Here is a 57,671-nt window from a genome sequence, read left to right as displayed (position 1 = left end):
TGGGGGGCGAGCGCGGACTCGATCCGCTCGGCGACGTCGGCGAAGAACGGGTTCGAGACGAATTCGGTGACGACCGCCACCAGCTGGCCCTGGGTGGGGCGCTCGTAACCGAGTTCGGCCATGGCCCGCTCGACCGCCTCGCGTGTCTTGCGGGACACCCCCTGGCGCCGGTTGATCACCCGGCTGACGGTGGCCTCACTGACCTGTGCGCGGGCTGCGACGTCGGTGATGCCGACCTTCATCGCGGTCCTTCCGTGAGTGTGAGCGACACCAGGCCGCCGCGCGGGACGGCCAGGGGCCGTGGTCCGTCGGGCAGGAGCGTCAGCGGATCATTCATCATACGGCCGTCGGGGCCGTGGACCCGGGCCCTCACCGGTCCGCCGCCGCCGGTGACCTCGACCATCACCCGGTCCCGGCAGGAACCGTTCACCAGATGGAAGGTGCGGTACGCGGCCGTGTCGAGGGTCGCGACCCGGTCGCCGTGCACGCTGATCAGGCACTCCTCGCCCCGGGCCGAGTGCACCAGCGGGTACAGCTCGTCGGGCCGCCCCGGCTCGGTCTCGCCGTCGAGGATCAGCTCGCGATGCCGACGCCACCACCCGAGCCAGAACCGCACGGTCTCCCGGTGCTCCCGGGGCACCTCGTCGAGGCGTACGGAGATCTGCGGTACGGAGTGCAGGGCCCCGATCAACTGCCTGGCCACGGCCTCGGTACCGGCGCCGCGCGACCACATGAGCATGTCGGAGTGGACGGCGCCGCCGACCGCGAGGAGAGCGGTGTCGAGCGTGTTCACCCGGTTGGCGGTGGCGTCCGCCGGACAGTCGAAGGAACGCAGCATGTTCCCGTACGGGGCCATGCCGGGTCCCGTGTACGGCTGGCGCAGCTCCAGCAGGATCCCGGGCCGGACGGCATCGAGCTCCTGCCGCAGCCCGTCGAGGAGCAGGGTCATGGCGTGGCCGACGTCGCCGCCGCCGTCGCCCGCGTAGACGGCGGCCTCGTCGAGGAAGTCGAGCTTCAGCCCGTCGAGTCCGTAGTCGCGGACGAGGGAGACGCACAGGTCGACGACGTGCCGGCGCACCTCGGGGCGGCGGGGATCGAGGACGTGGGCGCCGGGCACGGTGGCGGGGCGGGGGGCCGCGGCGGCCCACCGGTCGTGGCAGTCGGCCTCCGGGCCCAGGAGCAGGGGCGCCACCCAGAGGAGGTGGCGCAGGCCGTGGGCGCGGACGGTGGCCACGTGCGCGGCGAGGTCGGGGAACTTGGCGGGATCGGGCCGCCAGTCGCCGACGCCCGCGTAGCCGCGGCCGTTGCCGTACGCCTGCCACCCGTCGTCGAGGATCAGCGCCCCGCAGCCGAGCTCGGCTGCGAGGGCGGCCTGGGTCTCGACGGCGGTAGCGGTGACGTTCTGGTTGAAGGCGTACCAGGTGGAGTAGACGGGGACGCGGGCCGTGTCCGGGACGTGCATCGGAGGGTGGGCGGCGGCGAGGTGGGCGCGGATGGGGCGCAGGGCGGCGGCGACGGAGGCCGAGCGGGGTGCGAGCAGCAGGCGGTGGGGGCGGTCGGCGGCGGGCAGCCGGAGGTGGACGACGTGGGTGTCGTTCTCCTCGGAGACGCCGAAGCGGATCGTGGCCTCGGTGACGGGGTCGGCGGCGGCCCAGGTGAGGAGGGTGGCGCCGGAGTGCTCGTACAGGGAGCCGGCGGCGGGGCCGTCGACGAGGCAGGTGGCGGCCCGCCCGGCCCAGTCGGGGACGAGGGTGCGGCGCCAGCCGCCCTGCGGATGCCAGTAGCCGGCTGCGTCGCCGAGGGGGACCGAGAGGCGGATCTCGACGGGGACGCCGGGGGCGTGGACGTCGAGGGCGCGCAGTCCGTCCGGCAGGGGGGTCAGGGTCCAGGAGGGGGTGGTGCCGGGGGAGAGGAGGGCGATCGAGACCCCGTCGTGAAGGGGTTCGGCGGGCACCGGGGTCTCGTGCGCGGTGGTCACGGGCTCGTCGGCCCGGGCCTGGAGAGTCATGGTCATTCCTTGACGGCGCCCGCGAGGAGGCCGGAGACGAAGTGGCGCTGGAGGAGCAGGAAGACGACCGCCATGGGGACGGCGGCGACCGACGTGCCGGCGAGGATCGCGCCGTAGTCGGTCTCGTCGAGCCCCTGGAGGGAGGCGAGGGCGACGGGGATGGTGAAGGTGAGCTCGTCGCGCAGCACGATCAGCGGCCACACGAAGTCGTTCCACTGGTAGAGGAAGAGGAAGATCGCGAGGGCCGCGAGGGCGGGCCGCATCGGCGGCAGCGCGACCCTCAGGAAGAGCCGCAGCTCACCGCAGCCGTCCATGCGGCCGGAGTCGAGCAGCTCCTTCGGGAGCGCCGCCATGGACTGCCGCATGAGGAAGATGCCGAAGGGCAGGGCGAGGTTGGGGGTGATGACGGCCTGGTAGGTGCCGAGCCACTGGAGCTCGGCCATCATGCGGAAGAGCGGGACGAGGGTGATCTGGGTGGGCACGACGAGGCCCAGCATGAGCAGCCCGAAGAGCGTCTCGCGGCCGCGGAAGCGGTAGGTGGCGAAGCCGTATCCGGCGAGGGTGCAGACCGTGCCCGCGAGCAGCGTGTAGACACCGGCGATGCCGAGGGAGTTGAGGACGACCCGGCCGAAGTGGGCGGTGTCCTGGAGGGTGGCGAGGTTCTCGGCGAGGTGGCCGCCGGGGAGCAGCGGTGGCGGGCTCGTGAAGAGTTCGCGCGAGCTGTGGGTGGCGCCGACGACGAGCCAGTAGAAGGGCACGGCGACGGCGGCGAGGGCGATGGCGAGGCCGGAGGTGAGCAGGAGCGAGCGGCCGGCCCGCCGGCCCGGGGCCCGGTTCGTCATGGCGTGTCTCACGACTTGTCTCCCAGGAGGCGGAACTGGACCAGGCCGAGGAGGCCGATGAGCAGGGTGAGGGCGTAGGCGAGGGCGGAGGCGTAGCCGAAGTCCGCGTAGGTGAAGGCGTTGCGGTAGAGGTACACGCCGATGGTGAGGGTGGCGTTGTCGGGGCCGCCGCCGGTGAGGACCGTCGGCTCGTCGAAGAGCTGCAGCGTGCCGATGGTCGACAGGACGGAGGTGAGCAGCAGCGCGGGGCGCAGCCCGGGCAGGGTGACGTGACGGAACGCGGCGAGGGCGCCGGCCCCGTCGACGGCGGCGGCGTCGTACAGCTCGGCGGGCACGGTCTGGAGGCGGGCGAGCAGGATGACGGCGTTGTAGCCGGTGTAGTGCCAGGTGAGGGCGAGGCCCAGGGAGATCCGGGCCCACAGGCCGTCGGTGAGCCAGGGCACGGGGTCGACGCCGACGAGGCCGAGCAGCCAGTTGACGAGGCCGTAGTCCTTGTTGAGGAGGACGGAGAAGACGATGCCGTACGCGACGAGGCCGGTGACCATCGGAAGGAAGAAGCCCAGCCGGAAGACCGGGCGGCCGCGCAGGAGTGTGGAGTTCAGGGCGACGGCGAGAGCCGTGGCGAGGGCCAGCATCAGTGGGACCTGTACGGCGAGGACGATCGCCGTGTTGCGGAGCGCGGTCCACAGCAACGGGTCGTCGAGCAGCCGCCGGTAGTTGTCGAGGCCGACGAAGGTCTCCGTGCCCGCGACGGTGCGGTGCAGGCTGATCACGAAGGACCAGCCGATCGGGTAGAGCTTGAAGACGGAGAAGAGCAGCAGGGCCGGCAGTACGAAGAGGTACGGGGCCGCCCGGCCGCGCCGCCGGGGGCGGGCGACGGCCGGGAGCGGTTCGGCCAGGCTCATCGGGCGGCCTTCCGGCCGGTCTGGCGGACGAGTTCGGCGGCTGCCTCGCGGAGCACGGTCGCCGGGTCGGCGCCCTTGAGGAGGACCCTGGACTGGGCGTCGGTGACCAGCTTGAGAGCGCGGGCGTAGTCGGAGGTGTAGTTCACGGCCGGGGAGGGTGCCTTGAGGGCGGCGAGGAAGACCTCTCCCTTCTTCTGGCCGCTGAAGAAGGCCGAGGGCTCGTGGAACACGGCGTCGTCGTAGGCCTTCATGAGCGCGGGGGCGATGCCCTTGCCCCGGTAGATCCGCACCTGGGAGGCGGGGCGGGTGAGGGCGAACTCGACGAAGGACCAGGCGGCCGCCTGGTGCCTGCTGCTGCCGGCGACGGCGAGGTGGGTGGAGTTCACGGTGGCGGCGGTGGGGCCGCCGCGGCGCACGGCGGGCGGGAGCCGCACCTTCCACTTGCCGGCCTCGGCGGGAACCTGCTCCTCGACGATGCCCCCGAACCACGTGGGCCAGGGCGCGACGGCGTTGGTCCCCTGCTTGAGCGAGCTCATGAGGGCGTTCCAGCCGCCGGCGAGGTCGCTGACGAGACCGGCGTCGTTCATGGTCTTGATCAGCGTCATGGCCCGCACGGCCTCGGGCGAGTCGAGGGTGACCCGGCCTTCGAGGTCGAAGTAGAAGGCGCCCTGGAGCTGGAGCAGCATCTGGAAGAAGTTGGCGGCATCGGGCTGGGAGGCCGGCTTGTCGATGCCGAGGAGGTGGACGCCGGTCTTGGCCTTGAGGCGCTTGCCGGCCTCGATCGTCTCGTCCCAGGTCTGCAGGGCCTCGGCGTCGACGCCCGCCTTCTCGAAGAGGTCGGCGCGGTAGTAGAAGCCGGCCGAATTGGCCTCCCAGGGCAGGGCGTTGACCCGCTTGCCGTCGGGGCAGACGGTCTGCCAGAGGCCGGCGGCGAAGGCGTCCTTGTGCCGGGTGGCGCCGAGCGGGCCGAGGTCGGCGAGACCGCCGGGGAATCGCTCGACGTAGCCGGGAAGGTAGTCGACGCCTATGTGGAGGACGTCGGCGAGCCCCTGGCCGCCCGCGGCCAGACCGGTGGTGATCTTGTCCCAGATGGCCGGGTTCCCGATGTCCTGGACCGTGACCCTGATGTCCGGGTAGGCCCGGTTGAAGTCCGGCAGGAGGGCCTTGAGTTCGGCGGCGGGACCCTGCCAGGACCAGACGGTGACCTCGCCCTTCTTCGGGTCGCCGGCCCGGCCCGTGCCCCCACCGGTCCCGGTGCCGGTGCAGGCGGAGAGGGCGAGGCCCCCGAGGCCGGTGGCGGCGAGGGTGCCGCCCATGCGCAGGACGCCTCTGCGTCCGATCGATCTGTCCGCTTCGTTGCGGCCGCTGTTCGTCATGAGCCGGGACAGTACAAGCGCCTCTCTGTACTTGCAATGGAACGATGAAAACTTTCGGTTGTACCGTCGTTCAATAACTGCGAGAACCATTGCAAGCCGTCGTGGGGATTGCTAGCGTGCCGCGCGCCGAGTCCACCCACGCTCCGGGAGATCCCCATGACGCGTTCCCGCCTGGCTCTCAGATCCGCGACCGCCCTGCTCGCCGCGCTGGCCCCACTCGTGGTCGCCCCGGCGGCCCCCGCTGCCGAGACCGAGGCCGCGCCCACTGCCCCGGCGCTCCTCACCGTGAGCGACCCCGGCTTCGAAGCAGGGGGCAGCGGCTGGGAGTTCACCCCGGGCACGGGGACCGCCGTCAACTACCCGCACGCCGGTGCCCGGCTCGCGTACCTCGACGCGGGCAGCGGCATGAAGGTCTCCCAGACGGTGTCCGCCACCGGCCACGGCGCGTACACGATCTCCGCCTGGATCGCCACCGGCGGCCCGGGCGGTCGGTACGTCCTGCGGGTCAACGGCTCTCCCGCCGCCTCCCTCGACCTGCCCGCCACCGCCCAGTACCGCCGCCACACCCTCGGCCCGGTCACCCTCGCCCCCGGCGACCGCCTGGAGATCGCCTTCGAGTCCGGCCAGGGCTGGGTCAACGCCGACGACGTCATGGTCTCCCCGGCCACCCCCGCCACTCCCCGGATCACCTCCAGCGACCCCGAGGCCGCCGAGATGTTCGCCTGGGCCACCCACAAGGCCGGCAGCTGGGTCCAGCTCCCGGGCACACCGGGGCCGCTGAACGCGGACGAGCGCCAGACCGGCGGCACCGGCACCGGCGTCTACGCCCCCTCCTACTGGGCCGGCTACGCCAACCGCAGCGGCTACTACTCCCGCGACATGGCCCACCAGCTCGCCGGCGCCGGGGTGCTCGGACTGCACGCCGAGAACAAGGCGATGCTGCGCGCCTTCGCCGCGTCCGCCACCGCCGAGCACGCCTACTACCCCGTCTGGGCGCTCAACTTCGACAACCGCACCTACCTGTCCATCGACTACCGCCGCCCCGACCTCTTCGTCCGTGAGGTCCCCGCCGTCTTCGAGCTCGTGCAGAAGGCCGAGGAGGCGTACCGCTGGACCGGCGACCGGAGCTACCTCGACGATCCGGTGCTGTGGGACTTCTACCGGCACGCCACCGAGGAGTTCGTCACCCTCCACGACGGCCGGAAGGACAACGGCGACCGGGTGAAGGTCGCCGAGGGAACCGGGAGAGGCATCTTCCAGGGCGTGGCCAGTTACAACGAGCAGAGCGACGAGCCGCTCGCCGAGTCCGGCGACGCCATCGGCTCCCAGTACCAGGCGTACCGGGCGGTGGCCGCGCTGGCCCGCGCCAAGGGCGACGCCCGCACGGCCGCCGACTTCGCGCGCCGGGCCCGCGAGCTCCGCACGTACTTCAACACGACCTGGAGCGGTGACGGTTCGGGCGCCGACATGGTCCGTGGCTACACCATCGACGGGCGGCCGCTGACCGGCTGGGGCAAGGAGAACAGCTGGTTCATGCCGATGAAGCAGATCATCGAGCCCGGCGCCCGGCGCGAGGCCTACCTCGACTACGTCGACGCCCAGGCCGAGGGCGAGGGCCGCCCCGAGAACATCGAGGCCCTCACCTACCTCCCCGACACCTTCTTCACCAACAACCGTCCGGACACTGCCTGGAAGTGGATGCGGCGCGTCTACGCCCAGAAGGACGTCCAGCACGTCAACACCCGCCAGGGCACCAACGGCGACTACCCCGAGGTGTCCTTCACCCTGATCGCCCAGACCGTCCAGGGCCTCATGGGCGTCACGCCGAACGCCCCCGCGCGTCTGCTCACCACCCAGTCCCGCCTGCCCTCCGGCATGGCATGGCTCACCGCGGAGGACCTGCGGATCGGTGACTCGGCCTTCGCGCTCAAGCACGAGGGCGCCCACCGCTCCACGCTCACCCACACCTCGGGCTCCGCCCCGTACACCTGGGAGGCACGCTTCGCCGGCCACCACGACACCGTCACCGTCGACGGCGTCGCCCGCCCGGCCGAGACCAGGATGATCGACGGCGCCGTCTACACGACCGTCCGCGTCAGGGTGGCCCCCGGCCACACGGCCACGGCCGAGGCCCGATGAGCACGCCGGCCGGTACGAGCGACGCCGCGCCCGGCGGTACGGTCGACGCCGCGCCGTGCCGGACGGTCGACGCCGCGCCCGGCGGTGCGAGCGGTCCGGCACCCCTCCGTACCGACGGCCCGGTGCCTGCCGGTACCGACGGGCCCGCGCCCGCCGGGGTCTTCCCCGGCGGTGCCGAGCTCTTCCGGCTCGACGCGCGGGTGGCCCACCTCAACCACGGCTCCTTCGGCGCCGTCCCGCTCCCGGTCGCGCGAGAACACCGCCGCATCGCGGACGAGGCAGCCGCCGACCCCGACGCCTTCTTCCTCGGCGTCCCGGACCGGCTCGCCGCCGCGCGGGCCCGGATCGCCGCGCACTTCGGCACCGACCCGGAGGGCGTGGCGCTGGTGACGAACGCGACCGAGGCCGCGCACCTGGCCCTGGACGCGCTCGGACTCGGTCCCGATGACGAGGTCCTGGTCACCGACCACGGCTACGGCACCGTGGTCGAGGCCGCCGCGCGCCGGGCCCGGCTCGTCACCGTCCCGCTCGACCCGCTGTTGCCGGACGAGGACGCGGTGCGCGAGGCGGTGCTCGCCGCGGTCACTCCCCGTACCCGGGTGGCGGTACTCGATCAGATCACCTCACCCACGGCCCGGATCGTCGCCGGGCCACGGCTTCTCGCCGACCTCGCCGATCGCGGGGTGACCACCGTCGTGGACGGCGCCCACGCGCCCGGCATGCTCGCCGCCCCGCTGGCCGGCCGGCCGGACGTATGGTTCGGCAACCTGCACAAGTGGGCGTACGCGCCCCCGGGCTCCGCCGTCCTCGCGGTCGCGCCCGCCCTGCGGGATCGGGTGCCCGCGCCCGTTCCGTCCTGGGAGGACCACCGGGGCTTCCCGCGCGCCGTGGAGTACCGGGGCACCGCGGACTACACGGGCCTGCTCGCCGCGGCCGACGGCCTGGACCTGCTCGCCGCACTCGGCGCGGAGCGGGTACGGGCCCACAACAGCGCCCTCGCGGCCCACGGCGCCGGGCTGCTGGCCAAGTTGCCGGGGGTGACCCCGCTGCCGGCTGACGACCGGCTCGCCCTGCGTGCCCTGCGGCTGCCGTCGCGGTTCGCCCGGACCAGACCGGAGGCGGAGGCTCTGCGTGAAGAGATCATGGTCAGGGTCGGCTGCCGGGTCCTGGTCTGGCCGTGGCCCGGAGGCGGCGGGATCCGTGTCTGCGGCCAGATCTACAACCGCCCCGCGGAGTACGAGCGGCTTGCCCGGGGGCTGAGGTCCCTGCTGGACGGCGACTGAGGTCGCTGAACAGGGGGACCGCCACCTCGGGCGGTTGACCTGGCTGGGGTTCCCGATCTGGCACAGGTTGCGCGGCTCCTCGCGGCAGTGAGCCTTTTCCGGCCTGGTCGTAGCAGCCACGAGTTGGACGCTCCTGCGCAACGACGAAGCTCCTGGCGGCACGGTGTCACGACCAAGATGCACCGTGCTGCCAGGAGCCTCGCCTGCTTGTCTACCCGTCGTCGATCGACCTGTCCGATCACACCCTGCGGTATCTGGCCGGACGACTCACTTCCCGGCGGCAGGAGATCGGTACGCGGTGGCGACGACTGGCACCAGAGCGCCAGGCCCTGCTCGCCCTCGCCCGCCTGCGGTGTGGTGACACCTACGCCCAGCTCGCCGCCGGGTTCGGTGTCGGGATCGCGACCGTCTTCCGCTCCATACGCGAGGCCGTCGACGTGCTGGCCGCCCCGGCCCCGTCTCCGGTCGAGGCTATGAAGGCGATCCGGATGAAGGCGTTCGTCATCCTGGACGGCACCCTGCTGCCGATCGGCCGGATCGCCGCGGGCACCCCGTACTACTCCGGGAAACACAAACGCCACGGCATGAACATCCAGGCCCCCACCGACCCGTTCGGCCGACTGCTGCGGGTCTCGCCGGCGTTGCCCGGCGCAACGCACGACCTGACGGCGGCGCGTGGGCACGGCATAGTCGACGCGCTCGCCGAGGCAGGCGTGAAGTTCCGGGCGGACAAGGCGTACCAAGGTGCGGGCCGACCGGTCCGGATGCCGTTCCGGGGGCGTCGGCTCAAGCGATGGCAGCGCCGGCACAACAGCAGCCACGCCAAGATCCTTCCCCGAGCTCTCGGCTTCGCTCGAGCAGGGGGAGGCCCCATCCTCGGTGAGCAGGCCATGGCCCCCCTCAAGGGCCGGCGTCTGCTCCGCAAGCTCCGCTGCAGCACCAACCGGATCACCGACGACGTGAAGGCCGTTCTCGTCCTTCACCACGCCTCAACATGAGGTTGGAAAAGGCTCACGGCTGGGAGTTTGCCCTGGCACTTCGGTGGCTGTTGGCATTTCCACAGATCCGTACTGGACCTGAACCGACTACATGTCAGTGCTGTCTGTCACTGTTGGCGCGTGACAGCCTTCTCCACCACTCCCGCGGAGAGCCCTTCAGGCGCCCGGCCGCCGCGTAAGGGCCCCGACACGTTGCCAGAGCCGCTGTTCGGCCTGTGCCGGGCTGACCGGTACGAAGCACAGAAGAGGTTCTGGCAGCAACTAACCCAGCAGTGGCGCACCGAAGTTGTGGTGTCCTTGGAGCAGGTGCGGGCCGTGATCGACACCCAGACAAGCGCCAGCCAGCGCATCCGGGAAGAGATCCTCGATGCCGTCCACGCGGCCGTGGACCCCCGAGCGATCCCAGTCGCGGACATCGGCGTGCTGAAGGCGCAATGGGCTGATGCCGCCGACGCATCGCGGATCGGTGCGCGGGACGGAACCCCGAGAACCTGGTCGTGCACCGTTGCGCCCGCACACGGCACTTGGCTGGCCCCACCGAAGGACCGAACCCGGGCCGACCGGCCCAGCATGTGCCCGAAGTGCTCAGGCGCCGCACCGCGCCCGGGTGAACTGCCGGCACCCGAACGCTCCGTGGCCGCGATACCGGCGCTGGCCGGGGAGCTGCACCCAACCTCTGGTCCGGCTGAGGCAATCAGCTACGGCAGCAACATCCCTGCGATCTGGTGGCACCAGGTCCCGGCCGTCGCACCCGGCAGCGGCGAGTGGTACCTGGCCACCCACATCTGGGAGCAGACGCCCAAGAGCCGCACGAGTCTTCGACTGAAGGGCGGCAAGCCCGCCGGGATCAACGGGTGCCCGGTGTGCAACTCCGACCAAGCCGACGCTTCCAACAACCTCGCTGCCTGGTACCCGGAGCTTGCCGAACAATGGGTCAGCGCTCCTAACGGCCGAACCGCGTACGACACCCCGGTCGGCTCCAAGATCGAGGTGACCTGGCGGTGCATCGCCGACGACGAGCATCGCGACTGGCCGGCTCCGCCGAACCGCCGAACCGCGAAGGCGCTGCGTTCCGGCTGCGCGATGTGCAGCAAGAACGTCTCCGCCAAGGCGATGGCCCTATTTCACGAGCTTCGTACCCATCTGCCCGACCTCGAACTGGAGGCACCTGTCCTGCTCGCTCCCGTCGCAGGCAAGCGCTACCGCGGAGAGCGTGTCGACATGCGCGACGAGGCTCTGCAGCTGGTCGTGGAGTTCGACGGCTGGAAGACCCATGGGCCCACCGGGTGGCGTGACCGCTCCGAGAGCGACCGCATCAAGACCCAGCGGCTCACCGACGCGGGTGAAACAGTGATCCGCGTCCGTGAGGATCTCGACCCCATCGGGAAGCACGACGTCGTGGTTGGTGCGGGCTGGAGCGCGTGGAAGGTGGCCGTCACGGTGCTGAAGCGCATCGAGCAGCTCGGCCTCCACCCGCTGCCGGGACTCGCCGCGTACACCGCGCTGGGGACTGAGGCTGCCTCTGCCGATACGGAGAAGGCCCTGCTGGGCGAGCGCTATCAGCCGCGGAAGTTCCCCAAGCCTGAGAAGGCCGCAGCCGGCCCGCGAAAGCTGAAGGAATCGCCTCCGCACCCCGACAGCTGGCTGACGCCCGTGGGTCCTCCCTACGCGAACCCGAAGAAGCGTGCCGGAGCCCTGCGGGACTACAGATGCCGGTGCGGCAACCTCGTCACCGGGGTCAGGCAGGCAGAGGTTGCCCGGGGCGTGCCGAAGAGCTGCGGACGCTGTGCGGGCGCCGATTCCCGCAGCATCGAACGCGAGCGCACCGACCGAGAACTGACACAGGCGGCACGGCGCTGGGCCCGGGAGCAAGGCATCGAGGTCAAGACCAACGGTGCCCTGGACGCCCAGGTCTTGGCCTCCTACCAGCTCGATGCGGCGGGACTGACCACCCATCTAGGTCCGGACAAGCTCATTCCGCAAGCAGTGGTCAAGAAATGGGCCGTCGAGCAGCTGATCGGACTCAACGCTCGCGACCGGATCCCCCGTCAAGTGTGGCTCGACTATGCCGCCATCCTCGTTGGGCAACGCACGGATCCTGCGTCCGGCTGACCAGCGATGGGGGCTGGGCTCCGTCCGTGAGGGCGGTTACAAGAGTCGGTGCGGAGGGAGGTCATGACGGTCCTCCGGTGCGTCGACCTCGTGCAGATCCAACGCGAGCTGCCCATAGCTAGTACTCCAGCAGGAGTTTGGGGTCTGACCTGGGACGATGCCGGGCGGCTGGAGTGTAGCGGGACGGAAGCCGGTCAGGGTCGGTCTCGAAGAGACCGCCCCTCGATCGTGCGACAGCGTCGCTGGTAGTGGCAGCGGCGGGCGACTGCTTGGCGTCGTCGGCGCCAGTTCGACCAGCTCACCGCGTGGCGTCGGCCTCGGTGTCCGCGCAGGTGCGCGGGCTGGGGACGACAAGCTGCCAGGAGTCGCTGAATCTCCGCCACTGTGAGCTCGATGGTCTCGGCTGTCTCACCAGTTCCGCCCCCTTTCCCGGGGCTGGTGTGCCGTGGTCGCCAGGAAGGTGTGCGCGAGCATAAGGGGGCGCAAACGAGGTAGTAGGCGATCTCGTCGGGCCTGCGGATGCTGCACCGGGCCAGTGCCCACCGCAGCCGGCGGGCCCGCGAGACGTGGGAGCTGGCCGCCGCGGAACCGGAGCGCCCTGTCGCGCCCCGTCGTGATCCGCGGCTGTACGGGGCGGACGAACAGGACCCCTCGATGTCCTCCACGACGTTCCCGACGAGGTCGGCACCCTGCTGGTCGTCGGGCATAACCCGGGCTCGGGGGACCCGATCACGCTGCTCGCGGGCGGCTCGGTCGGGACGGCCCTGGACCGTGTACGGACCAAGTTCCCGATCTGCGCGCTCGTCGTCCTGCCCCGGCACGGCACCTGGACGGACCTCGGCCCGGGCAAGGCGCTCCTGACGGAGCTGCGGATCGCCCGCGGGCCGTCCTGAGAGCGTGCCCGGCCGGCCGTCGGTCCGCACGACGCCCACGACATCGGCCGTACCGTCGCAGCCGAGCTCCCCGCCCGGGGCGGTGACCGTGACGTCCCGTACCGGCATCCCGGGGCCGTGGTGCGGCGCTCAGTCGCACACGGGGCCGGTGGACCGCCCCGGCAGGTACGCGGTCCGCTCGTCGGGGGTGAGGTCGCGGCCGACCGTGCGGCAGATCTTCTCGATGGCTTCGCCGGCCGGGACGAGGCGGACGTCCCACAGTCGGGCCGTCCGGTCCGCGCTGCCGGTGGCGAGGGCGCGGCCGTCGGGACTGAAGGCTGCGGCGGACAGTGCGTCGAAGTGCCCCCACAGGGTGGTGCGGGTCTTCCCGGTGGCCACGTCCCACAGCATCGCGGACGAGTCGATGCTGCCGGTGGCGAGGGTGCGGCCGTCGGGACTGAAGGCAGCGGAGACCACCCCGTCGTAGTGCCCGAGCAGGGTCTTGCGGGTCTTGCCGGTGTTCACGTCCCACAGCCGGGCGGTGTAATCGAGACTTGCGGTGGCGAGGGTGCGGCCGTCCGGGCTGAACGCCACCGACTGGAGCTGGTCGGTGTGTCCGCGCAGGATGGTGCGCTCCTTGCCGGTGCTCGCGTCCCACAACCGCGCCGTGAAGTCTCCGCCTGCGGTGGCGAGCGTACGGCCGTCGGGACTGAACGCCACGCCGTACACCTGCTCGTCGTGGCCGCGCAGGGCGGTTCGCTCCTTGCCGGTGGCCAGGTCCCACAACCGCGCTGTCTTGTCGCTGCTGCCCGTGGCGAGAGTACTGCGGTCCGGACTGAACGCCACGGAGTTCACCCCGGCCTGGTGGCCGAGCAGCCGTGCGCGCTCCTTGCCGGTGGCCACGTCCCACAGGCGTACCGTCTTGTCGGCGCTGCCGGTGGCAAGGGTGCGGCCGTCCGGGCTGAACGCGACAGCGTTCACCCCCTGGGTGTGGCCCTTCAGGATGGTGCGCCTCGTGCCGGCGGGCATGTTCCACAAGCGCACGGTGAAGTCGGCGCTGGCCGTGGCGAGGATGCGGCCGTCGGGACTGAACGCCACCGCGGTCACCTGGTTGATGTGCCCCACCAGGGTCGTCCGGATCGCACGGGCGATGTCCCACAGTCGTACGGTCTTGTCGCGGCTGCCGGTGGCGAGGGTCCGGCCGTCCGGACTGAAGGCCACCGCGTAGACCATGTTGGTGTGTCCTGCCAACTCGTCGCGCGTCGCACCGGTGGCCACGTCCCACAGCCGCGCCGTGTGGTCGACGCTGCCGGTGGCGAGGGTGCGGTCATCGGGGCTGAACGCCACCGCATACACCACATCGGAGTGCCCGCTCAGCGAAAGGCGCGGCTTGCCCGTCTTGGCGTCCCACAACCATGCCGTGCCGTCCCAGCTGCCGGTGGCGAGGGTACGGCCGTCCCGGCTGAGTGCCACCGACTGCAGTGCTGCGGACTGCCCCTCCAGCTTTCTGCGGTACTGCCCGGTAGTGGCGTCCCAGATGCGCGCGGTCCGGTCCCAGCTGCCGGTGACGACGGTGCGCCTGTCCCGGCTGAAGGTGATCGACACCACCTGGTCGGTGTGTCCCTCGAGCGTGGCGCGGACCTTTCCGGTGCCCAGCTCCCACAACCTCGCCTTCCTGTCGCCGTCACAGACGGCGAGGGTGCTGCCGTCGGGGCTGAACGCCACCGCCCAGACGTCGTCGGACTGCTTGGGCAGGGTGGTGCGCAGCCTGCCGGTCCCGGCGTCCCACAGCCGTGCGGTGCCGTCCAGGCTGCCGGTGGCGAAGGTACTGCCGTCGGGACTGGCCGCCACGGCCGTCACCGTGTCGGTATGGCCCTTGAGAACGGCGCGGGTCTTGCCGGTGGCCACGTCCCAGAGCCGTACGGTCTTGTCGCTGCTGCCGGTGGCGAGGGTCTTGCCGTCCGGACTGAACGCCACGGAATTGACCAGGCTGGTGTGACCGAACCAGCGGCGGTGCAGCGGGAGAGTGGCGGAGGACCGCAGGCTGGCGAGGGACTCGGGAGTCGGGCTGGTGCGGTAGGCCTGGATGGCCAGCAGGGCGGAGAGCTCGGGGTTGGTGTCGCTCAGCGTGTCGGACTGGGTGGCGAGCTGTCGGGACAGGGCCGCCTGTTGTCGGCCTACCGCTGTCCGCCACTGCCACAGGGCGCCGCCCGCGGCGACGAGCGCGAGGACGAGCAGTCCGGCGAGGATGCCGTTGAGGCGCCTGCTGCGCCGGATCACGGCTTGCTGACGCTGCTTGCTGGCAGTGAGGAAGGCTGTGATGTGGCCCGGTAGACGGCGTTCCCGCTGCCATTCCAGGCCCTCGGCCAGAGCCGTCCCGGCCAGGAGGTCTCCCGGGTCGCGCTGCGCGGCCCAGCGGTCACGGCGTTCCCGTGTGCGCTCGAGCCACTCCTGGAAACGGTGGTCCTGACCGACCCACTCCCGCAGGGTGCCCCAGTCGCGGATGAGGGAGTCATGGACCAGTTCGGCCACCGCCTGTCCGGTCGGGGCGTCGAGGCGATGGGTGGTGATGATGCGATGGTGTGCGAGGCCGGCGATGACCTCGTCCACGGCGTGGTCGCCGCCACCGCCACTCTCACTGCGGGTGTCGCCCTCGGTGCGACCGCCTCCGTCCGCTCCGCCGCCACCCGCCACCAGCTCGCGGAGTTCGTCGAGCGGAACCTGCGCACGCACGGCGGGAACGCGGCGGGCCGGGTCGGCCGGGTGGACCAGAGCGGTCAGGATGCCCTGCGCAACGGGCCGTTGTCCTGGCGACAGCTGGTCGAGTGCGGTGTCGCACCACGTGGCGAGGCTTCCGCTGACCGCTCCGATGCGCCGGTACGCCTCGTGGGTGAGGTAGCCGTCCTCGCGCCGGAGCCACAGCTGGCTGAGCGCGAGCTCCAGCATCGGCAGCACGGTGGCTGGTGCCCGGCGGCTCGTAGCCGCCTCCTCGGGGCTCGCGGCCAGGACGTCGGCGATCATCTGCTCGGGCAGGCCCGGCTGGAAGTGCAGTCCCACGTCCTGGGCGGGCAGGGCGATGATGTCGTGCAGGTCCTCCTCGCTCAGGGTGCCCTGTACGTTGAGGAGTCCCGGCATCGAGGCTTCGAGCAGCCGGGGGGCCATGGCGGCCAGTTGGGGGTAGAAGTCGTCACGCATGATCAGCACGACGGAGAGCGGGGACGGTGAGCCAGCCGCCTGGGCGATCTGGTCCGCGACAGCGGCAACTCCTGTATGGCCCTCCTGTCCCCCTGCCGCAGGCCCGGTGAGGAGTTCCTCGAACTGGTCGACGACCAACAGGACGCGATCCCGATCGGGCTCGGCGGCCAGTCTGCCGCGCACCGCCGCGGCGATGCCGTCCGTGGCCACGCCGGGCAGTCCCGCTCGTTCCATCTCGGCCAGCAGATCCTGACGCGGTCGGACGACCACGGGCAGCCACCGGTCGCTGCCCGGTAGAGCTCCCGCCGCCAACGCCCGCAGCACACCGGCCTGGACGAGGGACGACTTGCCCGAGCCGGAAGGGCCGAGCAGCAGGGTGAGCCGATGCCCGCCGGCCAGGTTGGCCACCACCTGCCGTACCGCTTCCCTGCGGCCCTCGAACCAGCGGGCCCGGTCGGCGGTGAACGGCTCCAGCCCTTGGTACGGGCACAAGTCCTGCTCGGCCAGCGTCGGCAGGACCTCCCTGAGGACCTGTGTGGGAGTGACGTACGCGATACCCTGCCCCCGTTCGTGCTCGTCGGGGGCCGTGATCTCCGTCAACATGCCGATGACCAGGCCGGTCACCTCGTCCAGCACCGGCCCACCGCTGAAGCCGGTGGTGAGGTCGTTGGCGGCGGTCAACTGCAGATGCGCACCCCTGCTCTCGGTCGCCGGCAGCAGCTCACCGGCCACACCGAAGCCGAAGTGTCCGTCCGGCGGGGCCTGGGCGGGAAACCCGAACGAGCGCACCGCGTGGCCCCGGCACCCGGCCGCGGACCCCAGCGGCAGCGCAGCCACGCGCGGAGCCGTACTGCCCAGTCGTACGAACGCCACGTCCTCGGCCTCCGGGGCACGCCACGCCCCTTCGAGGACCTGTCCCTCGGCCCGGGGAGCGCCTTCCACGTGGGGGAACGCCATCCGCACGCTGCCACCCGGGCCGCTTCCCGCCGCCCGGACGACGTGTGCGCAGGTGACCAGGACGCCCTCGGCCACCAAGAATCCGGCCCCGGCCACCCGGCCGTCCGGGTCGAGGATCTGCGTCACGGCACGGGGCAGGTCCGACTGCCCGGCGCCCTTCACTGCCCGGACCCGTTCGCCGACCGGCCCCCAGCCTCGTCAAGAACCGCCCTCATCCACGACATCGTCACCTTCAGGTGACACATCGCCTGGCTCTTGGTGATCACAGCTCCGGCCTCGACCGCAAGGTCGAGGCCGAATTCGACAGTGATCTGGTCGGGCCGGGCCTTGCGCAACTGTTCGAGCGTGGCGCGCGCCGCCTCCGTGACCGGCTCCAGAGCCGCCTGCAGACTTCCCGGCAGTTCGTGCACGGCATCACCGATGCGACCAGCCTGCACGGGGCCGGTCGGCACCCCCGACCCTTCGACGAGGATGCTGCCCCCGCCCGCCAACGGAATCCGGGCCAGCGGTGTCACGTTCCCTCCTAAGCTCGTCAGGCGTCGTTTCCCCCAGCGTCGGTGGCCCCGGCACGGGCTGCACCTCGGATTGACCCGTGCGCACCCACCGGTACACCCCGTCCGTGCACCCGCGTGCCCGCATGGCCCCTTCGGCGCAGGACGGCAACGCAGAGACGTGGTTCGTTCACCGCGGAGACGGCGAGCGCGCTCTCCGACTTCCAGAGCACTGCCGGCCTGGAGGACACTGCGGGCAATCTGACGCCGGGCGACGCGACGAAGACCGAGCTGGAGGAGGAGCAGGACCTGCAGACGGCGTTCAACGCTTTCGTTCAGCAGTACCTTCAAGGCAGGGCGATCAGGACGGTCATGGCGAGAGCGAGCAGGAGCAGGGAGACGGGGGTCGCGGCCTCGGGATCGTCCTGCAGCAGCAGGTAGACCTGGAACGGCGGCGTCTGGGCGGTGCCGGGCGGGTCGCCTGCGAAGGTGATGGGGGCGCCGAACTCGCCGAGCTCCCGGGCCCAGGTGAGCGCCGCGCCCGCGACGACCCCGGGTGCCGCTGTCGGCAGGGTGACGGTGAAGAAGGCCCGGACTGGTGAGGCGCCGCGAGAGGCCGCCGTCTCCTCGTAGCGCGGTCGCAGCCTGCCGAGGGCACCTTCCAGGCTGATGACCAGGGGGCATGGTGACGAACGTTGCCGCCGGCACGGCTCCGGAGGTGTGGAACGGCGGAGTGCTGCCGAAGCTGTGCTCCAGCCACGGCCCGAGGAGTCCGCGATGCCCGAAGGCGAGGAGCAGCGCGACACCACCGACCGTCGGCGGCAGGACCATGGGCAGCAGGACGAGTGAGCGGACGAACGCCTTTGGCACCTACGCCCTTCGAGGCGGGAGGTTGACCCCTGTGAGGCTGCGGCAGGTCTTCTCGACCGCTCGCTCGACCGGGCGATCGCGCGTCGGACCGCCCCGTACGCGCCGCCACTACGGGGCGTGAATGGCCAAAATGCACTAGGGCCGCGCCCCTTGACGGGTGCCGTCGCAGTCCCTCTCGTGCCTCGCGGAGGTGCCGTTCTGGACCCGGACGCGCAGGAGGCCGACACCGCCCGCCACCATGGTCGGCGTCCGCGGCGCGCCGACCGGCGGCCATCGTTCCGGCCGCGCGGCGGCGGCCTCCGGGCCGGGCCGGGCGCGCCCGGAATACCGCTCGACGATTGGCCGGTTCCGGTAGATCCCGGACGGACCGCCTCCGGTGGATTCTGTAGCCCCGTGTACTTCCGGCGAATCGTAGGAGGTCCCACATGTCCATCATGTCCATCACCCGCGCGGATGAGATCGTCACCGCCTGGCTCCAGGGTGCCGAGACGGCCTTCGGCGCCGACAACCCGGCCGGCCCGCTCTACGTGGGCGGTGCGGCCGGAGAGGCCGCGCTGACCGACGGCACCGAGGCGCTGCTCACCGGATGCAGCAGCTGTACGGGTTCGCTGCACAGCTACTGCTGCTGACGAACCGCCGTACGGCACCGGACGCACCACCCGGGGAGCCCTCAGGGGCTCCCCGGCCCGGCGAGGCCCGGCGAGGCCCGGCGAGGCCCGGCGAGGCCCGGCGAGGCCCGGCGAGGCCCGGCGAGGCCCGGCGAGGCCATGCGCAGGCCGGCCCCCGCGTGCGGAAACCCGACCCAGACACCAGGAGAGGACTCAGCATGGTGGAACCGGTGGCAGCGGCCCGCGCGGCCGACGGACCGCCGCCCGAGGGATGGTTCGCGGGCCCCGTGGACGCCTTCGCGGCCCCGCTGTTCGCGGAGCTGGACGACCGGATCTCAGGGATGGCCGGGCTGGCCTCCGACGAGCGGGAAGTCCTGCGCGAGGCGACCCGCGAGGCTCTCCGCCGTACCCTCCAGCTCCGGCTCAACCGGGTGCTCCTGCTTGAGCTGCGGGCTGCCGCCCTCGCCGGCGACCTGCCCGGCACGGACCCGTCCGCGCGATGGGACGCCTTCCTCCGGCAGGCCTCCGCGCCCGGCTTCTCCGAGACCCTGCACCGGCGCTACCCGGCGCTGCGCCGACGGGCCTTCGCCTCCGGACGCCTGCTGACCGAGGGCGCCCTGGAGCTGGGTGCGCGGCTCGCCGCGGACCGGCGGGCCGTCGCCGGCCTGCTCGGGGGCGATCCCGGACCGCTGCGCGCCCTGGAACTCGCCCGGGGGGACACCCACAACGGTGGCCGGGCGGTGGCGCTGCTGGTCTTCGAGACCTCCCGCGTCATGTACAAGCCGCGACCGGTGGAGGTGGACGCCGCGCTGCGCTCCTTCCTCGCCGCCGTCCCCGGTGCCGAGGACCTGGGCGTACCGAGGGTGGTGGTACGGGACGGCTACGGCTGGGCCGAGCACCTCGATCACCGCTACTGCCGAGGCGAGGCGGAACTCGCCCGCTTCTACCGCGCCCTGGGCGGCTGGCTGGCGGTGATGCGGCTCCTCGGCGGGACCGACCTGCACGCCGAGAACCTGGTGGCCCACGGTCCGGTGCCCGCCGTCGTCGACGCCGAGGCCCTGTTCACCCCCGACGTCGAGGTTCCGCCGAGCGGGCGCGGCGACGCCGTGGACCGGGCGGCCCGGACGATCCGCAACACCGTGCTGCGCACCGGCATCCTCCCACTGCGCACCGACGGCTACGCCCTCGCCGGCGTGGACCTCTCGGCCGCCGGTGGTCTGCCCGGTCAGCAGCCGCAGATCCGCGTCCCGGTCATCACGGACGGAGGACGGGACACCGCCCGCATGGAGATCGCCGCGGTGGACCTGCCGCCGGCCGGCAACCACCCCAGCCCCGAGCCGGTGCTGATCCGCCACTGGGACCAGGTGCTGACCGGCTTCGACGGGCTCACCGCGGCCCTGGCGGAGCTCGACGCGGGCGGTGGACTCGACGCGCTGTTGCGGGTGTTCGACGGCTGCCTGGTCCGCAGGATCCGCCGGCCCACGCAGACGTACACGGACATCGGCCGGATGCTCTGGCACCCGGCTTCGCTGCACGACCCCGACGCCGCCCTGGCCCGGGCCCGGGACATCCTCCACCGCAACGCCCTCGCCGCCCCGGGCGCGCCCCGCGAACCGGCCGTGATCGACCAGGAGATAGCGGACCTCCTGGTCGGAGACATCCCCGCGTTCGGCGAACGGGTGGACGGACAGCGGCTTGACGCCTTCCTCGCCGGGTGGCGGCGGGCGGACCTCACCCGTGAACGCGACACCATCCGCAGCGCCCTGGTCGGCGCCTACCTGAACGAACGCAGGCTTCCCGACCGGGTACGGACGCCCGCCCGCGCGCCGCACGTCGAGGACCTGGACCGGCGGCGCCGCACACTGGCGGCCCAGGCCGTGCGGACGGTCTGCGAGGCGGCCGTGCGCGGTGCCGACGCCACCGCGACCTGGATCAGTCCCGTGCTCACGGACTACGGCTGGGCCGTCCGCCCGCTGGGCGCGGACCTTTACACCGGGCAGGGCGGCGTCGCCCTCGCCCTCGCGGAGTACCAGCGGGAGCAGCGGGCCGGCCGAGCCGATCCGGTGGCCGGTGTCGAGTCCGTGCTTGCCGGCACCCTGGAGGTACTGTCCGCCACCGAGGACACCACGCCGACCCGTCAGCTCGGCGGGTTCACCGGCGTCGCCTCACAGGTGTGGACCTGGGCCGCGCTGCACCGCCTGCTCGGCACGCCCGGGCTGCTCGACCGCGCCCGTGCCAGGGCCGCGCTGCTGACCCCGGAAGCCATCGCCGAGGACCGTGCCCTCGACGTGCTCAGCGGCGTGGCCGGCGCGGTCGTCCCCTTGCTCGACCTCGCCGAACTCACCGGCGAGGAGCGGTGGTTAGAAGCTGCCGCGGAGGCCGGTCGGCATCTGGAGCGGACCGTGGTCGTCGACGACCGCGGAGCACGGTGGTCCACGGCGATGTTCCCCGAGGGCATCGGCGGATTCGCCCATGGCGCCACCGGCGCCGGGTGGGCGCTCACCAGGCTCGCCCTCTCGTCCGCCGGGAGCCCGGCCGACCGGCGCCGGTGGTACGAACTCGGCACTCTGGCGCACGACTTCGAGGAGTCGCTGTACACGCCGGAGGCAGGGGCCTGGGTCGATGCGCGGATCGGGGGAGACGTCGACCATCCCACCGCGTGGTGCCACGGCAGCACGGGCATCGGCCTGGCCGCCCTCGACCTCCACCGGCGCACGGGTGATCCCCGCCATCTGGACACCGCGCTCCGCTCGGGGCCGGCCGGCCTGCGCGAGGGGTTCGGCTGGAGCCACACCCTCTGTCACGGCGACCTCGGACTCTGGGAGCTCCTGCACCACCTGCGCGATCTGAAGGGGTACGAGGGACCGTCCGCCGCACAGGCCGACGCGGAGTTGATCACCGGCATCGAGCAGCGCGGTCCGGTCGGTGGCCTCGCCAAGGAGGCGTTCGCACCGGGTCTGCTCCCCGGGCTGTCCGGGGCGGTGCACCACCTGCTCCGGATGCACCCCGACGCACGCCTGAGCTCGCCTCTCCTCCTGGCCCACCCCGAGAGGCCGGACACCACCTGACGCGATCTCCCGCCTCGGACGCCGAACGGTGGCGGACTCCGCGAGCGGGTCGGCCGCCGGCGTACGGGAGTGACCCGCTCCCGGATCGGCCGTCGTCGACAGAGCCGTGGTCGGTCGGCGGCCTCGCCGTACCATCGGCCTCATCGGCATCGAATCCTTCCGCCGTCGGCGCGGCAGGCCGAGCTTCGTACCCTGTCCGACACCCCTGCTGCTTCGCCGAGGGAGGGGACCATGAAAGGGAGACGCCCGGTGGGGACGCGGCCCGTGGAGACGGGGCCGGTGAGGATGGGGCCGTGGCGGTTCGTGCTGTGGTTCGGCACGGTCAGCCTGCTCGCCGACATCGTGTACGAGGGGGCCCGCTCGGTCACCGGGCCGCTGCTGGCGTCGCTGGGGGCCTCGGCGCTGGTCGTCGGCGTGGTCACGGGCGCCGGTGAGGCGGCGGCGCTCGGGCTGCGGCTGGTGTCGGGCCCGCTGGCGGACCGCACCCGCCGCTTCTGGGGCCTGACCATCGCCGGATACGCCCTGACCGTCGCCTCCGTGCCACTCCTGGGTGCGGCCGGGGTGCTATGGGTGGCGTGTGCCCTCGTGATCGCCGAGAGGGTCGGCAAGGCCGTCCGCTCCCCGGCGAAGGACACCCTCCTGTCCCACGCCGCGGCGGGGACGGGACGGGGGCGGGGCTTCGCCGTGCACGAGGCGATGGACCAGGTCGGCGCCCTGATCGGTCCCCTGTTCGTGGCCGGAGTGCTGGCGCTGACCGGCGGCGATTACGGTCCGGCGCTCGGCCTGCTCGCCCTGCCCGGCCTCGCGGTGCTGGGACTCCTGTACCGGCTGCGGGCCCGGGTGCCGGATCCGGAAGCCTACGAGCGCGAGGCGGCCGCCACGGCCGTACCGGCGTCGGACCATCAGGCAGGGGACCGGCGTCTGCCGAGGGCGTTCTGGACGTACGCCGCGTTCACGGCCACCACCACGACCGGGCTCGCCACCTTCGGCGTCCTCTCCTTCCACCTGGTTCAACGGCACCTGCTGTCCGCCGCGTGGGTGCCGGTGCTGTACGCGGCGGCGATGGCCGTGGACGCCCTGGCGGCGCTGGCCACCGGATGGCTGTACGACCGCCACGGCCCCCGGGTTCTGATCGCCCTGCCGGTGCTCACGGCGGGTGTGGCGATGCTGGCGTTCACCGACGAGCTGGGGATCGCGGTCGCAGGATCGCTGGTGTGGGGTGCGGCCATGGGCATCCAGGAGTCCACCCTGCGCGCCACGGTCGCGGACCTGGTGCCCAGCGACCGGCGGGCGACCGCGTACGGCCTGTTCGCCGGTGTGGTCGGCGCTGCGAGCCTGGCCGGCGGCGCACTGATCGGCGGCTTGTACGGCTACTCGATTCCCCTGCTGATCACCGTGGTCGTTTCCGTCCAGGTGCTCGCCGTGGTGTTGCTGATCGTCACCCGCGCTCCGCGGCGTTGATTCCGCCGACGCCGCGGGGCCCGCGTCCGCCGGGAACCGGGCAGCCGCGCCCGTCCACCCGGCACACGCCATCGCCCAGGCGGCCTCATCCGCGTCCCCCGTCGCGCTGACCCCGCGGCGCGCCGCCGTGGCGGCGCCGGGCGACACCGGCCCTAGTGAGGGGGACAGGAAGTGCCCGATCCGTCGGAGAACACCATGCATCAGCGCGGCCTCGCAGCCGTCTCGCTCGCCGCCGTCACCCTGTGCACCGCGGTGTGCGGCGGCTGCTCCAGCAACACGAAGACCACCGATCAGGCCGGCTCGTCCCCCGCGGCCACGCAGTCGGCGACGACGTCCGCGAGCGCCTCGCCCAGGGCCTCCGCCGGTGCGGGCGGAGGGACGAGCGTCGCGGTGGCATCCGTCGGCAAGTTCGGCGACATCCTGACCGACTCCCAGGGCAAGACCCTCTACCTCTTCGAGAAGGACACCTCGTCCACCTCCACCTGCTACGACGCCTGCGCCACGGCCTGGCCACCCGCCCTCACCACGGGCGCTCCCACCGCCGTCAAGGGCGCCGACCAGGCCAAGCTGTCCACCACCACACGCACCGACGGCAAGACCCAGATCGTCTACAACGGCCACCCGCTGTACTCCTTCGAGGGCGACAAAGCCAAGGGAGACACCAACGGCGAGGAATCCAGCGCCTTCGGTGCCAAGTGGTACGTGGTCAACCCGGCCGGCGACAAGGTCGAGGGCGACTGATCCGCATGGCCGGCGACGAACGCCCGATGCGAGGAGGGACGCGGCGCGGGCGGACGGTACGGGTCGTGCTCTGGGCGCTTCTGCCGGTCGCGACGGTGGTCGGGGTGTACTGGTTCGGACGCGCGCACACTCCGGCCTACGCCACCAGCCTCTTCGGCACCCGCTTCGGCGACGCCCAGCAGCTGAAGGCCGAGCTCGGTACCGCCCTCCTCGGCCTCGCGCTGATCCAGCTGCTGCTCGCGCTCTGGCTGTACGGTCGGCTGCCCGGCCTGGGGACGGCGCCACGGCCGGTCGGACGGATCCACCGACTCGTCGGCCTCGCGGCCTTCCTGCTCTCCCTGCCGATCGCCCGGCACTGCCTGGTCGCCTACGGGGTGGAGCTGACCGACGCCCGCACCGCCCTGCACTCGCTGAGCGGCTGCTTCCTCTACGGAGCCTTCGTCGCCAAGGTGATCGTCGTCCGGCACCGCCGGCTGCCCGGCTGGGTCCTGCCCGTGGCCGGCGGCGCCCTGGTCCTGACGATCGCACTGCTCTGGTACTCGGCGGCCTTCTGGCACCTCAACGCCTTCAACGCGCCGGGCCTCTAGCCGGCCGGGCGTCCAGGCCCTGGCCGGGCGCTCAGCCGGCGACCCGGGCGAGCACCTCCTCGCGCGCCGCGAGCGGGAAGGCCTTCGTCCTGCCGGGCGTCATCCACTCGAATCCGATGACGCCGGCGGGCATGTCCTCGACCACGCTTCAGGGCCGGATGACGTAGAGGCCGCCCGGCCGGACAGCGGAAGTGGGGGAGGGCGCCGACGCCGGGTGCACCAGCCCCCGTCGCGCCCGGGCGTCCATCGCCGCGCTTGAGGAGGCGACACGTGCCCGCATCCGTCGGGCCGGCACGGCCGGGGTGGGTACAGGACGCCCACCCCGGACCGGGAACCACATGCGTATCGCGAGTGCGGCCAAGGCCTTCAGCGGGGCGGTGGCCCTCAGCCTGGTGGACCGGCGTGCCCTGGCCCTCACGACACGACCGGCGAACCGCTGCCCCGCCTTCCCGCCGCCTGGCACGCGGTGACGCTGCGCCGGCTCCTCCAGCACACCTGCGGCCTGTCCGACTGCAGCCGGAGCCAGGCGCTCCAGGACATCATGCGGGCGGCCGAGGAGGAGTTCGTCTGTGTCTTGCTGGACCAGGGGCGCCCCTGAGACCGGCTTTCACGGCCGCGCCGCGATCGGGCCACGACCGGGCCGTGGCGGGGAAGCCTCGACGACGGCGCAGGGCGCGAATATGACTGAAAGTAGCGTGGGTTGGGGTGAACCAGGAGATACGCACTGGTAACTTACGTGAGTTGATCAAGGTCGAGGCCCCCTCCGCGGAGCCCTTGGCCCGAGCCACCCCCCCCAAGCAAGGAACCGCATTGGCCCGCACCATCCGCACGACGGCCCTTCCGCTTGCCCTCTCCGCCCTCCTGCTGTCCGCTGCCCCGGCGTTCGCCGACGCGCCCACTCCGCACCTGGACGCGGTGGAGCAGTCCCTGCGTCAGGTCTCTCCGGGCCTGGAGGGATCCGTCTGGGAGCGCACGACGGGGAACCGGCTGGGTGCCTCCACCCCCGGCGGCTTCGACTGGCTGCTCCAGACCCCCGGCTGCTGGGGCGATCCCACCTGCACCGACCGTTCGGGCTCCCGGCGCCTGTTGGAGAAGGTGCGCGAGGACATCGCGAACGCCCGGTACAGCGTGGACATATCCACTCTGGCCCCGTTCCCCGACGGAGCCTTCCAGGACGCGATCGTGGCCGGCCTGAAGGAGGCCGCGCAGAAGGGCAACCGGCTTCAGGTTCGCATACTGGTCGGCGCCGCACCCATCTACCACGCCAACGTGGTTCCGTCCGCCTACCGCGACGAGCTGGTGGACAAGCTGGGTCCGGCGGCCGCGAGCGTCACTCTCGACGTGGCCTCGATGACGACGTCGAAGACCGGCTTCTCCTGGAACCACTCCAAGCTGGTGGTGGTGGACGGGAACTCGGTGGTCACCGGCGGCATCAACAGCTGGAAGAACGACTACCTCGACACCACCCACCCGGTGAACGACGTCGACCTCGCGCTGTCCGGCCCGGCGGCGGGCTCCGCCGGACGCTATCTCGACACGCTGTGGGACTGGACCTGCCGCAACAAGAACAACTGGACCGCCGTCTGGTTCGCCTCCTCCAACGGCGCGGGCTGCCTGCCCACCCTGCCCCGGCCCGCCGCCCCGCCCACCGGCGGCGACATCCCCGCCCTCGCGGTCGGCGGCCTCGGCGTCGGGATCCGACAGAGCGACCCGTCCTCGTCGTTCCGGCCCGTCCTGCCGACGGCCTCCGACACCACCTGCGGATTCGGCGTGCACGACTACACCAACGCCGACCGCGACTACGACACGGTCAACCCGGAGGAGAGCGCCCTGCGGGCCCTCGTCGCGAGCGCGACCGAGCACGTCGAGATCTCGCAGCAGGACCTGAACGCGACCTGCCCGCCGCTGCCCCGCTACGACATCCGGCTCTACGACACCCTCGCCGCGAAACTCGCCGCCGGTGTGAAGGTGCGCATCGTCGTCAGCGACCCGGCCAACCGGGGCACCATCGGCAGCGGTGGCTACTCGCAGATCAAGTCGCTGTCCGAGGTGAGCGACGCCCTGCGCGGCCGCCTCACGGCCCTGACCGGTGACGTGCCGAAGGCAAGGGCCGCGATGTGCCAGAACCTGCAGCTCGCGACCTTCCGCGCCTCGGACAAGCCGATGTGGGCGGACGGCAAGCCGTACGCCCAGCACCACAAGCTGGTCTCGGTGGACGACTCGGCCTTCTACATCGGCTCGAAGAACCTGTACCCCTCCTGGCTCCAGGACTTCGGCTACGTGATCGAAAGCCCCGCCGCCGCACGCCAGCTGGCGGACGGGCTGCTCGCGCCGCAGTGGAAGTACTCGCAGGCGACGGCGACGTACGACTACACGCGCGGCGTCTGCCAGGGCTGACGCCCGCCAGACCGGCACCTCGGCGCACCTCGGGTCAGCGGACACCCTGACTCGAGGTGCACACCTGTTGCGGTCGGCGATGTTCGCGTAGTGGATCTCGTAGTCGACACGGGCGGTGAGCATCGCGCCGACGCCGGCATGGACCGGAAGGGCTGGTCAGGAGTGGGACAGCAGTGGGAGGAACTGGGGATTATACCGCATAACCCTTCTCACGCTGGTCGGCGCGGCCAGTGGGCGCCTGTCGGGCAAAAACCCAGGTCAGGCGCCCTTTTCGTGCCCCCCTAGAAGAACCCGAGCTTCTTCGGCGAGTACGACACGAGAAGATTCTTCGTGTGCTGGTGGTACAGGAGTTACGAGGCGCTGGCCTGCGGAGATGTTGGTGCTGACGCTCCCCGCAAGCCTGGTGGTCCGGGAATGGCCCGGATCTTGGCGTGTGCTCGAAATCTCCTGCGACGCGGCAGAACGTCAACCGCGAGGACGAGCTGCGCCACGGTTCAGCCGATGTGGGAGGGGCGTCGAGGAGGGCGACTCGGGGGTGGTGGAATGTCCTCAGGGCTTGGCGTCGTCGCGGAGCCCTTGTGGAGCAGCCAGTTGAACCACACCCGGCACCCCTGGGCGGGTCAACCATACGAAGGGCTCACCACATCCCGCAGGACAACGTAGGGAGCCTTTTCCAACCTCACGCCTCAGCGTGAGGTTGGAAAAGGCTTAGTGGTAGTCGAGCGCGTGTGTGCCCAGTAGGCGCTGCGCTGAGTCCGCAGGAGGAAGCCATTCTGGTCCGCGCCGACGTCGTGTGCGTAGCTGAGGAGGGACTCCCGGACAGTGGCCGGCACGGGGACCTTGCGGAAGTCGCCGGCCCTGCGGTGCTTGAGCGGGAACGCTGGCGGGTCTTCCCCTCGATCTTCTCGGTGATGCGGTACACGCCGTCCGCGACCATCCCTTCGAGGTTGGCTGCGAACGCCTCTCCGTTTCGGTGCCCACACCCGGACACCAGGTCGATGATGACGACGAGAGCCTTGGACCCGACCTCTTTGAGCGCGTGGATCTCCTCCAGCGTGGGGATGGTGATCCGGTGGGGGATGTACTCCGGTGGGATGACGCCCTGGAAGGGGTCGTCGGCATCCCCGAACAGCAGTGGCGGGACCTCCTGCCACACTTGACCTGGCGCCCCTCGTGCGACCCGTAGGCGGTCGAGGGAGTCAGCCGACCGCGACGGCGTTCCGGGCGCCGTCGAGTTCGTCGGACCAGGCGGGTCCGGCGAAGGCGCTCCCGTACAACCGGGCGCAGCTGCGCTGGTGTTCGACGTAGGCCGCGCGCAGCCGGGCGGCGTAGTGGGCGCACAGCGCACGGGGCGCCGCGGTCCCCCGCACGGCCGCGTCGATGACGGCGGCGGCGAGGATGCCCGTACGCAGGGCCTGCGCGGTTCCGGTGCCGCTGAGGGGGTCGTAGCGGATGGCGCCGGCCCCCACCAGCAGCCGGCCCGGGGCGTCCTCGGCAGGTGCCGTCGCGGGGGCCGGGTGCAGCAGCGGGGCGGCCGGGACGGCGGCGGCGGCCCGGGGCGGGTGGCGCAGGAGCGCCCCGAGACCGGTCTCGGCGGCCAGCCGGGCGAGCAGGGTGACGGGGTCCCCGACCGGACCGGGCACCATGGCCTGTACGAGGGCGGCGCCGCGCCCCAGCGGGGTGAGCTGCGCCCAGCCCGATTCGGCGGTGCCGAGGACGGCGGTGCGCTCGTCGGCACCGGGGAGTAGCGGGGCCGTCCCGGCCAGCAACCGCCGCCTCCCGGCGGCCCGTTCGGGCACCGCACGGGCGGTCACCACCCAGCCGGGCGGTCCCTCCGGCGGATCCGTGCGCCCCTCGTCCATGCCGTGCTCCGCCAGCCGCTCCCGCATGCGGACGGCCACCTCGGCTCCGTCCACCACCCGGCCGGCCTGCGCAAACCGGGTCGGCGGCCCGTCGCCCCAGCGTACCTGACGGTGCGTCACATCCCAGGTCCCGTCGAGGAGTCCCGGACCCCACAGGGAGTCCAGCAGCTCCAGGGCCGGTCCGGCGAGCAGCAGCGGCCGAGCCCCCGTGGCGCCCGCCCCCGCCGCGCCCGGCCCGGGCGGCGGCAGCCGGACCCGGTGCCCGCGCCCGGCCAGTAGCCGGGCGCAGGTCAGCTCCGCCAGTCCGGCCCCGCCGATCTCGACGGGGCGGCTCATCCCTGAAGGTCCAGCACGTCCAGCAGAGCCGCGGTTTCAAACTGCTGACTATTGGCCATGTCCCGCAGGTCCCCGTCGAGTTCCCGAATGGTGGCCAGGGCCTCGATCGCCGCGATGGCCGCTTCCCTGGTGGCCTGGCCGTTGGCGAGCTCGGGCGGCAGCTCGCCTGCGCCCGGCGCGAAGGCCGGGGGCAGAGTGAAGCGGGGCGCGATGCCGCGGGCGGCGAGGAGGTGGTTGATCTCGTGGAGGTTCTCCATCGTGACCCGGGCCTGGCCGATCAGCAGACCACCGGCCTGGTCGCCGAGTGCGAAGGTGGCTTGCAGGGTGCCGAGCAGTGCCGCGTAGTACCGGTCGCTGAGGTCGAGCAGCGTCCGGCCCAGCTCGTCCTGCGCGCCCGGCCGCCGCAGGGGTCGCAGGTACACGAGGGGATCGAGACCCGCCAAGTGCTCCTTCACCGCGGTGAACCGACGGAAGTGCTCCTCGCCCTCGTCGATGACGAGCTTGATCAGGTGGGCCAGCCTGTCGGCCTCGGGAAACACGTCCGGCTGCTTGGTGATGCTCCGGTGCAGCTGGACGTACATGCCGTCGAGGCCGGTGCCCACCTGCTGGCTGGGGGCCTCCACGTCGATGAACCACTGCAGTTGCGCGGGTGTCAGCGGGCGGAGCTCGAAGGGGTGGACCGTGTCGCGCACGATCTCCGCCGCCCGCCCGACGACGGGCTTCTCGCCCAGGGTGCCGAGGGCCTCGTTCACCCAGCGGAGGTGCCGCATCTCGTCGACCGCGACCTCGAACACCTCGAAGGCCGCGGCGTGGATCCGCCGCATCAGCCGACTCGCCGAATCCGGCAGCTCCCTGGGGGCGTTGAGCGAGTAGTGCGCGTACAGGTACTCCACGCTCAGTGCGTGCTCGACGGTGGCCAGTGACTTGAGCCTGCTGATCACGGTCGCCCGGTCGAGGAGCGGGATGTCGGGCGGCACCGGGTTGCCGATGCTGTCGTCCTCGCGGTCGTTGAGCACCACGGGCAGCACCTGCCAGTCGGAGATCAGCCGGGGGTAGCCGAGCTCCAACCGCCTGCGCGGGCTGCCGAGGTCCAGTGCGTCCGTATCGAGGTCCGGGACCGGTGTGCGGTCCGCGCGCAGGAAGTTCATCTGCGGGATGCTCTCGTCGGCATTGCTGGTGACGTCGGGTTTCGAGGCGGCCCAGTAGAAGCAGCCGCAGTCACGGAAGTCGTACTGCCAGGGGGCGCACAGGCTGCGGGTGAGGTCTCCCGGCTGGTACACCTCCGGGTCGATGACCCCGTTCTCGTCCAGGTACCGGGCCCTGTCCGAGACCAGCACGGCCAGCTGGAACCGGCCGTCGGGGGCACGGCGGACGAAGCTCTCACCGCTCATGCGCAGGGCGTTGAGGTTGCCGACCGCGGCGGCTCCGAGCGTGGCGACGGTTGTCTGGCGCCCCAGCAGGAGTACGGCGATCGGGCCCGGCAGCAGATCGTGCACCTGCCGCCAGACATCCAGGCCGTCGCGTTCACGGCAGTCGACCGGCTCGACCTGGGCGTCGGTCTGGTCCACCCGGGTCCGGCCGCACACGGCCCCGATGAAGACCTGGTTGTCGCCCGTCAGGTCCGCCGTGGTCAGCCCGTGGGCGGCGGCCACCCCGCCGGTCACCTCCAGCGCCCGGGAACCGTTGTAGCGGTGGAAGTCGAAGAGCATCCCGGGGAAGAAGGCCTTGTCGAGGTTGCGCTGGTCGAACTCGAGCCCCGGGAAGCAGTTGTCGACCCCGCTCTCCGGGCGGGTGTTGGAGGGGTTGCCGCGTACGACGTGGTCGGCCCGCGCGGTGAGGTTGCGCGGGAGGATCTTCCCAGTGGGAGTCGGCAGGTCGGGCATGGACGGGCTCCTTCAGGCCTTCAGACGGTGCTGGCACTGCTCGTGAGCGGGGCCGCCGCGGACCGCTGCTCGAAGAACTCGGGTGCGGCCTGACCGAGTTCGACGTAGGCGCGCAGGCAGAAGGACAGCCAGCCGCGGATGTAGTCGCAGCCGGGCCGGCCCCGTCGGCTGACCTCGTGGTAGCAGCCGCCGCCGCACAGGTAGCGGGCCCAGCAGGACCGGCAGGGCTCCTGCCGGTCCACGTGGCGTTCGGCCAGGTGCCGTTGCCGGGTGGCGGTGTCGGGTCCGGCGGCCAGTGAGCCCATGGCGAAGGCGGGGTCGTCGACCAGCCGGTGGCAGGCGTAGAGGCCCCCTTCCGCGGAGGCGCTGAGGTAGCCCGCGCCGGCCCCGCAGGGGTAGGGGCGGTGGGCGCCCCGGTGCAGCTGCTCCATGGCGGTCTGGAAGTTGCCGAACGGGTAGGCGCGGCCGGCCGACAGCTCTGCAAGGGCCCGTTCGCCGCAGGCGGTCATCTGCTCGAGGAAGCCCGCGAAGGCCTCGGTGGTGATCTCGTACGCGGGGTCCGGGGCGCTGACCACCGCACCGAACCCGACCTCGTCGAAGCCGAGCGCGATGCCGTGCTCCAGGATGTCCAGGAGGCGGCCGGTGTACGGGGTGACGCTGACGCGCGCGGAGAGGTGGCGGGGGCGGCCGTGGCGGGCGAGCGTGTCGAGCCCGGCCCGCAGCCGGTCGTATGCGCTGGCTCCGCCGGGCGCCCTGCGCAGGGCGTCGTGGCCGGTCCGGTCGCCGTCCAGGCTGACCGTGACGGTGAACGGGTGCTCCGCGAACAGTGCAGCGTCGTCGGGCCGTACGGTCGTCAGGTTGGTGGTGATCGCGAAGCGGACCCGGTGCCCGGTGGTGGCCCCCGCCCGGACGGCGTACCGGACCACCTCGTGCACCAGGTCGCGGGCGAGCAGCGGTTCGCCGCCCATGAAGCCCACGACGACGTCCGAGCCGGGCGCCGCCTCGGCCAGCAGCCGGTCCACCGCCGCGTACGCGGTGGCCCGGGGCATCGCCCGGGCGCTTCCCCCGAACCGGCCCTCGTCGGCGTAACAGTGACCGCAGCTCAGATTGCAGGCCTGCATCACGTTGAGGGAGATCGAGGACAGCGGAGGCGGTGCGAGGGGCGTGCCGTCGATCCGCGGTGCCCCCCAGAGCGGGAGGTCCAGCGTGCGCCCCAGCTCGTCGAGGGAGCCCTCCGAGGCGGAGAGCCACTCCTCCAGCCGGACCGCCGTCGCCTCGGGCAGGTCGTACAGACGGCTGCCGTCGGCGACGAAGAGATGGGCCCCGTGCGCACTCCGGAAGGCCCGCACCTGCGCTCCGGGCCCGGCCGGCAGCGGGCTCGTGGCCTGTACCGGGACGTCCGGGGGCCGCCGCCCGATCTGCAGGAGTACGGTCACGTGCCCGGCTCCGTCCTGTCACGCAGGCCCTGGGCCCAGGCGGTCAGCAGGTCGTACTGCCGTCGGGTCAGGTGCAGCGGTCCAGCGTCGGCACCGCGCATCCCGATCGGCATGCGGCGGTCGGTGTAGCTGGGCGGCAGGTCCTCGGCCGGCGGCCGTACCACGCGGTCGAGCAGATCGGGCTGCTCACGCACCATGTCTTCCAGAGCCTCGAGGGCGACGAAGCGGCGGTGGCGCCGACGACCGCGGTCGGTGAGCGCGAGGAGAACGCCGGTCAGCGGTTCGGGAACCGTCCACGCGACCCCTTCGTAGGTGTCGAGGACGCGCTGGTTCTGCACGTCCACGTTCATGTTGCCCATCGTTTCGAGGACCCGTTCGAAGAGATCACGGATCTCCAGCGCGGTCTGTCCCTCGTCGGCGACGTAAGAGGGGTCGCTCACTTCGGCGCGCTTGACCCGGTCGGCGAGTCCGTCCGCGAGGGAGACGAAGGGCCTGCGGTCCGGTGCGAAGTCGGGCGGGCTGACCACGATGCGGGCGGTGGCGGTGAGACCTCCCGGCAGGGTCACGGCGACCGTGCCGTCGCAGATGTCGTCGACCATGCCCAGACTGGCCTGGATCTGCCGCTCCGCGCCCGCGAACAGGCCTGGGGGCGAGGTCCGTTCATCGTCGCTGATGTCACTGAGCCTCAACCGGCACCACGGCGCGGCCGGATTGAGGATGAGCCGCTCCTGCGGGAGCTGGTACCCGGTGTTCGCGGCGAGCTCGGCCAGGTTCGTCGGCCCGTACACCAATCCTTTCCCCGGGGTGAACCGTAGCCGGAGCTCAGGGAGTTCGGCGTTCGGTGCGGGCACCTGGACCGAGCCGAGCGGGAGGGACTTGTCGGCCGGGACGAGCGGGTTGGCGGCGCCCTGCGGGGAGTGCCCGGCGAGCGGGTGCCGCTGGTGGTCGTCGCCACGGACCTCGGCCCGGGCCTCGACGCGGTCGTCCTGCTGCTGGGTGATGTGGTGGGCCTTGAGGTTGGCGACGGAGACCTGCCAGCGCACGTCGCCGAGGCCCAGCCCGAAGCCGGCGAGCACGTCGGCGGTGAGGACCCCCGTGCGCTGCTCGCCGTCGGCGGTGGTCCAGCTGCCGTGCACCTCGAAGAACGGGCACACCGGCCGCCAGCCGTCCGCGTCCTTGAACCGGACCTTCTGCGGCATCCGCGTGGTCAGGGTGCCGTCGGCGGCGAGGTCGAGGCTCTCCACCGGTTCCACGGTGGTCTTGCCCGTACCGCGCGGGGTCAGGTCGCTGGGTCCGTAGCGGTAGTTGTCGCACGGCATCGGCGAGGAACCCAACCGGGCCATGGCGAGGGGTGGTTGAAGCCAGATACGGTCGATCACCGGCACCTCCTGGCGGGCGTGCCGCCGGTGGGGCGGCGGTGTACGGCCGACCCCGGAGCGCGGTCCACCCCGTGCGGTAGAGTTACGGGACGTAATCAAACATACGGGTATCGTCACCCTGTGTCACGCGCGACACGGCGGGCCGCGGCCGGTCTCCGTCACCGGCGGGACGCGACCGCGCGTGCCGCCGGTCCGCCTCCGTGACGGTGCCGGACCAGGGGCCGGACGGGTGGCCGTCCGGCTCCATGCCCCAGGGCTCGCACTGCTCCCACGGGTACGCGCCGCTGGCGGCGTATTGCCGCGCCAGTTCGAGGAGGACGTCGCCGCGGCCCGTGTCGGCCGCCTCGCGAGGCGGCCGGGTCGCCGCCCGTGTTCCCTGGCGGCGTGCCGGAGCCGTACGGTCGCGCCGAGGGATTCCAGCTCCCCGGCCTCGCCGACCGCGCGGCCGGGGTACGCCAGTGCATAGCGGACGCCCTGCAGCGCCACCACGCGTGGATCCGCGAGCACGGCGTGGACATGCCCGAGGTCACGGACTGGACGTTGGACGGCTAGGGCGTGTGTCGGAAGTGCTCTAGTGCCGTATCAAGCAACGTTTGCCTCGTCCTGACGCCTCGCCCGGTCGCTGCGCCGGGCGGTGCCAGACGTCCAGAATGATCATGTGGCTGGGCGCGTGCAGGTCGGGGAGATTGATGACGCCGAGGGGCGGCGCCTGCTGCGGATCATCCGCAGGGGCACCGGGTCGGTGGTGACCTGGCGGCGGGCCCAGATGGTGCTGCTGTCTGCGCAGGGGATGCCGGTGGCGAAGATCGCCGAAGTGACGTTCACCAGCCCGGACCGGGTCCGGGATGTGATCCACAACTTCAACGCCGGCGGCTTCGGCTCGCTCTACCCGAAGTACAAGGGCGGCCGGCCGAGAACCTTCAGCCTCCCGAAGCGCCGTGAGATCAAGAAGATCGCCAAGTCCAGGCCGGCCGAGCACGGCCTGCCGTTCTCGACCTGGAGCCTGGCCAAGCTGGCGGACTTCCTGGTCGCCGAGGGGGTGGTCGACGACATCAGCCACGAGGGCCTGCGCATCCTGCTCCGCGAGGAAGGCGTCTCCTTTCAACGCCTGAAGACCTGGAAGACCTCGAAAGACCCCCACTACGAGGCGAAGAAGGCCCGGGTCGAGCACCTCTACGCGATCGCCGACGGCGAGGTCATACCCGAGGAAGGCGAGCCCGAAGTCATCTTCTGCATGGATGAGTTCGGCCCCCTCAATCTCCAGCCCCACCCCGGACGGCAGTGGGCCGAACGCGGCGGCCGGCACAAGGACCCGGATCGCGAACCCCGTCCCCGCCGACGCGCCACCTGCAACCGCCCGCACGGCGTCCGGCACCTGTTCGCCGCCTACGACCTGGCCAAGGACCAGCTCTACGGCCACATCAAGAAACCGAAGAACCGCTCGAAGTTCCTGGAGTTCTGCCGATACCTGCGCTCGCTGCACCCGATGGACTTACGCATCGCGATCGTCTGCGACAACTACTCACCCCACCTGACCACCAAGCGGTGCCAACGGGTCGGGACCTGGGCCGAGGCAAACAACGTGGAGATCGCCTACACCCCGACCAACAGCTCCTGGCTCAACCGCATCGAGGCCCAGTTCACCGCTCTTCGCTACTTCGCTCTCGACGGCACCGACCACGCCAGCCACAAGGCCCAGGGCAGCATGATCCGCCGCTACATCATCTGGCGGAACAGGCATGCCCAGGACGAGCGCCTCCGCAGCGTCGTCAGCAGGGCGAACATCGCCTGAATCGAAAGAGCGCCTGGTCAATCACGCCCCGGCGGATGGGCGTCCTGGGACTGCGGATCCCAGATGACCAGGCGGAACTCCGCTGCAAGCTCCTCGATCGCCTTGATTGCCGCGCCGCTCCGCGACGAGAAGCTCAGATTCATGATCACGTGGTCGATACCGATCATCAGCGGCGTCGACATCCACGGCGACTCTGCGGCGAAAGGGGGACGGTCTGGGAACAGCGAGCGCAGCCGCTCATAGAACCCAACCACTCGCTCATCCAACTCACCCTCGTCGTGGTGGTCAGAGGTGCACCGATCGAACATCGCACGCGCCGCCGCAGCGTCAGCCGATTCGTCCATCGCCAGAACCGCAAGATCGAAGCTCACGGGGCTATCTTCCACCCCCTCGCATCGGTGCGACGCACGGGGCGAACGTTGTCTGATGCGGCACTAGGTACTGAAGGGTGCGGGTGGACAGGTCGATCGAATGGGGTCTCCCCTGCTCGAGCGAAGCCGAGAGCTTGGGGAAGGGTAGACAAGCACACGAAGCTCCTGGCGGACATGGGTGATCTTGGTCGAGAACCCGTCTACCAGGAGCTTCGCCGTTGCGCAGGACCGTCCAACTCGTGGTCAGCGCCGAGAGGTCGGAAAGAGCTCATGGTACGACCTCGCTCACGAATACCTCGATCAGCGATGGGACCGCACGCCGGGCAACACCCGCCGCACCCTGGCCGATGCATTCGCCACCATCACGCCTGCCCTCGTATTGCCGGGTGCAACCTACTCGGAGCCGCGATCACTGCGGCGCGCCTTGTACTCGTGGGCGTTCAACAAGAACGCATGGGGTGAGGAGCCGAAGGAGGAGTGGCGGAGGGCCCTGGACTGGATGAAGCGGAACTCCCTGCCTGTCAGCGCTCTCGCGGAAGCGGACGTGCTGCGACATGCGCTGGACGCCCTGTGTCGCAAGCTGGATGGCAAGAAGGCTGCCGCCAAGACGGCACGACGCAAGCGGGCTGCGTTAAACGAAGTGCTCAACTCGCCAGTCGAAAAAGGTTACTTCGCGGAGAATCCCCTCAACAGCCTTCGATGGAACGCCCCGGCCGTCAATGAGGAGGTCGATCCGGCAGCCGTTCCCAATCCGGCACAGGTTACTCGGCTACTCGCAGCGGTTGCTCAGCAGCGCGGGCGCGGCCCTCATCTGGAGGCATTCTTCGGTTGCATGTACTACGCGGCGATGCGGCCGGCAGAGGCCATTCACCTCCGGCTCGAGCAGTGCCATCTACCCGAGACCGGGTGGGGCATGCTCAACCTGTCCGGCGTCGTCGTCACCGCAGGCAAGGACTGGACGGATGACGGCGCCGTGCATGAGGTCCACTCGCTCAAGCGCCGCGCGGCTACCGCGACTCGGCCCGTACCCATCCCGCCGCGGTTCGTGCGTGTACTCCGTGCACACATCGACCGCTTCGGTGTGGCACCGGACGGCCGGCTGTTCCGGAACCAGGCCGGCAACTACGTGGACCCAGCGGCCTATGGCACGACGTGGGCGCGGGCTCGGGAGTACGTGCTCACGCGCATGGAACTCACCTCCGGGCTGGCCAAGCGGCCCTACGATCTCCGGCACGCCGGCATCTCGTTCTGGTTGTACTCCGGTGTGGACCCGGCTGAATGCGCTCGCCGCGCGGGTCAGAGCATCGAGGTTCTCTTCCGCCACTACGCCAAGTTCCTGGACGGCGTGCGGGAGCAGGCCAACCGCCTCATCGAGCAGTCCATGGAGGAGTGGGACCGAGTCAGTCGGGGTGAGGCCGCGAGGTGAGACGGAGTTTTGGTCCGTGACTGGTCCGGAAGAGCTGGTCGGGAGCGGGATACCGGTGGGATGAACTGGGAGTTTCGGCGTAAACGCGACCCCTCGTCAAACGGGGCGAGCGAGAGGCGCCTGACGGGCGAAAGCCCAGGTCAGGCGCCTCTTTTCGTGCCCTTAGAAGAAGCCGAGCTTCTTCGGTGAGTAGCTCACCAGTAGATTCTTGGTCCACTGGTAGTGCTCCAGCATCATCTTGTGGGTCTCGCGACCTATGCCGGATTGCTTAGTTCCTCCGAAAGCACTGTGCGCGGAGTCTGATGAAAGTCCGTAGACATGAAAGGTGGCTGACCAGGCATGATGTCGGATGCAGAGTGGCTTGATCACTGGTTGCAGCGGGCGCCGGCTCTCTCAGGGGAGATCCTGGAGCGACTAATGGAGCACCTGACCGAGGGCGAAGACGAGTGACCACCGGGTCGGTGTCGTCGCTCCGAACTGGCGAGGCTCGAAGCCGGCTCGGGCAGCAGGCCCCGGAGATGGCCGAAGACCCATGGGAGGCGCGGCGATCTGGTCGCGATGGCTGTCGTCGTCCGAGAGGGACGACGGCAGCGCCCCGCCGTGTTTGGCGACGGTGGTGCGGTCGGTTGAGAGGTGGCGTAGCGGGTGGGGATCACGGTGACGACCGCGGGAGCGATATCCAGGGCTGCCGCAGCCATCATGCAGTGCCACGATGAAGGGAAAGGGATTTGTCGCCAGGCGCTTCAGGGAGGCGACCATGGGCCGCGAGTATCACTTTCATACCGAGCACGCAGGCTGCTCGGTCACGGTGGGCCTGCGGATGGGCGGGACGCGGCAGCTGGAGCTCCTCGTGGACGGGAAGCAGGTCGCTGCCGCCCGAGTCCATGGCCACCAGGCCCAGACGGCGGTGATGACCACAATCCTGCCCACCGACCCGCCTCGCGGCATCGAGGTCGAGGTGACGCTCCCGGGCGCTCTCGGCGGCGATCCGGCAAGCATCCTGCTCGCGGGTGGCGAACGCAGGCCCATGCTCGCCCGGGAGGTGCCCCGACGGGCGCGGGCGGTGGAGGCCGACTGGTACTCCTGACCGTGCCGGGGCGCCCGGCACGGTCGCGCACTTCTCCGCGAGTCGGTCAATGCCCGGTCGAAGGAGTCGCCGCCGCCCAGGTAGGCCGCGGGGGAGTGCTAGGCATGGCTCGACCGAGGCACCCGGGCGCGGGCGGCCCTTCCGGAGGTAGCGCGTTCGCGTGGGCTCGGATGAGGGCGGACCCGAAGGGGTTCGGTCGCGTCGGTCATCGGGATGTCCTCCGTCCGGGCCAGGTACTCGCGTTGCGTTCCGGACCTCCCCGTCCCACTCCGGGCCGGCGCGGAGGGCGGCGCCCGTCCGGTCCGTGCCCGGAGGACTGCGCCACCGAGTAGGGGGGCGAAGCCGCGTCATGCAGGACTGATCCGTGCCAGGAAGGTCACGTTGAGTATTCGCTGCGGATTGTGGGCCGTCCGCTGGAAGTCTTGCGCTCGCACGGCTCCTTGGCGCGGCGGTGCTTGTGCTCGCTCTCCGCGATCAGCCTGGTGCCCACCACCGGCTTGACGAGCATCGCCGTCGACGAAGCCGACCGGTGGGCCGACGGCTGACCCCGGGGCGCCCTCGATGATCACCAAGACCAGGCGGGCGGCCGAGCGAGTGAAGGCGCGTCCCTTGTGTACGCCCGTGGTGCACGCCCCGCTCGGCGGGCAGCAGCAGAACGAACGCGCCGAGCGGAAACGGACCAGGATGCCCCTTGGTCCTCACGATGCCATCAAGAAATGAGATCAAGAACCATGGTAGGTATCGGACCGGATCTCGCTTGCGCCAAGCGGCACTTGACGGTATGTCACCTCGTCGTCGGTTCCCTGTGTGCGGGAGCCTGCGACGCGCCGGCCGGTGGCGGGCTGAGTCGCTTCGACACGACATAGGCGACGACGACGGTGACGATGACGAGCGGCATGACGGTGAGGCCCTGCGATCCCAGCAGCAGGGTGGCTAACAGCACCGAGGTCAGAGGGAGCCCGAGCATGGTGACCGACATGGCTCCGATCCCCATCGCGAACGCAGGGGTGAGCCCCAGCCCAGGAAGGTGTGACAGCGCGATACCGCCCGCCGCACCCAGGAACATCGCCGGGAAGATCGGACCTCCCCTGAACGCGCTCAGTGAGGCGCAGTACGCCAGTCCCTTGCACGCGACGAGCAGGGTCAACGTACCGACGGAGTATTCCGCGCTGTTCGCGATCAGCGGGCCGAGGGCGGTCTGCCCCGAGTACAGCACCTCGGCCGCGGCTTTCCCCGTGCCTTCGGCGTAGGCGATGGCGAGCCCTGCGACCACCAGCCCCATCAGGACGGTGGCGGTCACCCGGCGCCGCTCGACACGGGGCTGCGCCAGGAGGGCGAGCCGCCGGATGCCCGTGCCGACGAGGGCCGCCACCAGTCCGATGACGAGTGCCCAGCCGAACTCGGCGACATCGGGCGTGTCGGCGTGCGGGACCTCCGGAAGTGCCAGGGAGTACGTGCCGAGACCGGTCCAGTTGTCCAGGCCGGTGAAGACGAGCGAGCCGATGCCGGCGGCGAGCAGGCCCGGCACCAGGACGACCCCGAGCATCGGCCCGCCGATTCCCGACGCCTCCATGAGGAGGAACGCCCCGGTGATGGGTGACCCGAGCAGGGTGCTGACCGCGGCGAAGCTTCCGGCCGCGCCGACCACGGCCCCGCCCCGCTCCGGCAGGTCCGGCTTGACCAGGCGTACGAGCCAGACGGCCGCGCCGCTGCCGAGGGCGATGAGCGGTGCCTCGGGGCCGATGACGGCACCGAGGGCCAACGAGGCCACGGCGGCGAGGAAGATGCCGGGAAGTTCGAGCGGCTTCGGTGCGCCGGCCATCGACAGCCCCTCCGCGGGCTTGTGACCGCCGATTCCGGGCAGGTATCGGATGGTCGCTCCGACCAGCAGGCCTGCGACACCCAGCAGCGGCAGGGGCCACCAGGGAGGGGTTGCCTGGAAACCCAGCGCCTTGGGCAGGTCGGTGTAGGTCCACGGCTGGAGCTCGTTGACCAGGGCGAGGAAGCCGTACGCGGCTGCCGAGATCGGCACTCCGAGCGCCGCCGCCATGACCAGGAGCCCGACGTAACCACGGGTCCTGACCATGGCAAAGGGATCTGGCGTCAGCTCGCCCGGTGCTCCGACAGGTCTGTCGGCCGACATGCGTATCAGCTCCTTGGCTCGACAATCATCGGGATCGCGGCGGTCCACTGGTGTTTTCCTGACGTGGTACCACGCGGCGGCCGCTGTACCGGGCGGGCTCACCGCCTTTGTGCGGTGGTGGAGTGATGGTCATTCAGGCGGACCAAGGTCCTCGTCGGTGGCTCACCCGATCGGGCCTGCACCGTCGGCGAGCCGGTCACGTCCCGGGGGTGCGGGGCGCGCGGCCGGTCGAGTCCCACGCGTTCAGCGCCCAGGACGGTGCGTGCGGCGGCGCCACACGCATGGGGCAGGGACTTGTCGAAGGAGCCGGACGGGCTCCTTGCCGAGCAAGTCGCCGCGAACATCACGATGAACAGCGAGCGGGTGGTCGCGAGCGCCTTGCCGGCTCTCAGCCGAAGGTGCGGGGACCGGATGATCGAACCCTTCTGCCGGGCGACGATCGCGGACACCGCGCGCCGACCGATGAGCAGTTCGACCACCGTTCCGGCGCTGAAGGACCCGATACTTGTCGTCCAGGACGGGGCCACCCGACCCCGACCGCGATCCGCCGTACATGCCCCGGGCTCACGTCTGCCGGCCGGGGACGATACGCCGAGGAGTCGCGTCTCAGGGGTCAGGTATTCGTTCCGCCTGCTCGTCGGACGGCAGCAGGTCCTTGGCTCTTCGCTCCATCACGACCGGTAGGTAGGTAGGTAGGTAGCCGTGCGTACCCGAGCTCTTCGTGCGCCGTCTGTACTGACCTTTGTACGAGGTCGACCTCCAGTTGGGGGTGTGCCTCCACCAGCCGCTCGGCCACAAGGCGGATGGTGAGGTCGTCCCCCTCCGATTCCGCCATCAGACACCTCGGTCTTCGTTCGGGAATCACCTCTCCTCAGTTTCGTGGAGCGGTCTTCAGCCGGGAAGTCGATCTTTCGCCGCTGCGCGTGGCCCAATGGCGCACCCATCGTCTGGAACCTGCTGCGACGTGCTGGCGATCTGCGGCGACCGAGGACCGTGCGTCACGGCGATCGGCGATCGACGGCTCCCTGCGCGGGACGATCGCCGACAGCGTCGGCGCCCGGTTGCTCGCGCCGATGGCCGGACATTGGGCACGAAGATCGCCTACGCCGCCTTGTGGGGCGCCAGCCATCCGGGCGGTCGGCATGAGGGCCGACGAGGGTCGTCGGCCAGGGCCGCGACCGGTACGGCTTCCACGCCCATTTCGCCGACGATATGAGATGCGCGTGTCGGCGCGGTGGCGCTGGTACCCATGCGGACTGTGGTCGCTTGACCAAGGAGCTGACCGGCTTCTGGCCGGAAGCGAGGGGCGGGTAGCTGATCAGGCGAGCCGTTTGAGGATGGCTTCGACGGCGTCGACGAGGGTATCGCCCTCGGTTCCGGGGCGCCTGATCAACCCGAGTTCGACGTCGGGGAGCGCGGGAAGGCCGTGTACGGCGGTGCCCGGTTCGACGGTGGCCGGAAGGAGGGCGGCCGCGCCGAGGCCGGCGCGGACGGCCGCCCGGACGCCGGGCACGCTGGTGCTCTCGAATGCGGTGCGCCAGCCGCGTCCGGCGGCTTCGAGGGAGTCAAGGAGCGGTTGGCGCCAGCGGCAGGGCTGGGAGAAGAGGACCAGGGGGAGGGGGTCGAGGGTGGTGTCCAGACTGGGGGCGGCGGCCCAGGCCATAGGGAGGCGCACCGTCCACCGGGGTGGCTCGGGGAGATAGGACGGGTCGCACAGCGCCAGGTGTATGCGTCCTTTGCCATATGCCTCGCGGAGTACGGGGCCGGGGCCGCTGATCAGCTCCAGGGTGGCCCGGGGGTTCATGCGGGCGAAGTCGGCCAGGGCCTGAGGGAGCGGCGCGGTGGTGAGGTCTTCGAGCAGGCCCACGCCGCAGTGCCCCTGGATGGCCGGGCCGGTGGCGCCGAGTGCCTGGGTGGACAGGGCCAGGATGCGTTCGGCGTACGGCAGCAGCGCCTCGCCGGCCTTGGTGAGGGTGACGCCGGTGGCGGCGCGGTGCAGGAGTGGCTGTCCGACGGTGCGTTCCAGCCTGCGCAGTTGCTGGCTGAGTGCGGGCTGGCTGTGCCCTAGCGCGGTGGCGGCGCGGCTGATGCTGCCGGAGCGGGTGCAGGTGACGAAGACCCGCAGCTGTGCCATGTCCAGATCCGATCCCATAACCAGACGTTATGTAGGATCTCCGAGATTGGCCAGTTCCTTCTGGCCTGGTGGGCTCGTAGCCTCAGCCGCATGTTCTACCACCACGTCGATGTCTTCACCGGCCTGCCCTACAGCGGCAACAGCCTGACTGTCTTCCCCGACGCCGCCAAGCTCAGCGGACCCCAGATGCAGCGGATCACGCAGGAGCTGCGCCACTTCGAGTCGATCTTCCTGACCCCGGACAAGACGTCGGGGAACTCGGGCCGGCAGGCGCGGGTCTTCGACCTCATCGAGGAACTGGACTTCGCCGGGCACCCCGTCATCGGGGCCGGGTGTGTGCTGCACGCCCTGCACGGTGCCGGCGAGGAGGAGACGTGGACGCTGCGCTTGAAGGCCCGCACCGTGGAGGTGACCACGAGGCGGCTCGGAACCGGACGGTACGCCAGCGTGCTGGATCAGGGCCGGGCCGCCTTCCTCGGCCGCCCCGAGCCCTCGGACGCGAAGGACCTGGCGTCCTTGTTCGGCCTCGACGCCAAGGACCTCGATCCGGACCTGTCCCCGGAGGTCGTCTCCACAGGGCTGCGCTACCTGGTGCTCCCGGTCCGCGAAGGCGCCCTCGACCGTGCCCGCATCGCCTCGGACATCAGCACACGACTGGCGGACCTCGGCGCCCAGTTCGCCTACGTCCTCGATGCCACCGCTCTGGAGGCGCGGCACTGGAACAACGACGGGCTGACCGAGGACGTGGCCACCGGCAGCGGAGCCGGCTGCGCCGCAGCCTACCTGCGCCGTCACGGCTGCATCGGCGACGGCGAAGCCGTGACCCTGCGCCAGGGCCGGTTCACCGGACGCCCCAGCGAGATGACCATCAGCGCCCACGGCCACGGGGAGGACATCCACTCCGTGCGGGTCGGTGGCGAGGTCGCCTTCGTCGGCGAGGGACGGCTGGAGGTGCTGCCTCAGTGAGCGCCGCGACCCGGCAGACGGTGAAGGCGATTCCGGCATACGTCGGGCCGGACACGATCCGCGCGCTCGTGGGGTACGAGGACGTCGTCGAGGAAGTGGCGGCAGCGTTCGCCGACTTCAGCCGCGGACTGGGCGACTCGCCTGTGGCGGTGTTCGCGCCGGCGGGCCGGGACGGCGACGTGCACGTGAAGTCGGCCTGGCTGCCGGGCCGTTCCGTCTTCACGGTGAAGGTGGCCACCTGGTTCGCGGAGCGTGCCCGGCGTGGCGGCACGCCGGGATCCGGTGCCGTCGCCGTGTTCGACGCCCGGACCGGGGACCTGCAGGCCGTGCTGGAGGACGAGCACCACCTGTCCGACATCCGCACCGCGGCCGCCGGCGCGCTCGCCGCGCGCACGCTGGCCCGGCCGGACTCCGCCGTAGTCGGCGTGCTGGGTACCGGAGTTCAGGCGTACCTGCAGATCCTGGCGGCTGCCGACGAACTCCCGATCCGGGAGGCGAGGGTCTGGGGACGCCGCGACGAACGCGTGCGCCGCCTGGCCGCCGCGCTGGTCACACGCCGCCCCGACCTGCGGGTGACCCCGGTGGGCACCGCCCGGCAGGCGTGCGAGGGCGCCGACGTGCTGGTGACGGCCACCGCCAGCACCGAACCGCTGGTCGACGCCGAGTGGCTGGCTCCCGGCCTGCACATCACCGCCGTAGGAGCCGACGACCCGACCAAGGCCGAACTGTCTCCGTCCTGCCTGTACCGCGCCGACCGGATCGTGGTCGACAGCCGCGCCCTCACCGCCGTCCACGGAGACCTCGCGCGGGCCCAAGCGGCCTTCCCGGAACCCACGGAACTCGGCGAGGTGATTGCGGGGTCGGCACCGGGCCGCGAACGGGCCGACGAGATCACCGTCTGCAAGCTCATCGGCCTGGGCGTGCAGGACCTCGCGGCGGCCCAGGTCACCCTGGACCTCCTCCGGGGCACGGGCCCACAGCGCAGTCGGCCACCGGCCTGTGCGACGGACCTGCCCTTGTCCAATGCGCCACGGCAGGGAAGGGCAGCGGCGACATCCGGCTGTGGGCTGCCATGACCCTGACGCAGCTTGATCCCGAGGCCGGGCATGCCGCGCTCACTCACCTCGTACACGCCACGGACCTCGCAGAGCCACATCTCACCGTTGTGGGGTACCCCGGAGGTCTTCGCAGACAGACATTCATGACTCTGGGAGTCGCTGGCCCGTTCGTTCCCCGCCCCTCCCGAAGCCCCTGCCGCTCACGGCGGGGGCTTCGTCGTTTCGCCCCCGTCCGGTTCACCCGGGCGGGTGCTTTCTGCCCTCGCGTACACGTACGCGACTGGTACAGCACGTCCCCAACTCGTCCCGAAAAAAGGGCTATTGACACAAGCAAGAATCTTCTTGTCATCTTTCCGACGCGGCCCGCTCGACGGGCCATGCCACCGAGAGATCGGAGTGAGTGATGCGTGAGACGTACGACGAGTTGGAGGCCGCGGGCCGGCTGCGGGTGCCGGTCGCGGCGTGGCGCTGGGTCACCGGCTCAGGCCTGGTCCCGCCTGTCGACGCCGGACCCCGCCTGTTGTCCCGGGCGGTCGTCCTCGACCGTCGGCAGCAAGACCCGCGGCTACGACGTCGGGAAGAAGATCAACGGCCGCAAGAGACACATCGCCGTCGACACCCTCGGCCTGCCCGTGATGATCACGGTGACGCCTGCCAGCATGAACGACCGCGACGCAGCCCGCGAACTCCTCTGGCGCCTGCGTCTCACCCAGCCGCAGATCACCCAGGTCTGGGCTGACTCCGCATACGCCGGCCAGCTCGCGAACTGGGCTGACGACCGCCTCTGGACAACCCTGCGAACCGTCACCCGCCCCTGCGGGGCTACGGGATTCGTCGTCCTTCCCCGCCGCTGGAAAGTCGAACGCACCATCGGCTGGGTCATGAACGCCCGCCGCAACGTCCGCGGCTACGAACGCCTCCCACAACACTCCGAAGCCCATCTGAACTGGGCACTCATCACCGTCATGACCCGCCGCCTCACCCGCAGAGGTCGCACCAGTCACTGGGCAAGGAAGCCACCAGCAGTCCGTTGATGGTGGGGTCTACTCAGCCGGTTCGGGTCGTTGTCGCAGCAGCAGTCTGCCGAGTGGCACCGCGCAGGCTGCGACAGAAAGCAGGCCGCCGGCGAGGAAGGCGCCCCGCACCTCGGCTAGCGGCAGGATCAATCCGCCGAGCGCGGCGCCGGCCGCGATGCCGGCGTTGTAGGCGCCAGAGTTCGCCGCGAGCGATATATCCGTGCGACCTGGAGCACAATGCAGCATCGTGTTCTGGGTCGTCATGAACACCGGCCCGAGTGCACCGCCCATCAGCACCAAGAACACCACCGCTGCCACCGGATCGGTGCCCGCCACGTACAGGCCGAGCAAGGCCACCGCCTGAGTGGCCACGGCAGCTGCCGGCGCGGCATGCGGAAACCGATCCAGCAGAGCCCCGGTGACACTCACCCCGAACAGACACGCAACGCCGAAAGCCATGAACAGGACGCATACAGTGCTGGGAGGGAAGCCGCTCACATCGCCCAGGAACCTCACGATGCAGGTAAATCCCGCGAACGCCCCGGCAGCGGACAAGGTTCCGGCCGCCGGCACGATCCCGAACCGTCGGACGTCGGGACTGACTCCGTAGGCGGCGTCCTCTTCTTCCGGCCGTGACGTCGGCAGCAGAACGGCGATCGTCAACAGAGAGACGATCCCCAGACCTGCAAGCACGGTGACTGGCACCCGCCAGTCACTGAGACGGCCCAACCAGGTCCCGGCGGGCACGCCGATCACAAGTGCGAGCGAACCAGCGACGGATAGTGCCCCGACCACACGCCCACGCACCGCAGGCGCGAACAGCCCCACCGCGACCGGCCCCATCACGGCCCAGAACAGCGCTTGAGCGAGCGCGGTCAGTAGCCGTGCCATGAGAAGCAGCCAATAGGAAGTGGTCAGCGCGGCAGCCAGACTGGACACGACCAGCGCGGCCAGGAGTCCTGTGAGCACGTAGCGCCGGGGCACTGCCCGCACGACGTGGGCGAGCGGCAGAGACGCAACGGCCACCGTCACGCCATAGCCGGTAACCAGAAGACCGACCGCTGACACCGATACCCGCAGGCTTTCAGAGATGACCTCCAGAAGGCCGATAGGCAGGTTCTCCGCAGTGTTGAAGGTGAAGGCGGCAAGCACCGCCAGCCCGTGCCATGAAGCCGGTCGTGGCGCGACCATGCCGCCTCTTCCCGACCTCGCTCGTTGCACCTGCTCCGTGGCACCGTCCGTGGAGGTACCTCACCGGGTTCACCGGACCACCGCAACCCAATTCATCTGCCCCACGAACGGAGGCGACCTTCGGGATCCTTCCTTCGCCCTGGGTTCAGAACACCTACTCAGCAGCGCCCGGACGATTGGCTTCGTTGCGACAGGACAACAGACATGAACATCTGCTCTCAGTTCTGGGTTCTGGCACAGATCTTGGGGAGTCGTCGCGGAGCGTGATGGCGCTGTTCGATTGAGAGGGCCCAAACCCCGGTTGCTCGACCTGAAGGCTCGCCTCGTACCCTCCGCACATGACTGAGCTTTTTCCAACCTCAGGTTGAGGCGTGGTGAAGGGCGACGATGGCCTTCACGATGTCGGTGATTCGGTTGGTGCTGCGGCGGAGTTTCCGCAGGAGGCGCCAGCCCTTCAGGGTGGCCATGGCTTGCTCACCGAGGCAGCGGATCCTGGCATGGGTGCTGTTGTGCCGTCGCTTCCACCGCTTGAGCCGTTGGCCTCGGAACGGGACTCGGACCGGTCGGCCGGCGCCTTGGTATGCCTTGTCCGCCCAGCACTTCACGTCCTCGTCGGCGAGGGCATCGATGATGCCGTGAGTGCGTGCGGCGGTCAGGTCGTGGGTCGAACCCGGTAGCGCGGGCGAGGCCCACAGCAGGCGTCCGAACGGGTCGGTGAGGACCTGGACGTTCATGCCGTGGCGTTTATGCTTCCCCGAGTAGTACGGGGTGTCGGCGGCGATCCGGTCGATCGGCAGCAGGGGGCCGTCCAGGATCACGAACGCCTTCGTCCGCACGGTCTTCATCGCTTCGGCCAGGGTCGGGGCGAGGGCGGCCAGGACGTCGACGGCCTCGCGTATGTAGCGGTAGGCCGTCGCGACACCGATACGGAACCCGGCCGCGAGCTGGGCGTATGTGTCACCGCATCTCAAGTGCGCCAGAGCGAGCAGGGCCTGCCGGCCTGCCGGCAGCCGTCGCCATCGTGTTCCGATCTCGCGCTGCCGGGCACGGAGCTGTCCCGTCAGATAGCGCAAGGTGTGGCTGGACAGATCGATCGACGACGGGTAGACAAGCACGCGAAGCTCCTGGCGGACACGGGTGATCTTGGTCGAGAACCCGTCTACCAGGAGCTTCTTCGCGTTGTACAACAGCCCCCTCGATGGCGCCGCCATCAGATTGGAAAGGGCTCCTTATTCTCGCTGGTCAGAGGCACTTTCTGCTTTGTTGATCACCTGCCGTACAGCCCGCTTCGTGAAAGCGCGAAGTTAATCAACGGGAGGAACTCATCGAGAACGGCGTGGCCGGCGAACAGAGTTGCGGGCCCATGCTGCGGAACTGACACTGGAAGTGTACACACGCGACACGATCCCGAGGTTTATCCCTATCCCAACCCGGCGCCCCCGTTGGCCCTTGAGGCGACCGAGCCGTTGCACCACATGGCGCGCTCGTGGCCGAGTTCTTCCTCGCCCGGTCCATGTCCCTTCCGCAGGAGTCGCGCCGTGGAAGGGCAAGGGGAGGCAGGGAAATGGCACTGCGTATCACCGTCGACATGTTCTCGGGGCGCTCCAATCCCTCGCGGGAGATCAATGACCCGGACCAGATCGAGGAACTGGAGGAGCGCCTGGCGCGCAACCCCGATGCCTGCGGAGAAGTCGGCAGCGGCTACAGCGGACTCGGCTTCGACGGGCTACGGGTGGATTTCACCGAGGGTAGCGGCACAACCGGCCTGCCCGTCAGTTTTGAATTGGCCGGAGGCGGTGCGAAGGATTCCATCGCAAGTGCGGAACTGGCGCACGTGCTGGTGGAGACGATTCCGCGCGACCTCTCGGAAGGTAGGGGTATTGCCGTCGGGGATTCGCGGTATGCCGAAGCCATGCTGGAGACCACCCACGAAGAGATCAGGCGAAATATGCGGAAGCAGTCGCCGGGTGGGGCCTATGCGTCTCCCGGGGTTCAGCAGGAGGCGGACGTTCCCGAAGAGATGAAGGAGCAGTTACGGGCGCTGGCTGACAGGACCCCGACGTGCGGGGTCGACAGCGAGCCGTGGGCTCCTTACTACTGGAACGATGACACCATCCGGCCTCTCAACAACTGCTATGCCTACGGCGTAGCCTACAGATCAGACACATTCGCGTACCCCGGCCGCAAGCACGGCTACGAGATCCCCGATACGATGCTGGGATTCCAGGTCGCCGTGGGTCTCTACAAGGACGGGCTGACGATGTTCGGTTATCCGTGTCAGCCCCCGGGGAACAGACGCTTCCTCGTGGCATTGTTCACTGGTGTTTATCCCCAAACCGGGGTCCGCGATTTCCACTTCTACCGCTATCGCGTCGAAGGCTTTTGGTCGCACAAGCACGCCGGTAATTCGGCACGATTCGTTGACGAATCAGGCTTTGTGATCAGAGATCCCGGCGTCTGCGACCGAGGTATCTACAATGAGTCATTCGGTCTGTTCCAGTCGCATGATTCGGTGACTATCCGATAGGTATGCCGCAGCATGCACCCGTCCCTGCATCCGCTTAGTCCGTGACGCGACCGACGGGCGAAACGGCATGGCGTTCCATGTGGACGAAAAAGGCTCCAAATCACAATGCTACGGGTATCGAGATGACAGACATCCGCATCGACACCAGCAACCTTACGTTCACCCATTTCTGCATCCCCGAGCACAGTTCCCGATACATTGACGGCATCGATGCACCAACGATTGCCCTCGAGCCGGGGTCCTATGGGTTTAAACAGGTGCTCGACCAGTCAGCGATATTCCACTTCAAGGTAACACGGGACGGGCATATCGATTATGACCTTTCCAATGACCAGTTCCTGGACGGCCGTGGCACCCACACCCTTGGTGTGCGCGGCTTCTCGATCACGTTCGACGCGACGGCTCTCTCGCACGGCCTCTTCCCACTCGTGGCGGGACCCAGAGTCCTTACGTGGAAACATCGCCATCCACTGATTCTCGCTCCCGCGGCCGGGTACGGCTTCCAGTCAGCGACGAACACCGACGCGGACTTCCGGTTCGGTATTGACGTCGACGGCCAGATCACCATCGACCGCCGATACGCAAGGTTCGCCCGAGCCACCGCCCGGACACCTACCACCGACCCGACGCTCACCATCGACGGCTACAAGATCACCGTCGACGCGCGCAGCTTGTCTCACGGTCTGTTCCCGAAGGAATTGATGGACACTCCCGGCATGCTGGCGCGCGGCCGTCCTCACGAGCTGACGTACATTCCCGCGGCCGGGTACGGCTTCCAGTCAGCGACGAACACCGACGCGGACTTCCGGTTCGGTATTGACGTCGACGGCCAGATCACCATCGATCGCCGATACGCAAGGTTCGCCCGAGCCACCGCCCGGACACCTACCACCGACCCGACGCTCACCATCGACGGCTACAAGATCACCGTCGACGCACGGACGCTGCCCCACGACCTGGTGCCGGCCTCGATGTTCGACAGCGAGATCGTCCTGTCCCGGGAGCACCTCAACGAACTGACTCTTATACCCGCCCGTTACGACTTCATGGCACCGACGGAGCCGGCCACTGAGCTCACGTTCGGCCTGGACGCAGACGGCACGATCGATGTCCTGCATGCACCACCGGGCGCGACGATCGCGAGCAGGCCTGCAATGCTCTTGCTCATACGACCCGATGATCTCGTGGTTCTCGGTATCGACTGGTCCGGGTTCCAGCTGGAGGGCTCGCGCCTCACGGCGGTCTCCGAGCCTGCCCTTGTGACAGTGCTTTTCCCGCCGCAGCACATGGCCGAGGAGGTCACCGGCAACGACCTGGCCCGGGCCCGGCTGTCGGGAACCAGCCAGGTCGTCTACCGGGTGGCCGTCGGGACCGTGATCGACTTGACCGTGGACGGGTTCCTGGAGGTCCTCGGCAGGGCGAAGGTCCAGGAACAGAGCGCGATCGAACTGCCGTGGGGGCTACTGCTGTCGCCCGCGGCCGCTGCCACCAGCGATCACCCGGCGCAGGCGCTGCAGTCGGACCCAGCCGCGGACGTCGGCCTGTGGCGTACCCGCCTGTCCGCCGGGCAGGTACGCCCCGCCGATGCCCGGCCGGACATCAGCCTGGGGTTCCGCACCCCGGTGAACAGTCCGGAGCGGATGCAAATCGTGGCCGAGAGCCAGCGAAAGCTGCCCGAGGCCCAGCGTCTGGAACTGACCGCACTCGGCGGGGCACTGACAGCGCGTGGCGACTGGGACACCTTCCAGTGGGAGCAAAACGTCGCGGTCGGACGGGACCAGAGGGTGCGCTTCGAGACCGAGGGTGTGCTCTACCCGCTCGGGCACCGCGCGGTCTTCACCGTGCTGACCGAACGGGGGATCGGTGACGGGCCGGCCGCGCTGCGGCAGCGAATGACACTGGCCGTCATCGAGCCGGTACGGTCATCGACCGGCGACAACCCGGTTCACCGCAAGTTTCCGTTCGACACCTTCGAGCTGGCCACGCTCTGGTACGACAACCTGCCCGAGCCGAACTGGCACCCCTACCCCCGGCCCGTTCCGATGCTTGCCGAGGTGCGCGACGAGCTCGCCGGACTTCGGTCGCGGTCCGACGGTCTGGCCGCCCAGGCGGACACGGAGGGTCACCGGGTCCGCCGGCCGGAGGAACTCGGAATATCCGAAGTGTCTGAGCTCTCCGCCGCTCAGTTGGAGCTGGCCCCGAAGAAGCAGCTACGTGAGGACGATGAGGCCAACCAGGTCGCCGCGAATACGATCGTCAACAAGATGAACGCCATCCAGGCCCGGATCACTCAGTTGCAGCTCACGGATCCGGAGTCACCGCAAATCACCGACCTGCAGGCGCAGTCCTCGGAGCTCAGCGACGAACTCCACACCATTCCGCTGCTGCCCCATCCGGTGTACTTCCAGCTCGTCCAAGACACCAACCGGCTTCAGGCCGATGTCAACCGACTGTCCGCCAAGGTGGACAACGAGTGCCGCCGCTTCCGGGATGTCAACGAACTGGCGGTGGACGGCTTCGGTCCCGCCATCGACTTCGTCGCCCTGCAGCCGCAGATCGTCGATGCCCAGGCCCACGTCACAGACCTGGAGAAGTTGGCGGTACCGACGCCCCACCTGTTCTTCACACTGCCGGACCAGTACCTGGTCCGTGGGCGTGGCCGGGCCGGTGACGTGGCCTTTGAGCTGCCGCTGATCTTCGTTGAGGACTTCACGCTGGAGCCGACGCCGGATCTTCCGGGGGTTCACTCGCTCACCGACGCCTGCGTGGCCAAGCTGTTGCGGGAGACGTACCAGCAGGCCATCGTCCCGCTGCCAGGAGTACGGATCGACCTCGTCAGGGCCCCGGACCCGAAACCGGCAGATGTACACGACGTATACGAGCTGACCATTGTCGGGACAGCTTTCGACGGGGGCTTCCATCCGCAGATCGACCGGCTGACTGCCGCGCTGCCCGCGCTGCGGACGCTCCTGGGCGATCCCGACAAGCTGGTCCCGCTCAAGTTCAGCAACAGCTTCCTCAACCTCGGTGCGGCAGAGTCGCTGCCACTGCTGTTCGAGGACGGCAGCTCCTACCCCGCCGACTTCACCGGACGGGCGGGTGCACTCGTCACCCCGTCGTTCTCCGCCGACGCGATCTCCCGGTTGTGCGGTCCGGTGGCCAAGGCGGGCCTGCTCAAGAACGAGGCCGGGAAGCTCAGCGCGGCCCAGGTGTTCGGGAACACCGCGCGGATCCTCGGGTTCCCGCTCAAGGACCTCGCCCCGAACCTGGACGCGCCACCGGAGATCACGCTCGTCCCACCCAACTCGGCGAAGATGACTTGGTACAACGTCGTCTTGGAGAACCTCCCGCCGTTCAAGGCCGGGCCCATGACGAGGCTGAACCTCACCGTCGAGCGCTCGCCGGACCACCTCACCACCAGTTGTGTGATCAACGACTTCACGCTGCAACTCGGCCTGCTGGAGGTCGGCATCGGCTCCATGACCTACACCCAGAAGGACGACCGACCACCCCGGCTGGAAGTCGACGGCGTCACCCTGAACGTCAGCGGCTCGCTGAACCTGCTCAAGGAACTCTTTGCCAAGGTGCAGCTGGGGCCGGTCGCACCCGACATCGCGGTGACGCCCCAGCAGATCTCCGTCGGGTACTCGCTGCCCATTCCCGAGGTCACCACCGTCGGGTTCAGCCTGCGCAACATCCTCTTCCGGCTCGGCGTCACCATCCCGCTGGACGGTGCCCCGCTGACCGTTCAGCTGGCCTTCGCCAGCCGGGCGAACCCGTTCGCTCTGAACGTGCTGCTCTTCGGCGGCGGAGGCTACGTCGATCTGGCCATCACCGACAACAAAGTGACCAGGTTCGAGGCGGCGCTGGAGTTCGGCGCCTCGGCCTCGATCGGTATCGGCATCGCCAAGGCCGAGGTGCACGTCCTCGGTGGGATCCGGTACGAGCTAGCCGCCGGCGGCGGTACCCAACTCAGCGGCTATCTGCGCTTCGGGGGTGCCGTCGACATCCTCGGCCTGATCTCGGTCTCGCTGGAGGTCGTGATCACCCTCACCTATACCAACACGGTTGAAAGCCCCAACGCGCTGATCGGCCGGGCGACCCTGGTGGTCACCATCGACCTGACCTTCTACTCCGACTCAGTGACCGTGGACACCGGCGAATACACGATCAGCGGCGACCCGGCATCGGACCACAGCCGGCTCCTGAGCCCGACGGACGGTGCGGAAACCGGCCTGGCCGCTTGGCAGGAATACCGGCGAGCCTTCAGGAAGGCGGGGCAGCCATGACCGACGGCGACTTCATGGTGTGGACGGCACTCCCCGGCGGCCGGGTGAACGCAGGCCTGGCGGTGCTGCGGCTGGCCATCCATCCCCGGCTCAAGGGGCCGCTGAAGGCCAGCGAACTCGCCGACTGGCCCGCGCGTCTGCCCCGCATTCCAATCCAGATCACACTGCGGCACGCGGATACGGTCAAAAAGATCACCCCGGGCCGCCGCAACGAGGCCAATGCCAAGGTATGGCAGGCGCTGCTCGGCAACCTGCCCGTCCGGCCGTACGCCCCGCACACATTCCACGGAACCACCGTGGAATGCACGTCGGAGCACGCGGGCGCGGTCATCGACACCTACGCGACAGCTGCCAAGGCCCCGGACGACGTCGCCGCCCAGCTTGAGTCCTGGGACCATCTCGAGGCCTGGGACCACGAGGTCCCCTTGCCCACAACGGAGGGACCTCCGCCGCCCGCTGCAGAGCTGGACTTCCACCAGCAGGTGGCACGGCTGCGCGAGCATCCCGCGGTGCTCCGCGCACTCGGCCTGATCGTCGAACTCACGCTACCGGTCGGCGAACTCAGCCCCACCGGGACGGTGAGTGCCGGCACGCCCGGCCTGACCTCGGTGGTCTCCCCGGCCACCAACTACGAGTTCGACGGCAACCTGTTCCTCCCTGCTTCCGCCGGGGACCTCACCACCGGCATGCTCGATCTGCGCTCCGCCGGCCTGACGGGGTCCGAGAGCAGCGCCCGCTGGGAGATCACCACTTTTGACGTGGACGGAGCCGTGACCGGACTTCGCCAGGCGGCCCGGAACGATCGCAGCAGCCTGCCGCACCTGCGCTCGACCGGCCTCATGCTCGTCCGCCGCGGCCGGCAGGCGGACTTCGACCACCGGCATGCGCGCGCGGCATCTCACGCGGCCGCAGGGAGCGACCTCGGACGGGCCACGTTCAACGCCGACGAGCTACTCCTCGGCTACCGCATCGACATCCGGCCCAAGGGCGAACAATGGGCGCCACTCTGCCGCCGTGTGGCCACGTACCGCGTCGGTGGTGTCGAGCTCGGCCCGGCGGTCGAGGAAGGACAGGTCAAGCCGTACGCGGCGACCGGGAACGGCGACCAGCTGCGGGCCGACGAGGTGGTCGCCCGGTGGTCCGGTTGGAGCCTGGTGCTGCCCCCGCCCGGCGCCCCGCGCGCGCGACAGCCAGCCGGCCCCCTGGACTGGACCTTCGCCGTCGAAGACGGAACCCTGCCCGAACTCCGATTCGGCCAGACCTACGAGGTGCGGGCCCGCGTCGCCGACCTGGCCGGCGGAGGCCTGGAGGCCGAGGATCCGGCGGCGAACCGCTTCATGAGCTCGCTCGTGGCATACACCAGGTTCGAGCCGGTGCCGCCACCCGAACTGAGCGGCACGGAACTGGTCATCCGCAGCGACCGCAATATGAGCGTGGACCAGTTCCTCGCCGCCAACCCACGCTACGCAAGCGCCGCCACCACACTCATCCTGCGCGTCCCAGCGACCACCCTGGCCCTGGCCGAGCAGCACGGCATGCTCGAGGGCAACGACGCCCAGACCTGGGCGGCGGCCCAGCGGCCCACCGACCCGGCCTCCGCCGGCGTCGTCATCCATCTCGCGCTGCCGGTCCCCGTCACCGACCGCCGCCCCTGGTCAGGACCCTGGCCGATGCGCAAGGCGAAGACCCTCACCCTGATCGAACGGGCCGCGGGCGGACAGCCGCAGGTCACCTGGAGCGCCGGCGACTCGGTGGCGACGGTCAGCCTGAGCCAGGCCGAACAGATCACCGCAGAGCTCTCCTCCTACCTCCCCGACAACTTCCTGGAAGCCAAGTTCGCCATCCACAAGTGGCTGGAGCCCGACGACGACAGCGCAGCCGCAGCCAGCGGCGGACGGCACCCGATGGTCACACCCGCGCGGGAGATAACGCTCATCCACGCAGTCCGCAAGCCCCGCTTCGATCCGATCGGCACCCTCCAGGTGGCACGAGAGCACGGGCAGACCTGGACCACCCTCCTACCCTCCCCTCCAGCGCTCAATCTCGACCCGCCGAGTACCGCCCAGGTGTTCCTCACCGCCGCCTGGGACGAGTGGGACGACGCCCCGGCCCCGACTCCGGCCACAGCCGCCGTCCAGACCATCACCATGCACCCCACCGACCTGAGCCTGCCGCCGCTGCGCCACGAGTTCGGCGACACCAAGCACCGCGTGGTCACCTACACGGTCACCGGCACATCCCGGTTCCGGCAGTACTTCGCCGACGACGAACCCGACGCGGCTTTCCTGGCCTGGGCCTCGCTGCCGGCCGTGGACGTGCCCAGCACCGCCCGGCCGATCCCACCGGTCGTGCTGGGCGTGCGGCCGGCTTTCAGCTGGCAGACGGATCCGCTGACTCCCGGCGCGGCGCAGTGGGACGACTTCCGACGGACCCGGAGGGGCGGGCGACTGCAGGTGGAGCTGGCTCGCCCCTGGTATACGACTGGCGAGGGGGAGAGCCTGGCCGTCCAGCAGAGGCCGCTGGGCCGCGACCCGATCTGGTGCACGCCCGAATCGGCCACGTCGGTCACTGGCACGACTTTCCATGAGGTGTGGCGGGCGGGAGGCAGCTGGTACGCCGACGTGGAACTGCCGACGACCGAGTCCTACGCCCCCTTCGTCCGGCTCACCGTGGCCAGGCACCAGCCGAGCACCCTCCCAGGGGTGGACAACACATCCGCCTCTGTCGACACCGATGCGGTCGCGATCCTGCCGGACCGGACGTTGACCGTGAAACGCCAGGGGACCGAACTGCATGTGCAGCTCAACGGGATCGGCCCGACCGGCCCCCGGCCGAACGTCGTCCAGGTGCTCATGGAGCAAAGCTCGTCCGGGCAAGGGGTGCTCACCAGCCTCGACGGCGCGGTCGCCGCGACGACATGGGGACGGGTTCCGGGGGCCGTGGTGACGGGGACCCTCAACACGCCGCTACCTCCCCTAGCCATCCCGCAGACCGGCGACAAGCTGAGAATCTACGTACGGGAGATTGAACAGCCCGACTCCTCGCCGAGCTCCGGCGAGCTGGCCGAGCGCGTGGTCTTCGCCGACTACGTGCTCGGCTTCCCTGCGCCACTCACCTGAGGTCCGCGCTCTGCGGCAGCACGGTCGGCCCCTCCACTTGCCGCATAGACTGAGCTTTTTCCAACCTCAGGTTGAGGCGTGGTGAAGGGCGACGATGGCCTTCACGATGTCGGTGATTCGGTTGGTGCTGCAGCGGAGTTTCCGCAGGAGGCGCCAGCCCTTCAGGGTGGCCATGGCTTGCTCACCGAGGCAGCGGATCCTGGCATGGGTGCTGTTGTGCCGTCGCTTCCACCGCTTGAGCCGTCGGCCTCGGAACGGGACTCGGACCGGTCGGCCGGCGCCTTGGTATGCCTTGTCCGCCCAGCACTTCACGTCCTCGTCGGCGAGGGCATCGATGATGCCGTGAGTGCGTGCGGCGGTCAGGTCGTGGGTCGAACCCGGTAGCGCGGGCGAGGCCCACAGCAGGCGTCCGAACGGGTCGGTGAGGACCTGGACGTTCATGCCGTGGCGTTTATGCTTCCCCGAGTAGTACGGGGTGTCGGCGGCGATCCGGTCGATCGGCAGCAGGGTGCCGTCCAGGATCACGAACGCCTTCGTCCGCACGGTCTTCATCGCTTCGGCCAGGGTCGGGGCGAGGGCGGCCAGGACGTCGACGGCCTCGCGTATGTAGCGGTAGGCCGTCGCGACACCGATACGGAAGGGTTTGGTGCGGGTTTGGGTGACAGGTTCGGTTACGCGGCCCGGAGGGCCGGTGTGGTGGTCATGACGGTCTCGAATTCGACGGGGGTCAGCCGGCCGAGTGCGGC

38 protein-coding genes and 4 pseudogenes (1 of these 42 running past the window's edge) are annotated in these 57,671 nt (G+C 70.3%); 22 read left to right on the top strand and 20 right to left on the bottom strand.

Going from position 1 to position 57,671, the window contains the following annotated elements; all coding sequences use genetic code 11:
• The 5 genes in view from GGE06_RS39775 to GGE06_RS39755 are tightly spaced (at most 2 nt apart) and all read right to left on the bottom strand, a layout consistent with a single transcriptional unit that may run on beyond the window.
• Positions 1-242: the beginning of a LacI family DNA-binding transcriptional regulator gene (locus tag GGE06_RS39775; protein WP_116163823.1), read on the bottom strand. It extends 757 nt beyond the left edge of the window; 242 of the gene's 999 nt are visible here — the first part of the coding sequence; its start codon is at positions 240-242; its stop codon lies off the left edge, out of view.
• Positions 239-2,008, bottom strand: coding sequence for a glycoside hydrolase family 36 protein (locus GGE06_RS39770; protein WP_184933103.1), 1,770 nt, complete (start codon positions 2,006-2,008; stop codon positions 239-241). Before GGE06_RS39770 ends, GGE06_RS39775 begins: the two co-directional genes overlap by 4 nt.
• 2 nt (positions 2,009-2,010) lie before the next feature.
• Positions 2,011-2,862, bottom strand: coding sequence for a carbohydrate ABC transporter permease (locus GGE06_RS39765; protein ID WP_312883476.1), 852 nt, complete (start codon positions 2,860-2,862; stop codon positions 2,011-2,013).
• Complete coding sequence (locus tag GGE06_RS39760; protein ID WP_116163829.1) at positions 2,859-3,755, bottom strand: carbohydrate ABC transporter permease; 897 nt, start codon at positions 3,753-3,755, stop codon at positions 2,859-2,861. The genes GGE06_RS39765 and GGE06_RS39760 overlap by 4 nt, the downstream gene beginning before the upstream one ends.
• Entirely contained in the window at positions 3,752-5,131 is a 1,380-nt protein-coding gene (locus GGE06_RS39755) for an ABC transporter substrate-binding protein (RefSeq protein WP_184933102.1), read from the bottom strand. The genes GGE06_RS39760 and GGE06_RS39755 overlap by 4 nt, the downstream gene beginning before the upstream one ends.
• 156 nt (positions 5,132-5,287) lie before the next feature.
• On the opposite strand from GGE06_RS39755, the gene GGE06_RS39750 reads away from it, so the two are divergent.
• The 4 genes from GGE06_RS39750 (at position 5,288) to GGE06_RS39735 (ending at position 11,663) form a co-directional block, all read left to right on the top strand.
• A complete protein-coding gene (locus GGE06_RS39750; RefSeq protein ID WP_184933101.1) occupies positions 5,288-7,270 on the top strand; it encodes a carbohydrate-binding protein in 1,983 nt (660 codons plus the stop codon).
• The gene (locus tag GGE06_RS39745; RefSeq protein WP_184933100.1) at positions 7,267-8,553 is read left to right on the top strand and encodes an aminotransferase class V-fold PLP-dependent enzyme; all 1,287 of its coding nucleotides are present in this window, start codon (positions 7,267-7,269) and stop codon (positions 8,551-8,553) included. Before GGE06_RS39750 ends, GGE06_RS39745 begins: the two co-directional genes overlap by 4 nt.
• Before the next feature lie 203 nt (positions 8,554-8,756).
• Entirely contained in the window at positions 8,757-9,551 is a 795-nt protein-coding gene (locus GGE06_RS39740; RefSeq protein WP_116163837.1) for a transposase family protein, read from the top strand.
• 120 nt (positions 9,552-9,671) lie between these two features.
• Positions 9,672-11,663, top strand: coding sequence for a zinc-ribbon domain-containing protein (locus GGE06_RS39735; protein WP_184933099.1), 1,992 nt, complete (start codon positions 9,672-9,674; stop codon positions 11,661-11,663).
• 1,022 nt (positions 11,664-12,685) lie between these two features.
• On the opposite strand, the gene GGE06_RS39730 is transcribed toward GGE06_RS39735, so the two are convergent.
• The 3 genes and pseudogenes from GGE06_RS39730 to GGE06_RS39720 all read right to left on the bottom strand — a co-directional run.
• Positions 12,686-16,849: an nSTAND1 domain-containing NTPase gene (locus tag GGE06_RS39730; protein WP_184933098.1), complete on the bottom strand. Its 4,164-nt coding sequence runs from the start codon at positions 16,847-16,849 to the stop codon at positions 12,686-12,688.
• Positions 16,846-17,202: a CU044_2847 family protein gene (locus GGE06_RS39725; protein WP_116163844.1), complete on the bottom strand. Its 357-nt coding sequence runs from the start codon at positions 17,200-17,202 to the stop codon at positions 16,846-16,848. Before GGE06_RS39725 ends, GGE06_RS39730 begins: the two co-directional genes overlap by 4 nt.
• Before the next feature lie 329 nt (positions 17,203-17,531).
• A pseudogene (locus GGE06_RS39720) lies at positions 17,532-18,042 on the bottom strand (molybdate ABC transporter permease subunit); the annotation flags it as partial.
• Between the two features lie 431 nt (positions 18,043-18,473).
• Here GGE06_RS39720 and GGE06_RS39715 point away from each other — a divergent pair.
• The 8 genes from GGE06_RS39715 (at position 18,474) to GGE06_RS39685 (ending at position 26,910) form a co-directional block, all read left to right on the top strand.
• On the top strand, positions 18,474-18,677 hold the full coding sequence (locus GGE06_RS39715; RefSeq protein ID WP_041133069.1) for a DUF6229 family protein: 204 nt from the start codon (positions 18,474-18,476) through the stop codon (positions 18,675-18,677).
• 197 nt (positions 18,678-18,874) lie between these two features.
• Entirely contained in the window at positions 18,875-21,724 is a 2,850-nt protein-coding gene (locus tag GGE06_RS39710; protein ID WP_184933097.1) for a type 2 lanthipeptide synthetase LanM family protein, read from the top strand.
• Positions 21,725-21,973: 249 nt separating this feature from the next.
• On the top strand, positions 21,974-23,185 hold the full coding sequence (locus GGE06_RS39705; RefSeq protein WP_312883475.1) for an MFS transporter: 1,212 nt from the start codon (positions 21,974-21,976) through the stop codon (positions 23,183-23,185).
• A gap of 195 nt (positions 23,186-23,380) precedes the next feature.
• The gene (locus tag GGE06_RS39700; RefSeq protein WP_116165740.1) at positions 23,381-23,926 is read left to right on the top strand and encodes a COG4315 family predicted lipoprotein; all 546 of its coding nucleotides are present in this window, start codon (positions 23,381-23,383) and stop codon (positions 23,924-23,926) included.
• Positions 23,927-23,991: 65 nt separating this feature from the next.
• Positions 23,992-24,513: a DUF6529 family protein gene (locus GGE06_RS39695; protein ID WP_312883474.1), complete on the top strand. Its 522-nt coding sequence runs from the start codon at positions 23,992-23,994 to the stop codon at positions 24,511-24,513.
• Between the two features lie 191 nt (positions 24,514-24,704).
• Positions 24,705-24,983 (top strand): serine hydrolase, encoded by a 279-nt coding sequence (locus tag GGE06_RS39690; protein WP_376773648.1) that lies wholly within the window; start codon positions 24,705-24,707, stop codon positions 24,981-24,983.
• Entirely contained in the window at positions 24,980-25,111 is a 132-nt protein-coding gene (locus GGE06_RS44205) for a hypothetical protein (protein ID WP_376773647.1), read from the top strand. Before GGE06_RS39690 ends, GGE06_RS44205 begins: the two co-directional genes overlap by 4 nt.
• Positions 25,112-25,323: 212 nt before the next feature.
• The gene (locus GGE06_RS39685) at positions 25,324-26,910 is read left to right on the top strand and encodes a phospholipase D-like domain-containing protein (RefSeq protein ID WP_184933096.1); all 1,587 of its coding nucleotides are present in this window, start codon (positions 25,324-25,326) and stop codon (positions 26,908-26,910) included.
• Positions 26,911-28,109: 1,199 nt separating this feature from the next.
• On the opposite strand, the gene GGE06_RS39680 is transcribed toward GGE06_RS39685, so the two are convergent.
• From GGE06_RS39680 to GGE06_RS39665, 4 genes are read right to left on the bottom strand one after another with little or no spacing between them, the layout of a single operon-like run.
• Positions 28,110-29,108 carry an NAD(P)/FAD-dependent oxidoreductase gene (locus GGE06_RS39680; RefSeq protein ID WP_184933095.1) on the bottom strand — a complete coding sequence of 333 codons (999 nt, stop codon included), beginning with the start codon at positions 29,106-29,108 and terminating at the stop codon, positions 28,110-28,112.
• A complete protein-coding gene (locus tag GGE06_RS39675; protein ID WP_184933094.1) occupies positions 29,105-30,991 on the bottom strand; it encodes a LodA/GoxA family CTQ-dependent oxidase in 1,887 nt (628 codons plus the stop codon). The genes GGE06_RS39680 and GGE06_RS39675 overlap by 4 nt, the downstream gene beginning before the upstream one ends.
• A gap of 20 nt (positions 30,992-31,011) precedes the next feature.
• Positions 31,012-32,427 carry a radical SAM/SPASM domain-containing protein gene (locus tag GGE06_RS39670; protein WP_184933093.1) on the bottom strand — a complete coding sequence of 472 codons (1,416 nt, stop codon included), beginning with the start codon at positions 32,425-32,427 and terminating at the stop codon, positions 31,012-31,014.
• Positions 32,424-33,806 carry a hypothetical protein gene (locus tag GGE06_RS39665; RefSeq protein ID WP_184933092.1) on the bottom strand — a complete coding sequence of 461 codons (1,383 nt, stop codon included), beginning with the start codon at positions 33,804-33,806 and terminating at the stop codon, positions 32,424-32,426. The genes GGE06_RS39670 and GGE06_RS39665 overlap by 4 nt, the downstream gene beginning before the upstream one ends.
• Positions 33,807-34,223: 417 nt before the next feature.
• Between GGE06_RS39665 and GGE06_RS39660 the strand changes: the two are divergent.
• Together GGE06_RS39660 and GGE06_RS39655 are read left to right on the top strand one after the other, a co-directional pair.
• Positions 34,224-34,358 (top strand): annotated as a pseudogene (locus tag GGE06_RS39660) (phosphoketolase family protein); the annotation flags it as partial.
• Between the two features lie 106 nt (positions 34,359-34,464).
• The gene (locus tag GGE06_RS39655) at positions 34,465-35,598 is read left to right on the top strand and encodes an IS630 family transposase (protein ID WP_184933091.1); all 1,134 of its coding nucleotides are present in this window, start codon (positions 34,465-34,467) and stop codon (positions 35,596-35,598) included.
• 17 nt (positions 35,599-35,615) lie between these two features.
• Here the strand turns inward: GGE06_RS39655 and GGE06_RS39650 are convergent, their stop codons facing one another.
• Positions 35,616-35,969, bottom strand: coding sequence for a hypothetical protein (locus tag GGE06_RS39650; protein ID WP_221519027.1), 354 nt, complete (start codon positions 35,967-35,969; stop codon positions 35,616-35,618).
• A 178-nt stretch (positions 35,970-36,147) separates the two neighbouring features.
• On the opposite strand from GGE06_RS39650, the gene GGE06_RS43210 reads away from it, so the two are divergent.
• Positions 36,148-37,395, top strand: a complete 1,248-nt coding sequence (locus GGE06_RS43210; protein ID WP_312883473.1) for a tyrosine-type recombinase/integrase — start codon at positions 36,148-36,150, stop codon at positions 37,393-37,395.
• Positions 37,396-38,152: 757 nt separating this feature from the next.
• Positions 38,153-38,482, top strand: coding sequence for a hypothetical protein (locus tag GGE06_RS39640; RefSeq protein WP_246533050.1), 330 nt, complete (start codon positions 38,153-38,155; stop codon positions 38,480-38,482).
• A gap of 784 nt (positions 38,483-39,266) precedes the next feature.
• Here GGE06_RS39640 and GGE06_RS39635 read toward each other — a convergent pair.
• From GGE06_RS39635 to GGE06_RS39625, 4 genes are all read right to left on the bottom strand, one after another.
• Entirely contained in the window at positions 39,267-40,568 is a 1,302-nt protein-coding gene (locus GGE06_RS39635) for a chloride channel protein (RefSeq protein ID WP_246533049.1), read from the bottom strand.
• A 155-nt stretch (positions 40,569-40,723) separates the two neighbouring features.
• Positions 40,724-41,104 carry a hypothetical protein gene (locus GGE06_RS39630; protein ID WP_184933088.1) on the bottom strand — a complete coding sequence of 127 codons (381 nt, stop codon included), beginning with the start codon at positions 41,102-41,104 and terminating at the stop codon, positions 40,724-40,726.
• 134 nt (positions 41,105-41,238) lie between these two features.
• A complete protein-coding gene (locus GGE06_RS44200; protein WP_376773645.1) occupies positions 41,239-41,460 on the bottom strand; it encodes a three-helix bundle dimerization domain-containing protein in 222 nt (73 codons plus the stop codon).
• Positions 41,461-41,943: 483 nt separating this feature from the next.
• Positions 41,944-42,777: a LysR family transcriptional regulator gene (locus GGE06_RS39625; RefSeq protein ID WP_184933087.1), complete on the bottom strand. Its 834-nt coding sequence runs from the start codon at positions 42,775-42,777 to the stop codon at positions 41,944-41,946.
• Positions 42,778-42,849: 72 nt separating this feature from the next.
• Here GGE06_RS39625 and GGE06_RS39620 point away from each other — a divergent pair, with 72 nt between their 5' ends.
• From GGE06_RS39620 to GGE06_RS39610, 3 genes and pseudogenes are all read left to right on the top strand, one after another.
• On the top strand, positions 42,850-43,725 hold the full coding sequence (locus GGE06_RS39620) for a PhzF family protein (RefSeq protein ID WP_184933086.1): 876 nt from the start codon (positions 42,850-42,852) through the stop codon (positions 43,723-43,725).
• Entirely contained in the window at positions 43,722-44,801 is a 1,080-nt protein-coding gene (locus GGE06_RS39615; protein WP_312883472.1) for an ornithine cyclodeaminase family protein, read from the top strand. Before GGE06_RS39620 ends, GGE06_RS39615 begins: the two co-directional genes overlap by 4 nt.
• Positions 44,802-45,313: 512 nt before the next feature.
• A pseudogene (locus tag GGE06_RS39610) lies at positions 45,314-45,808 on the top strand (transposase); the annotation flags it as partial.
• An 18-nt stretch (positions 45,809-45,826) separates the two neighbouring features.
• Here the strand turns inward: GGE06_RS39610 and GGE06_RS39605 are convergent.
• Entirely contained in the window at positions 45,827-46,990 is a 1,164-nt protein-coding gene (locus GGE06_RS39605) for an MFS transporter (protein ID WP_184933084.1), read from the bottom strand.
• 359 nt (positions 46,991-47,349) lie between these two features.
• The gene (locus tag GGE06_RS39600; RefSeq protein ID WP_184933083.1) at positions 47,350-48,105 is read right to left on the bottom strand and encodes a transposase family protein; all 756 of its coding nucleotides are present in this window, start codon (positions 48,103-48,105) and stop codon (positions 47,350-47,352) included.
• 449 nt (positions 48,106-48,554) lie between these two features.
• On the opposite strand from GGE06_RS39600, the gene GGE06_RS39595 reads away from it, so the two are divergent.
• The 3 genes from GGE06_RS39595 (at position 48,555) to GGE06_RS39585 (ending at position 56,925) form a co-directional block, all read left to right on the top strand.
• Entirely contained in the window at positions 48,555-49,517 is a 963-nt protein-coding gene (locus GGE06_RS39595) for a hypothetical protein (RefSeq protein ID WP_184933082.1), read from the top strand.
• Positions 49,518-49,639: 122 nt separating this feature from the next.
• Entirely contained in the window at positions 49,640-53,806 is a 4,167-nt protein-coding gene (locus GGE06_RS39590; protein ID WP_184933081.1) for a hypothetical protein, read from the top strand.
• Positions 53,803-56,925 carry a hypothetical protein gene (locus tag GGE06_RS39585; protein WP_184933080.1) on the top strand — a complete coding sequence of 1,041 codons (3,123 nt, stop codon included), beginning with the start codon at positions 53,803-53,805 and terminating at the stop codon, positions 56,923-56,925. The genes GGE06_RS39590 and GGE06_RS39585 overlap by 4 nt, the downstream gene beginning before the upstream one ends.
• A gap of 66 nt (positions 56,926-56,991) precedes the next feature.
• Here GGE06_RS39585 and GGE06_RS39580 read toward each other — a convergent pair.
• A pseudogene (locus GGE06_RS39580) lies at positions 56,992-57,564 on the bottom strand (transposase family protein); the annotation flags it as partial.
• Positions 57,565-57,671 lie beyond the last annotated feature (107 nt).

It is taken from the genome of Streptomyces nymphaeiformis, from assembly GCF_014203895.1.
Classification (GTDB): Bacteria; Actinomycetota; Actinomycetes; order Streptomycetales; family Streptomycetaceae; genus Streptomyces; species Streptomyces nymphaeiformis.
The sequence above is the reverse complement of the archived record's forward strand: the minus strand, read 5'-3'. Positions and strand labels throughout refer to the sequence as shown.

What these genes read in the sequence shown, in the direction of transcription:
- GGE06_RS39770 (WP_184933103.1), bottom strand. Translation starts at nt 2,008, where the DNA reads ATGACTCTCCAGGCCCGGGCCGACGAGCCCGTGACCACCGCGCACGAG.
- GGE06_RS39760 (WP_116163829.1), bottom strand. Translation starts at nt 3,755, where the DNA reads ATGAGCCTGGCCGAACCGCTCCCGGCCGTCGCCCGCCCCCGGCGGCGC.
- GGE06_RS39755 (WP_184933102.1), bottom strand. Translation starts at nt 5,131, where the DNA reads ATGACGAACAGCGGCCGCAACGAAGCGGACAGATCGATCGGACGCAGA.
- GGE06_RS39750 (WP_184933101.1), top strand. Translation starts at nt 5,288, where the DNA reads ATGACGCGTTCCCGCCTGGCTCTCAGATCCGCGACCGCCCTGCTCGCC.
- GGE06_RS39745 (WP_184933100.1), top strand. Translation starts at nt 7,267, where the DNA reads ATGAGCACGCCGGCCGGTACGAGCGACGCCGCGCCCGGCGGTACGGTC.
- GGE06_RS39715 (WP_041133069.1), top strand. Translation starts at nt 18,474, where the DNA reads ATGTCCATCATGTCCATCACCCGCGCGGATGAGATCGTCACCGCCTGG.
- GGE06_RS39710 (WP_184933097.1), top strand. Translation starts at nt 18,875, where the DNA reads ATGGTGGAACCGGTGGCAGCGGCCCGCGCGGCCGACGGACCGCCGCCC.
- GGE06_RS39700 (WP_116165740.1), top strand. Translation starts at nt 23,381, where the DNA reads ATGCATCAGCGCGGCCTCGCAGCCGTCTCGCTCGCCGCCGTCACCCTG.
- GGE06_RS39680 (WP_184933095.1), bottom strand. Translation starts at nt 29,108, where the DNA reads ATGAGCCGCCCCGTCGAGATCGGCGGGGCCGGACTGGCGGAGCTGACC.
- GGE06_RS39675 (WP_184933094.1), bottom strand. Translation starts at nt 30,991, where the DNA reads ATGCCCGACCTGCCGACTCCCACTGGGAAGATCCTCCCGCGCAACCTC.
- GGE06_RS39640 (WP_246533050.1), top strand. Translation starts at nt 38,153, where the DNA reads ATGGGCCGCGAGTATCACTTTCATACCGAGCACGCAGGCTGCTCGGTC.
- GGE06_RS39635 (WP_246533049.1), bottom strand. Translation starts at nt 40,568, where the DNA reads ATGGTCAGGACCCGTGGTTACGTCGGGCTCCTGGTCATGGCGGCGGCG.
- GGE06_RS44200 (WP_376773645.1), bottom strand. Translation starts at nt 41,460, where the DNA reads ATGGCGGAATCGGAGGGGGACGACCTCACCATCCGCCTTGTGGCCGAG.
- GGE06_RS39625 (WP_184933087.1), bottom strand. Translation starts at nt 42,777, where the DNA reads ATGGGATCGGATCTGGACATGGCACAGCTGCGGGTCTTCGTCACCTGC.
- GGE06_RS39620 (WP_184933086.1), top strand. Translation starts at nt 42,850, where the DNA reads ATGTTCTACCACCACGTCGATGTCTTCACCGGCCTGCCCTACAGCGGC.
- GGE06_RS39605 (WP_184933084.1), bottom strand. Translation starts at nt 46,990, where the DNA reads ATGGTCGCGCCACGACCGGCTTCATGGCACGGGCTGGCGGTGCTTGCC.
- GGE06_RS39595 (WP_184933082.1), top strand. Translation starts at nt 48,555, where the DNA reads ATGGCACTGCGTATCACCGTCGACATGTTCTCGGGGCGCTCCAATCCC.
- GGE06_RS39590 (WP_184933081.1), top strand. Translation starts at nt 49,640, where the DNA reads ATGACAGACATCCGCATCGACACCAGCAACCTTACGTTCACCCATTTC.
- GGE06_RS39585 (WP_184933080.1), top strand. Translation starts at nt 53,803, where the DNA reads ATGACCGACGGCGACTTCATGGTGTGGACGGCACTCCCCGGCGGCCGG.